This window comes from Terrabacter terrae, from assembly GCF_039529575.1.
In the GTDB taxonomy this organism is placed as follows: domain Bacteria; phylum Actinomycetota; class Actinomycetes; order Actinomycetales; family Dermatophilaceae; genus Terrabacter; species Terrabacter terrae.
Window position 1 is genome coordinate 1,185,476 of record NZ_BAAANB010000021.1, and the last position, 52,652, is coordinate 1,238,127.

65 protein-coding genes and 2 pseudogenes are annotated in these 52,652 nt (G+C 70.1%); 16 read left to right on the forward strand and 51 right to left on the reverse strand.

The genetic code is table 11. The features are described from left to right. Window positions 1-235: 235 nt before the first annotated feature. Window positions 236-607 (forward strand): hypothetical protein, encoded by a 372-nt coding sequence (locus tag ABD194_RS15615; protein WP_343992991.1) that lies wholly within the window; start codon window positions 236-238, stop codon window positions 605-607. A 16-nt stretch (window positions 608-623) separates the two neighbouring features. Here ABD194_RS15615 and ABD194_RS15620 read toward each other — a convergent pair whose 3' ends face one another. Then, on the reverse strand, window positions 624-857 hold the full coding sequence (locus ABD194_RS15620) for a hypothetical protein (RefSeq protein WP_343992993.1): 234 nt from the start codon (window positions 855-857) through the stop codon (window positions 624-626). Window positions 858-997: 140 nt separating this feature from the next. Between ABD194_RS15620 and ABD194_RS15625 the strand changes: the two genes are divergently transcribed. Both ABD194_RS15625 and ABD194_RS15630 read left to right on the forward strand, forming a co-directional pair. Next, window positions 998-1,474 (forward strand): hypothetical protein, encoded by a 477-nt coding sequence (locus ABD194_RS15625; protein ID WP_343992995.1) that lies wholly within the window; start codon window positions 998-1,000, stop codon window positions 1,472-1,474. A gap of 80 nt (window positions 1,475-1,554) precedes the next feature. Beyond that, window positions 1,555-1,794 carry a helix-turn-helix domain-containing protein gene (locus ABD194_RS15630; RefSeq protein WP_343992997.1) on the forward strand — a complete coding sequence of 80 codons (240 nt, stop codon included), beginning with the start codon at window positions 1,555-1,557 and terminating at the stop codon, window positions 1,792-1,794. Window positions 1,795-2,252: 458 nt separating this feature from the next. On the opposite strand, the gene ABD194_RS15635 is transcribed toward ABD194_RS15630, so the two are convergent. The 5 genes from ABD194_RS15635 to ABD194_RS15655 all read right to left on the reverse strand — a co-directional run bounded on the left by ABD194_RS15635 (window position 2,253) and on the right by ABD194_RS15655 (window position 4,723). Next, complete coding sequence (locus ABD194_RS15635) at window positions 2,253-2,702, reverse strand: hypothetical protein (RefSeq protein ID WP_343992999.1); 450 nt, start codon at window positions 2,700-2,702, stop codon at window positions 2,253-2,255. Then, a complete protein-coding gene (locus tag ABD194_RS15640) occupies window positions 2,696-2,887 on the reverse strand; it encodes a hypothetical protein (RefSeq protein WP_343993001.1) in 192 nt (63 codons plus the stop codon). The genes ABD194_RS15635 and ABD194_RS15640 overlap by 7 nt, the downstream gene beginning before the upstream one ends. Window positions 2,888-2,891: 4 nt before the next feature. Further along, window positions 2,892-3,860 carry a peptidoglycan recognition protein family protein gene (locus ABD194_RS15645; protein ID WP_343994181.1) on the reverse strand — a complete coding sequence of 323 codons (969 nt, stop codon included), beginning with the start codon at window positions 3,858-3,860 and terminating at the stop codon, window positions 2,892-2,894. 78 nt (window positions 3,861-3,938) lie between these two features. Beyond that, window positions 3,939-4,271, reverse strand: a complete 333-nt coding sequence (locus tag ABD194_RS15650) for a hypothetical protein (protein ID WP_343993003.1) — start codon at window positions 4,269-4,271, stop codon at window positions 3,939-3,941. After that, window positions 4,271-4,723: a hypothetical protein gene (locus ABD194_RS15655; protein ID WP_343993005.1), complete on the reverse strand. Its 453-nt coding sequence runs from the start codon at window positions 4,721-4,723 to the stop codon at window positions 4,271-4,273. The genes ABD194_RS15650 and ABD194_RS15655 overlap by 1 nt, the downstream gene beginning before the upstream one ends. A gap of 50 nt (window positions 4,724-4,773) precedes the next feature. Between ABD194_RS15655 and ABD194_RS15660 the strand changes: the two genes are divergently transcribed. Further along, entirely contained in the window at window positions 4,774-6,183 is a 1,410-nt protein-coding gene (locus tag ABD194_RS15660; protein WP_343993007.1) for an O-antigen ligase family protein, read from the forward strand. 1,281 nt (window positions 6,184-7,464) lie between these two features. On the opposite strand, the pseudogene ABD194_RS15665 reads toward ABD194_RS15660, so the two are convergent. The 17 genes and pseudogenes from ABD194_RS15665 to ABD194_RS15745 all read right to left on the reverse strand — a co-directional run. Further along, window positions 7,465-8,085: pseudogene (locus ABD194_RS15665) on the reverse strand (hypothetical protein); the annotation flags it as partial. A gap of 112 nt (window positions 8,086-8,197) precedes the next feature. Then, complete coding sequence (locus ABD194_RS15670; RefSeq protein WP_343993009.1) at window positions 8,198-8,539, reverse strand: hypothetical protein; 342 nt, start codon at window positions 8,537-8,539, stop codon at window positions 8,198-8,200. Window positions 8,540-8,593: 54 nt separating this feature from the next. After that, entirely contained in the window at window positions 8,594-9,295 is a 702-nt protein-coding gene (locus ABD194_RS15675; RefSeq protein ID WP_343993011.1) for a hypothetical protein, read from the reverse strand. Beyond that, window positions 9,295-10,479, reverse strand: coding sequence for a hypothetical protein (locus tag ABD194_RS15680; protein WP_343993013.1), 1,185 nt, complete (start codon window positions 10,477-10,479; stop codon window positions 9,295-9,297). Before ABD194_RS15680 ends, ABD194_RS15675 begins: the two co-directional genes overlap by 1 nt. Continuing rightward, the gene (locus tag ABD194_RS15685; RefSeq protein WP_343993015.1) at window positions 10,476-11,360 is read right to left on the reverse strand and encodes a hypothetical protein; all 885 of its coding nucleotides are present in this window, start codon (window positions 11,358-11,360) and stop codon (window positions 10,476-10,478) included. Before ABD194_RS15685 ends, ABD194_RS15680 begins: the two co-directional genes overlap by 4 nt. Next, window positions 11,357-12,205: a phage distal tail protein gene (locus ABD194_RS15690; protein ID WP_343993017.1), complete on the reverse strand. Its 849-nt coding sequence runs from the start codon at window positions 12,203-12,205 to the stop codon at window positions 11,357-11,359. Before ABD194_RS15690 ends, ABD194_RS15685 begins: the two co-directional genes overlap by 4 nt. After that, window positions 12,202-16,050, reverse strand: a complete 3,849-nt coding sequence (locus ABD194_RS15695; RefSeq protein ID WP_343993019.1) for a hypothetical protein — start codon at window positions 16,048-16,050, stop codon at window positions 12,202-12,204. Before ABD194_RS15695 ends, ABD194_RS15690 begins: the two co-directional genes overlap by 4 nt. A 106-nt stretch (window positions 16,051-16,156) precedes the next feature. Continuing rightward, window positions 16,157-16,726 (reverse strand): DUF7426 family protein, encoded by a 570-nt coding sequence (locus tag ABD194_RS15700; RefSeq protein WP_343993021.1) that lies wholly within the window; start codon window positions 16,724-16,726, stop codon window positions 16,157-16,159. 79 nt (window positions 16,727-16,805) lie between these two features. Next, window positions 16,806-17,492: a phage tail tube protein gene (locus ABD194_RS15705; RefSeq protein WP_343993024.1), complete on the reverse strand. Its 687-nt coding sequence runs from the start codon at window positions 17,490-17,492 to the stop codon at window positions 16,806-16,808. 69 nt (window positions 17,493-17,561) lie between these two features. After that, entirely contained in the window at window positions 17,562-17,960 is a 399-nt protein-coding gene (locus ABD194_RS15710) for a Rho termination factor N-terminal domain-containing protein (RefSeq protein WP_343993026.1), read from the reverse strand. 11 nt (window positions 17,961-17,971) lie between these two features. Further along, entirely contained in the window at window positions 17,972-18,409 is a 438-nt protein-coding gene (locus ABD194_RS15715) for a minor capsid protein (protein ID WP_343993028.1), read from the reverse strand. Then, window positions 18,406-18,756 carry a hypothetical protein gene (locus ABD194_RS15720; RefSeq protein WP_343993030.1) on the reverse strand — a complete coding sequence of 117 codons (351 nt, stop codon included), beginning with the start codon at window positions 18,754-18,756 and terminating at the stop codon, window positions 18,406-18,408. Before ABD194_RS15720 ends, ABD194_RS15715 begins: the two co-directional genes overlap by 4 nt. Then, window positions 18,753-19,070, reverse strand: a complete 318-nt coding sequence (locus ABD194_RS15725; protein ID WP_343993032.1) for a hypothetical protein — start codon at window positions 19,068-19,070, stop codon at window positions 18,753-18,755. Before ABD194_RS15725 ends, ABD194_RS15720 begins: the two co-directional genes overlap by 4 nt. Further along, the gene (locus ABD194_RS15730) at window positions 19,070-19,480 is read right to left on the reverse strand and encodes a hypothetical protein (RefSeq protein WP_343993034.1); all 411 of its coding nucleotides are present in this window, start codon (window positions 19,478-19,480) and stop codon (window positions 19,070-19,072) included. Before ABD194_RS15730 ends, ABD194_RS15725 begins: the two co-directional genes overlap by 1 nt. A 172-nt stretch (window positions 19,481-19,652) precedes the next feature. Next, entirely contained in the window at window positions 19,653-20,366 is a 714-nt protein-coding gene (locus ABD194_RS15735) for a hypothetical protein (RefSeq protein ID WP_343993036.1), read from the reverse strand. Window positions 20,367-20,447: 81 nt separating this feature from the next. Then, complete coding sequence (locus ABD194_RS15740; protein WP_343993038.1) at window positions 20,448-21,452, reverse strand: major capsid protein; 1,005 nt, start codon at window positions 21,450-21,452, stop codon at window positions 20,448-20,450. A 15-nt stretch (window positions 21,453-21,467) separates the two neighbouring features. Continuing rightward, window positions 21,468-22,241 carry a hypothetical protein gene (locus tag ABD194_RS15745; protein ID WP_343993040.1) on the reverse strand — a complete coding sequence of 258 codons (774 nt, stop codon included), beginning with the start codon at window positions 22,239-22,241 and terminating at the stop codon, window positions 21,468-21,470. A 134-nt stretch (window positions 22,242-22,375) separates the two neighbouring features. On the opposite strand from ABD194_RS15745, the gene ABD194_RS15750 reads away from it, so the two are divergent. After that, window positions 22,376-22,570: a hypothetical protein gene (locus tag ABD194_RS15750; protein WP_343993042.1), complete on the forward strand. Its 195-nt coding sequence runs from the start codon at window positions 22,376-22,378 to the stop codon at window positions 22,568-22,570. 1 nt (window position 22,571) lies between these two features. Here the strand turns inward: ABD194_RS15750 and ABD194_RS15755 are convergent, their stop codons facing one another. From ABD194_RS15755 to ABD194_RS15860, 22 genes and pseudogenes are all read right to left on the reverse strand, one after another. Next, the gene (locus tag ABD194_RS15755) at window positions 22,572-23,753 is read right to left on the reverse strand and encodes a phage minor capsid protein (RefSeq protein WP_343993044.1); all 1,182 of its coding nucleotides are present in this window, start codon (window positions 23,751-23,753) and stop codon (window positions 22,572-22,574) included. Beyond that, window positions 23,725-25,362, reverse strand: a complete 1,638-nt coding sequence (locus ABD194_RS15760; protein WP_343993046.1) for a hypothetical protein — start codon at window positions 25,360-25,362, stop codon at window positions 23,725-23,727. The genes ABD194_RS15755 and ABD194_RS15760 overlap by 29 nt, the downstream gene beginning before the upstream one ends. After that, entirely contained in the window at window positions 25,362-25,628 is a 267-nt protein-coding gene (locus tag ABD194_RS15765) for a hypothetical protein (protein ID WP_343993048.1), read from the reverse strand. The genes ABD194_RS15760 and ABD194_RS15765 overlap by 1 nt, the downstream gene beginning before the upstream one ends. Before the next feature lie 112 nt (window positions 25,629-25,740). Beyond that, window positions 25,741-27,003 carry a PBSX family phage terminase large subunit gene (locus tag ABD194_RS15770; RefSeq protein WP_343993050.1) on the reverse strand — a complete coding sequence of 421 codons (1,263 nt, stop codon included), beginning with the start codon at window positions 27,001-27,003 and terminating at the stop codon, window positions 25,741-25,743. After that, on the reverse strand, window positions 27,000-27,509 hold the full coding sequence (locus ABD194_RS15775) for a hypothetical protein (protein WP_343993052.1): 510 nt from the start codon (window positions 27,507-27,509) through the stop codon (window positions 27,000-27,002). Before ABD194_RS15775 ends, ABD194_RS15770 begins: the two co-directional genes overlap by 4 nt. A 517-nt stretch (window positions 27,510-28,026) precedes the next feature. After that, the gene (locus ABD194_RS15780) at window positions 28,027-28,782 is read right to left on the reverse strand and encodes a hypothetical protein (protein WP_343993054.1); all 756 of its coding nucleotides are present in this window, start codon (window positions 28,780-28,782) and stop codon (window positions 28,027-28,029) included. Further along, window positions 28,779-29,066 (reverse strand): hypothetical protein, encoded by a 288-nt coding sequence (locus ABD194_RS15785; protein ID WP_343993056.1) that lies wholly within the window; start codon window positions 29,064-29,066, stop codon window positions 28,779-28,781. Before ABD194_RS15785 ends, ABD194_RS15780 begins: the two co-directional genes overlap by 4 nt. Then, a complete protein-coding gene (locus ABD194_RS15790) occupies window positions 29,066-29,728 on the reverse strand; it encodes a hypothetical protein (RefSeq protein WP_343993058.1) in 663 nt (220 codons plus the stop codon). The genes ABD194_RS15785 and ABD194_RS15790 overlap by 1 nt, the downstream gene beginning before the upstream one ends. A 195-nt stretch (window positions 29,729-29,923) precedes the next feature. Then, on the reverse strand, window positions 29,924-31,471 hold the full coding sequence (locus tag ABD194_RS15795; RefSeq protein ID WP_343993060.1) for a DnaB-like helicase N-terminal domain-containing protein: 1,548 nt from the start codon (window positions 31,469-31,471) through the stop codon (window positions 29,924-29,926). Between the two features lie 152 nt (window positions 31,472-31,623). Next, a pseudogene (locus tag ABD194_RS15800) lies at window positions 31,624-31,884 on the reverse strand (DNA translocase FtsK); the annotation flags it as partial. A 359-nt stretch (window positions 31,885-32,243) separates the two neighbouring features. Continuing rightward, complete coding sequence (locus ABD194_RS15805; RefSeq protein ID WP_343993062.1) at window positions 32,244-33,326, reverse strand: hypothetical protein; 1,083 nt, start codon at window positions 33,324-33,326, stop codon at window positions 32,244-32,246. Further along, window positions 33,323-33,685 carry a WhiB family transcriptional regulator gene (locus ABD194_RS15810; RefSeq protein WP_343993064.1) on the reverse strand — a complete coding sequence of 121 codons (363 nt, stop codon included), beginning with the start codon at window positions 33,683-33,685 and terminating at the stop codon, window positions 33,323-33,325. Before ABD194_RS15810 ends, ABD194_RS15805 begins: the two co-directional genes overlap by 4 nt. Before the next feature lies 1 nt (window position 33,686). Next, entirely contained in the window at window positions 33,687-34,193 is a 507-nt protein-coding gene (locus ABD194_RS15815) for a RusA family crossover junction endodeoxyribonuclease (RefSeq protein WP_343993066.1), read from the reverse strand. Continuing rightward, window positions 34,190-35,059, reverse strand: a complete 870-nt coding sequence (locus ABD194_RS15820) for an exonuclease domain-containing protein (protein WP_343993068.1) — start codon at window positions 35,057-35,059, stop codon at window positions 34,190-34,192. Before ABD194_RS15820 ends, ABD194_RS15815 begins: the two co-directional genes overlap by 4 nt. 5 nt (window positions 35,060-35,064) lie before the next feature. After that, window positions 35,065-35,970 (reverse strand): recombinase RecT, encoded by a 906-nt coding sequence (locus ABD194_RS15825; protein WP_343993070.1) that lies wholly within the window; start codon window positions 35,968-35,970, stop codon window positions 35,065-35,067. After that, window positions 35,967-36,854 carry a lambda-exonuclease family protein gene (locus tag ABD194_RS15830; RefSeq protein ID WP_343993072.1) on the reverse strand — a complete coding sequence of 296 codons (888 nt, stop codon included), beginning with the start codon at window positions 36,852-36,854 and terminating at the stop codon, window positions 35,967-35,969. Before ABD194_RS15830 ends, ABD194_RS15825 begins: the two co-directional genes overlap by 4 nt. Then, window positions 36,851-37,120 (reverse strand): hypothetical protein, encoded by a 270-nt coding sequence (locus tag ABD194_RS15835; protein ID WP_343993073.1) that lies wholly within the window; start codon window positions 37,118-37,120, stop codon window positions 36,851-36,853. Before ABD194_RS15835 ends, ABD194_RS15830 begins: the two co-directional genes overlap by 4 nt. After that, window positions 37,117-37,491, reverse strand: coding sequence for a hypothetical protein (locus tag ABD194_RS15840; protein ID WP_343993074.1), 375 nt, complete (start codon window positions 37,489-37,491; stop codon window positions 37,117-37,119). Before ABD194_RS15840 ends, ABD194_RS15835 begins: the two co-directional genes overlap by 4 nt. Further along, the gene (locus tag ABD194_RS15845) at window positions 37,488-37,847 is read right to left on the reverse strand and encodes a hypothetical protein (protein ID WP_343993076.1); all 360 of its coding nucleotides are present in this window, start codon (window positions 37,845-37,847) and stop codon (window positions 37,488-37,490) included. Before ABD194_RS15845 ends, ABD194_RS15840 begins: the two co-directional genes overlap by 4 nt. A 76-nt stretch (window positions 37,848-37,923) precedes the next feature. After that, a complete protein-coding gene (locus ABD194_RS15850; protein WP_343993077.1) occupies window positions 37,924-38,127 on the reverse strand; it encodes a hypothetical protein in 204 nt (67 codons plus the stop codon). After that, window positions 38,124-38,375: a hypothetical protein gene (locus tag ABD194_RS15855; RefSeq protein WP_343993078.1), complete on the reverse strand. Its 252-nt coding sequence runs from the start codon at window positions 38,373-38,375 to the stop codon at window positions 38,124-38,126. The genes ABD194_RS15850 and ABD194_RS15855 overlap by 4 nt, the downstream gene beginning before the upstream one ends. Next, window positions 38,372-38,668, reverse strand: coding sequence for a hypothetical protein (locus ABD194_RS15860; RefSeq protein WP_343993079.1), 297 nt, complete (start codon window positions 38,666-38,668; stop codon window positions 38,372-38,374). The genes ABD194_RS15855 and ABD194_RS15860 overlap by 4 nt, the downstream gene beginning before the upstream one ends. 353 nt (window positions 38,669-39,021) lie before the next feature. Between ABD194_RS15860 and ABD194_RS15865 the strand changes: the two genes are divergently transcribed. The 5 genes from ABD194_RS15865 (at window position 39,022) to ABD194_RS15885 (ending at window position 41,570) form a co-directional block, all read left to right on the forward strand. Further along, window positions 39,022-39,384, forward strand: a complete 363-nt coding sequence (locus ABD194_RS15865; protein ID WP_343993080.1) for a hypothetical protein — start codon at window positions 39,022-39,024, stop codon at window positions 39,382-39,384. Window positions 39,385-39,446: 62 nt separating this feature from the next. Beyond that, the gene (locus ABD194_RS15870) at window positions 39,447-39,821 is read left to right on the forward strand and encodes a hypothetical protein (RefSeq protein ID WP_343993082.1); all 375 of its coding nucleotides are present in this window, start codon (window positions 39,447-39,449) and stop codon (window positions 39,819-39,821) included. 89 nt (window positions 39,822-39,910) lie between these two features. Further along, window positions 39,911-40,207, forward strand: a complete 297-nt coding sequence (locus ABD194_RS15875) for a hypothetical protein (RefSeq protein WP_343993084.1) — start codon at window positions 39,911-39,913, stop codon at window positions 40,205-40,207. After that, window positions 40,204-40,434, forward strand: coding sequence for a DUF3263 domain-containing protein (locus tag ABD194_RS15880; RefSeq protein WP_343993086.1), 231 nt, complete (start codon window positions 40,204-40,206; stop codon window positions 40,432-40,434). Before ABD194_RS15875 ends, ABD194_RS15880 begins: the two co-directional genes overlap by 4 nt. Beyond that, a complete protein-coding gene (locus ABD194_RS15885) occupies window positions 40,434-41,570 on the forward strand; it encodes a tyrosine-type recombinase/integrase (protein WP_343993088.1) in 1,137 nt (378 codons plus the stop codon). The genes ABD194_RS15880 and ABD194_RS15885 overlap by 1 nt, the downstream gene beginning before the upstream one ends. 325 nt (window positions 41,571-41,895) lie before the next feature. Here ABD194_RS15885 and ABD194_RS15890 read toward each other — a convergent pair whose 3' ends face one another. Then, window positions 41,896-42,195 (reverse strand): WhiB family transcriptional regulator, encoded by a 300-nt coding sequence (locus ABD194_RS15890; RefSeq protein ID WP_343993090.1) that lies wholly within the window; start codon window positions 42,193-42,195, stop codon window positions 41,896-41,898. A 393-nt stretch (window positions 42,196-42,588) separates the two neighbouring features. Between ABD194_RS15890 and ABD194_RS15895 the strand changes: the two genes are divergently transcribed. From ABD194_RS15895 to ABD194_RS15910, 4 genes are read left to right on the forward strand one after another with little or no spacing between them, the layout of a single operon-like run. Then, on the forward strand, window positions 42,589-42,897 hold the full coding sequence (locus tag ABD194_RS15895) for an ArsR/SmtB family transcription factor (RefSeq protein WP_343993092.1): 309 nt from the start codon (window positions 42,589-42,591) through the stop codon (window positions 42,895-42,897). After that, entirely contained in the window at window positions 42,894-43,370 is a 477-nt protein-coding gene (locus ABD194_RS15900; protein WP_343993094.1) for an SRPBCC family protein, read from the forward strand. The genes ABD194_RS15895 and ABD194_RS15900 overlap by 4 nt, the downstream gene beginning before the upstream one ends. Next, window positions 43,370-43,786 (forward strand): SRPBCC family protein, encoded by a 417-nt coding sequence (locus tag ABD194_RS15905; RefSeq protein WP_343993096.1) that lies wholly within the window; start codon window positions 43,370-43,372, stop codon window positions 43,784-43,786. The genes ABD194_RS15900 and ABD194_RS15905 overlap by 1 nt, the downstream gene beginning before the upstream one ends. A gap of 5 nt (window positions 43,787-43,791) precedes the next feature. Then, window positions 43,792-44,223: an Hsp20/alpha crystallin family protein gene (locus tag ABD194_RS15910; protein WP_343993098.1), complete on the forward strand. Its 432-nt coding sequence runs from the start codon at window positions 43,792-43,794 to the stop codon at window positions 44,221-44,223. Between the two features lie 399 nt (window positions 44,224-44,622). On the opposite strand, the gene ABD194_RS15915 is transcribed toward ABD194_RS15910, so the two are convergent. Next, window positions 44,623-45,189 carry a hypothetical protein gene (locus ABD194_RS15915; RefSeq protein ID WP_343993100.1) on the reverse strand — a complete coding sequence of 189 codons (567 nt, stop codon included), beginning with the start codon at window positions 45,187-45,189 and terminating at the stop codon, window positions 44,623-44,625. 50 nt (window positions 45,190-45,239) lie between these two features. Continuing rightward, window positions 45,240-46,388, reverse strand: coding sequence for a zinc-dependent alcohol dehydrogenase (locus ABD194_RS15920; protein ID WP_343993102.1), 1,149 nt, complete (start codon window positions 46,386-46,388; stop codon window positions 45,240-45,242). 706 nt (window positions 46,389-47,094) lie between these two features. On the opposite strand from ABD194_RS15920, the gene ABD194_RS15925 reads away from it, so the two are divergent. Together ABD194_RS15925 and ABD194_RS15930 are read left to right on the forward strand one after the other, a co-directional pair. Further along, the gene (locus ABD194_RS15925; protein WP_343993104.1) at window positions 47,095-47,538 is read left to right on the forward strand and encodes a hypothetical protein; all 444 of its coding nucleotides are present in this window, start codon (window positions 47,095-47,097) and stop codon (window positions 47,536-47,538) included. Between the two features lie 567 nt (window positions 47,539-48,105). Then, complete coding sequence (locus ABD194_RS15930) at window positions 48,106-49,044, forward strand: alpha/beta fold hydrolase (protein ID WP_343993106.1); 939 nt, start codon at window positions 48,106-48,108, stop codon at window positions 49,042-49,044. 89 nt (window positions 49,045-49,133) lie between these two features. Here ABD194_RS15930 and ABD194_RS15935 read toward each other — a convergent pair whose 3' ends face one another. The 3 genes from ABD194_RS15935 to ABD194_RS15945 all read right to left on the reverse strand — a co-directional run bounded on the left by ABD194_RS15935 (window position 49,134) and on the right by ABD194_RS15945 (window position 52,516). Continuing rightward, complete coding sequence (locus ABD194_RS15935) at window positions 49,134-49,730, reverse strand: ATP-binding protein (protein ID WP_343993108.1); 597 nt, start codon at window positions 49,728-49,730, stop codon at window positions 49,134-49,136. 110 nt (window positions 49,731-49,840) lie between these two features. Next, window positions 49,841-50,350 (reverse strand): hypothetical protein, encoded by a 510-nt coding sequence (locus tag ABD194_RS15940; protein ID WP_343993110.1) that lies wholly within the window; start codon window positions 50,348-50,350, stop codon window positions 49,841-49,843. 150 nt (window positions 50,351-50,500) lie between these two features. Then, window positions 50,501-52,516 (reverse strand): hypothetical protein, encoded by a 2,016-nt coding sequence (locus ABD194_RS15945; RefSeq protein WP_343993112.1) that lies wholly within the window; start codon window positions 52,514-52,516, stop codon window positions 50,501-50,503. Window positions 52,517-52,652: the final 136 nt, after the last annotated feature.

Below are 52,652 nucleotides of genomic sequence, written 5' to 3' on the forward strand. Positions count from 1 at the left end.
ACCCGAAAGCCATGGGGAGCGCTATGGCTCAACGGAGCCCAGATGAAGGAGCCCTTTTGCTCCCTGAGAGACCGAGCGCTGCGTAACGCGGGGGCGCTCTGCGGCGATATACGGGCATAGGGAGGCGCCGCTCCGTCACTGATGCTCGGTAGGGTGCTTGGTGTTTGGGCATCGAGCGGAGCCCGGTCGGGCTCAGCCTGCCGAGTCACACCCTGAAGAGGCTGGGTGCATAGCAATGGCGACCCCGGAAGAGCTCGCGTCGTTCTTTGTGAAGACGGCTACAGCGCTGGCCAAGCTAGACAACGCGCTGGGGCCCGACGATGAGCCGTTTCGCCAGCTTGCGACGTGCGAGCTGATCAAGGAGATGCCCATCCCGAACTACTTCGCAGACGTGCACACGCATCTGCTCTGCGGCGAGGACCCGGTGGAGGCACTGTCGGAAATGTTCGTCCACCAGGCCGGCGCCTACACGGAGGCCGGAGCTCGAGCGTGCTCGCTGCTCGTGGACGTAGCCGTCCTGCACCTGGCTCGAATCGGCGGAGACTCGGCGGCCCGGCGCTTCCTCGAGGACGTGGAGGTACAAGCGCAAGGCGTGGCGGAAGAGTGACGCCTTCTGCGCAGGCCTAGCCGACGCGGGTGAGCAGCTCTGCGGCTAGCCACTGCTGCGCGAGGACGCCGTCGCCCTCGAGGTAGTAGCTGACGAGCGCGAACCACTGCCCGTCGCGCTGCTCCCAGCCGAGGAGGATGCCAGGGTGCGGGCCTGGCGCGTCGCGCGGGCCGCGGACCCAGACGTGGCGTCGGCTCGGCGGCACGGGCGGGATGGGGTGCTCGTGCCCCTTCCCAGATCCGCCCGCCATGCAAGCAGTCTGCCAAGGTCTCGAACATCCGTTCTACTCAGATGGCGAGATGTCGCAATTATGCCCACCGCTGTCAGTGCAGCGTCGTACCTTCGACGGACGACCGCGGGACAGGCCCGCGGCTTGAGACAGGGGTGAACGTGACCGAAGAGGAAGAAGGCTGGTACGCGCTCCGCGGACGGTATGACGAGGACGCCGACGTCATACACACCCGCTTCGGAGAACCGCCTGTCGGCACCGAGCTCGGAGTGTTCCGCAGCACGGCCGGCACACTGGACATCGAACTGCGGGCCACGCGGTCTGGCAAGCTCGTGGAATTGCTGGTCCATTCGGCTACGCAGTCGCTGCCGCCCGCGGCGCTGAGCGGATGGAGCGGGATCGAGTATGCCGTGCTGCACGACGGGGCCTTCTGGATCGGCTTCTTTGAGGGGGCCGGTGCTATTCAGCGGGAGAGCCAGAGGGTGACCATGGACGCGGTTGGCCTCACGATGTACTTGAGTTTCAACTCGGCGGGTCGACTGGTTGGCATCACCGTGCCCGACGGTGAGAACGCGCTGGAGGGAGCACCGGTCGGCCTCGCGCGGCCAACGCACCCTGGGGTGGCTTTCGGCCTCTGAAGTAGCGGGCAAGACCAAGAGCCCCGCCCACCATCACGGCGGGCGGGGTTCTTGCAGGCGGGCGGCACTACGGTGGCGTCATGCCCTATCCCGGCCGCCCGGTCCTCGAGGTGCTGCCCGAGTTCGTCGGCACCGCGTCGACGCGGCAGACGCCAGAGCAACGTGCGCGGCTGCTCGCGTTCTGCGCGGAGCAGTATGCCGCCGGCCGGTCGATTCATGAGCTGGCGGAGCTGACGGGGCGCACGCAGTCGGCGGTGCGGCGGGCGCTGGACCAGGCGGGTGTGCAGCGTCGTGGCCGCGGCGCCCAACGCCTGGAGTAGGCGCCGACGCCCCGGACAGGGGGGAACCGGGGCGTCGGCTACCCACACCCTAACGTCCCCAATTCTGTGAACTTTCAAGATTCGTCGCAGTCAGAGGGGTTCGCGTGAGACTGTGGCGATAAGGCGCTGGGGAGTCCGGAGGGGTGGCGCTGCCGTCGCGGGATGGGAGTCCGACGGCAGCGCCTCACGCCGCAGTTGGGGAGTCTGGGCGCGCCAAAGCCTGCCCGCCGGTTGTGGGGTCGGGCGGGTGGCCACTGCCCATTTTGGCGAGCCCGGAGAGCCGCGTCTTGAGAATGGGATGACTTGTCAGGTTCTTCACGGAATCGGACATGCGAGAAGCCCCCGCCCACCGTGAGGTGAGCGGGGGCTTCGTGCCGGCCCGTGTGAGGGCGTGGGGCGCCGGGGCCGGCGGGTTGCGATGTGGTCGCAGGGGCGACGCTACGTCACCGGTCTGACGGTCACTCGCCGTGGGTCCCCTGGGGCAGCGGGTCGGCCACGGGCTGGGGCAGCGCGTCCTGGGCGATGCTCTCGATGCCGGCCTTCACGGATGCGGCCGCGTCGCCAGCGCTGTCGCCGAGGGGCACGACGTCGACGGGCTCGCCGGCGGGGATGCCGGTTGTGCCTTCGGTGGCCACGGCGCCGGTCGGGGAGGTCTCCGACGCGGCGGGCGGGTCGTAGGAGGGCTGTTTGGGGTAGCCGAGGAACCAGCCCAGGTGTGGCTTGACGTGGGTCTCGAAGACGCGGACCGCGACGTAGTAGGCCGTCGCGACCAGGGCGCCACAGAGCTGCGCGATCAGGTCGTGGAAGGGGCCGGGGTCGATGCCGGCCTTGACGAGCAGCGCGGTGACGAGCGCGACGAGCAGCGGCACGACGGTGCGGATGATGGACGGGACGAGCTGGGTCAGCACGGGGTCTCCTTGGGTGCGGGTGGGGTGGTGAGGTGGACGACAGCGGCGGCGGCGAGACCTGCCCCGAGCAGGGCGCAGCCGGCGATGCCGAGGTAGGCGGTGGCGAGGATGCGGAACGCCTGCCGCTGGAGCGGGTGCCGCGGGTCGACCCCGGCGTGGCGGCGCAGGCCGACCCGGTAGGTCATCGCGTCAGGTGAGCTTCGCGCCGAGCTGGGCGACGACCGCCGCGGCTAGAGTGTCCGCGTCGATCCCGGCGCCGGGGGTGGCGGCCACGGCGGCCTTGACGGCGTCGCTGACCTGTGGGGTCAGCCCGGTCAGGACCTGGGCGGCGATGGCCTGCTCGTCGACGTCCACGCCGACCTTGCCGGACAACTGGGTCAGCACGGTCGCCACCCATGAGTGCCGGTTCGTATCAACCTTGTAGCGGCCGGCCTCCTCGGAGCGCAGGCCGGTGACGTTGGCGTCGACCTTGTTGATGGCGGCGAGCAGCGTTGCGACGTCAGACATGGAGAGTCCTTCCAGGGTGGTTGCGGCCGGTCCGGCCTTGAGGGCGAGGTTGATCTCGTTGCGGAGCTGGTGCATCGGGATGCCGACGGGGTCGGAGCGCTGTGAGTCGCACTCGCGGTGGCCCACTACCGACCCGCCGGAGTAGCCGGGGCCGAGCGCGTCCACGACGGCGGCGGCCAGGCGGATCAGTGAGGCGTGCTGCTTCTGCGTGGGCGCCTTGCCGTAGGTCATCTCGACGCCGATGAAGTTCTTGTTGATGGCGAGTACGCCCGTCCGGTTGCTGAACGTCGTGTTCGGCACGACGTCGCGGTCCAGGGGCGCCGCATCGCGCTTGACCATGTCGAGTAGGCCTGCGCCGATGGAGCCGGTGTGGTTGGCCGTGCCCCAACCGACGACCCAGACCTCGCCGTCGTCGTCGATCGCGAGCTGGCTCAGGGGGCCGGGCATCCCCCGGGCGTTGTCGCCCGTGTAGAGGTAGTTGATCGCGTCGGGGTCCCGGTTGTCTGAGCCGAAGTTGTGGCAGATGAAGCCGTAGATCGGCCCCCATCCCTGCGCCGTGTCGCGATCGTGGTCGCGCCAGTCGGGCCGGTAGAACTTGGGGACGATGTCCCACTTGGCGAGGGCCGCGAGCATCGCGTCCTCGGTGAGCATGGTGGCCACGGGTGTCTCCTTGGGCATGAGAAAGGCCCGCCAGCGGAGTGCTGGGCGGGCCTGGCTGGATGCGGCCGGTCAGGTCGCGGTGCGGATCTGGTGCAGCTCGGCGCGCATGCTGTCGAGGGCCGCCTGCAGCGTGTCGATGCGCTTCTCGAGGGCTGCGATCCGGGCGTCCTTGGCGGCGAGCTGCCGGTCACGCTCGACGAGGGCCGCCTCGGCGCGGTCGGCGCGCTTCGTCTCAGCGGCGAGGGACTTCTCCAGGGACAGCACGGCGGTCTCGGCGCCGCCGACGACGATCGAGTCGCGCTCGGGCCCGGCGGTCTTGCGCGCCCTGTAGATGGCGACGCCGCCGGTAATGAAGCCGCCACCCAGGAGCCCTGTGACGATGGCCGGCAGCAGCTCTCCCATCAGGCACCGCCAGATGCTGCTGTGATTGCCTTCTCGACGCGGTAGAGGGCGACGGCGCGGAGGATGCAGGCGATGAAGATGGTGAAGGCCTCCGCGATCGGGACGAGCGGGAGCGCGCCGTGGGGGGAGAGCCACCAGACGGTGATGGCGGAGGTGACCCAGGCGCCGGCTCCGAGGGAGAGGCCGGCAGTCTCGATGGCACGCCCCATGGTTTCCGTGCCACGCCACAGCAGCCCGAGCGCCATGGCTGGCCCACCCGCGAGGAGGCACACTTCCCAGGCGATGACGAGGGGGATGGGCAAGGTCTGGACGGTGGTGACCTTGACCTCGTGGCCATGGGCCAGGAGCCCGAACCCGAGGATCGCGAAGAGCGCCGCGAACGCGAGCTCGAAGGAGTGGGAGAGCAGCGCGGTGGGGACGCGTGGCTTCGGTGGGGCATGGGTAGGTGGCATGGGGTCTCTTCCTGCAGGAGAAGGGGGCGAAACTGGGTAGAGTCTGCGAAATGTGGCTTTACGCGCTTGGGGCTCTCGCGGCGCTGGCGGCACTCATCGCGCTGAACAAGACTCACGCCCGAGCGGTCGACCTCGTCGTAATCGGGCTGCCAGTGGCGACCGTCATCGGTGGTGCCGCACGAGCGAATCTGTCGCCGGCTGACCTGTTCCTGCCGTTCGCCGCGATAGCGGTCATCGTGGAACGCCACCGATCGCGCGCTCCGAAGGGGCCGACCCCCAGGCCAACGTGGGCGCTCTACGTCACCGCCACTTCCATCGCGGTCCTGCTCGGACTGTTCTTCCGTCTCCTGAGCGGACGCGACGCCGACTTCGGCTACGGCATCTCCGCAGCCCTGAAGCTGCTGATCTCCTTCGCCTACCTCGGCGTGTTCGCCTACTACGGTGCGCGGCTGTTCCGGCAGGGCGACCGACTGTTGACCTTGTGGGTGCGGGTCTCGACGCTTGCCGCCCTGGCTGGAGTCGGCGGCGCGGTGCTTTACTCCTTTGGCCTCGAGACGCCACTGACCCTCGGGTACCGGGCCACGGGAGGCTTCGACGACCCCAACCTGTTCGCGTCATACCTCCTGCTCGGGACCGCCCTGACGTTCCTCGCGAAGGAGCGCGGCGCAATCAAGCACCCCACCATCGCCGCGATCGCGCACGTAGCCGCGATCATCGCCACCGGGTCACGCGCGGCCATCCCCGCTTTGCTGGTCGGGTTCGGTGTCGCATGGTTGTTCGGCCACAGCAGGACCGTCTTCCGGGCGGTGGCGCCGTTCCTCGTCGGGTTCGCCGCAGTCGCGGTCATCGCGTTGTGGCAGTTCCCCGATCTGCTGGCTCTGGGCTCGATTACCCGCGTGGTCGATGCCCAGAACAGCGTCGAGTCGGACGTCCGCCTGGCACTGTGGCAGGCCGCCGCTTCGATGTGGGTCGACCATCCGTTCATTGGCGTCGGCATCGGACAGTTCCGCGCCGCAGCTCACGAATACGTTTCGTGGGACGTCGAGAACATCCCCCACAGCAGCCACCTGAGCCTCCTCGCGGAGACCGGCACCATCGGCTACCTGCTGGTGATGGGGTTGCCACTCAGCATCCTGTTCCGGCTCATGGCCAAGGCGAAGCGCGGGCGCGACGCGACCGCCACCTGGCTGCTGATGGGGGTCGCTGCGTCACTCGCTGTCGCATGGACACTCAACCTCGAGAACGCGCGGCATCTGTGGGCTTTCCTCGGCCTGTGCCTCGGATGCCTGGCCTCACTTCGTTCGGTCGAGGCGGATACCGAGGAAAGCAGCGGTGCCGGCGAGGGTGTCGGCAGCGTGCCCGCCGTCGCGGAGGAACTCGACCGTCTGCAGGCCCGACACCGCGCGGCCGGTCGACAGGACCGTCTCGACCGGAACCGCGTTCCCGCCATCCGTCGGTGACACGCCAGCCGCACGTACAGGGCTAACCAGGGCCGCCCCGTTGATCGCTGAGGCCGTGCCGACCACCATGCGGACCGCACCGGTCGCACCGGTCGATGCCCACACCGCGGTGAGCGTGGCGTTCGACCAGTCGCCGGGGAGCTGGACGCGGGCCGCGAGCACACTTAGTGACGTGTCGGGCAGGACCCAGCATGGGTGGCCATTGATCACACCGACCGTCGGCGTGCCCGAAGTGATGGTGAATGCCGAGTGCGGAATCCACACTGTCGAGCCGGTGACCGCGTAGGAGGCGGTCGCGGCGCTGGTGTCGAACCGCTTGCCCTCGAGGTCAGTGGTGCCGACCCGCAGGGCGGCGACGTTGTCGAGCGTGCCAGCCAACGACGCAGCTCCGGTGGAGATCCGCCCACCATCAAGCCGCGCCTTGCCGACGCCGCGCAGCACGAGCTGGCCGTCGAGAGCGGCTCCCATGATCTGCACGTCGTCGTAAAACACGCCGGTCGTCTTGTTGGCGACGTTGGAGGTGAACTCGATGGCGTACATGTCGGCTCGCGTCAGCTTGCCGCTGTCGTAGGAGCCGCCCTCGATGCGGAACCCCTTGCGCGGTGTCCATCCAGCCACGCTCGCGTTGTTGCTGCCCTGGTAGAACAGGGCGCCGCCGAGGGCGTTGCCGGTGGCGGTGCAGCGGATCAGCCGCACGTTGGCGGCGTAGGTGTCGGGGCCGTACTCCTCGAGGTCGAGGCCGTTCCCGTAGAGGGTGCCGGTGCCAGGCTGGAGCGCGCCCTTCGAGCCGTCAGAGCCGGATCCGGGGGTGGTGGTGCCGTCGGCATTGAGGCCGTTGCCGCTCAGGTCGCAGTCCTCGAAGGACAAGTCGGTGACGGAGTCCCCAGAGGCTCCGTGGCGGCGGTTCCCGGTCAGCTTGGTGCGGATGACCCGGACGCGGCTGGAGATGCCGGTGGAGTAGTTCCGCAGCGGCGAGTTCGCCGAGTAGATGCACAAGCCGTCGGTGGCGCAGTTGGTGGCGGAGCAGTCCTCAATGATGATGTCCTGCACGGGGCCAAGGATGCGGAAGCCGTTGCAGGCGCCGTCCTCCGTGGTGAGTAGCCCGGTCTGGTTGGAACGGTTGCCGTCGATGTTGACGCCGCGTAGGCGGATGCCCCTGACGACCGTGGATGAGGACGCGGCGCCGATGGTGATGGGGGAGCGGCCATTGCCAGTGCCGGCGCTTGTCTTGAAGTTCGCGGACCGCACCGTGAGGTTGCTCTTGAGGATGATGGAGGTGACGAGGTAGGTGCGCCCAAATCCGTCGATGGTGGCTCCAGCCGGGGCCGCGTTGACTGCGGCCTGCCATGCGGCCGTGTCGTCGCCGACGCCGTCGCCCTTGGCGCCGTAGTCCTTCGGGTCGAGGACTATGTCGCCCTTCCGAACAGCGACCGATGCCCCGGACAACAGGTAGGTGTCGATCGCTGACGCGGCTGGGGAACCGACGAGGTTGGCGGCGTTCTGGGCGGAAGTGGCCGAGGCTGCAGCAGAGTCGGCAGCAGCCTGCGCCGCCTCGGGTGCCCCGTGGACCTCAGCCAGATAGTCGGGGCTCTCGATCAAGCGCGACAGCCCATTCGGCGCGGTGATCTGCACGACCCCGAGCGTGGAGGTCCACGCCGCGCCACCCTTGCCGTCCGAGGTGATCCACGGCACCGGCTGCCCCTGCTGCTTCAAGTCCGCAGCAGTCAGCCCCGTCGCCGGGTCCGTGACCGTGATCCGAGCGCTCCGGGCAACGCGGACCACGCCCCCCAGAGAGTCATAGACCGCGTCCACGAAGAAGGAGTAGTCGGCCACAGGGAACCTCCGCGGGGGTCGATGTATCAGAGCAGGTGGAACGGACACGGAGTGACAGCAGTCGCCCACCGTTGGGGTCCACAGGGGAAGCAGGAGCAATGAGCAGCAAGGTCTTGGCCGGCGTCGGCCTCACGGTCGCGCTGGCAGGCGTCGTCGGTGGTGTCGCCTACGCGCAGACGAGTCAGCCGGCCAAGGCGCCGGCGCCGATGGTGGTGGTCCCGGCCGCCCAGGAGCAGACGTCCACGCGCTCGACGACGGTCACGCCCACCGCCACGACATCGGGCACGAGCTCGGCGCCCGCGCCGGTGAAGGTCACGCCCGCGCCGCCGAAGCCGACCGCGTCACCGGCTCCGAAGAAGGTCGCGACGGTAACCTCGACGCAGACGACGAAGAGCACCACGACCTCGAGGAGCCAGTCCGTGGCCTCAGAGCCCGCACCCGCCGACCCGACGCCCGTCACCCCGACGCCAGAGCCGGTGCGCCCCACGTACAACGTGCCGCGGCCCCCGCTGCCGCCGGGCACCACTGAGGCGCCGAACCTGCCGAATGAGACGCCCGCGCCGCCGCCGCCGTCGAGTTAGCGCAGGAACGTCACCGTCGCGTAGGCGTTCGCGTAGTTGTCCGGGTTCGCCGCGAGCCCCTGGTAGGCCGAGCAGCCCAGCACCGACAGGCGGATCGTGTCGCCACCGGTCAGGCCCGCCAGGCTGAAGCCTGCGCCCGACGTAGCGGTCGTGAACCCGCCAGAGCCAGACAGCGGGGCGGGGTTGGGGTGTGACGCCTGCGCCCCACCCGTGACGCTGACCTGCACCGCGCAGTAGATCGCGTCGCCGCCCTGCCCGTTGTTGCCGGCGGTCGTGTTGGGGTTGTAGGAGAACACGGATGCGCCGGCCGACACGAGTGCCTGCGTGAAGCCGGGTGGGACCGTGATGAGCTGGAAGGCGAGCTCTGCGAATGACCCTGCGGCCAGAGCGAATCCGGACGCGGAGACGTTGCCGACTTTGCCGTCGACAGGGCTCGTGAGCGAGTCGTTGCCGACCGACCCGGGCCGCAGGATCAGTTCCCCGAACGCGGCCCGGAATGAGTTGAGCGCCCAGCCCCTGGTGCCAGCATTGCCCGCGGCGAGGTCGCCGTCGAAGTCGTTCGACATGAGGCCGCCCTTGGCGTCCGGACGCATCCCCATACCGGAGAACGAGGACCGAGACGTGAGGCGCCGCACCGCCGCCTTCAGCTCGTTGATCTCGCGCCGAAGCGAGATGCCGTCGTCAGGCTGCCGGGCCATCAGACCACCTCCAGCACTGTTGCCGTGTCCCATTGGACCTGGGCCGGCCCGTCGTCGGCCACGCTCACTGTCAGGTTCAGCAGCCGCGAGGTGAAGCCGTCCGGGCCGCCGACCGGCCGGTCCCCGCCGTACACGTCGGTGTCGAGGATGATCTGCACGTCGGAGCCGCGCGGCACCTGCGTCCAGTCCGGGTCGCCGTCCATCGACACCAGCGAGAAGCCTGTCGTCACACCGGCGGTCGCGGCGAGGTCGGCGTTGATGCGCCGCTGCAGTTCGTCGCTCGCCTCGATGTCCGTGTAGGACTGCGTTGTCGTCAACCGGGGCCACCCGGCCTTGAGGAGCCGGTCCGACACGGCGGTGCGTCGCAGCTGCAGCGCCTGGTCGCCGGAGCCGATACCGATGACCTGCGTGGCGCTGTTGCCGCTGCCCCGATGGCGCTTCTTCGCGAGCAGGTTCCCGCCGCGGCGCGACAGGGCCGGGACGGCGGTGCCGACGGGGAACAGGTTGCCGAGAAGGGTGACGGTGGGCGGTCCGTAGACCGGGTCGGGTGGGAGGGTGTCCTCGACCCACTCGAGCACGGCCTGCGGTCCGCGGTTGCCGAGCGGCGTTCCCATGACCAGCTGCCGGATCGGGTTCTCGAGGGTGCCGCCGGCGCCGATGTACCACTCGGGGGCGCCCTCGCCGCCGGCGAGTTCGGTGAAGGCGCGCTCGACGGTGATGTCGTCCCAGGCGTTGACCTGGTAGCTGGTGGTGGCGCCCTTGGTGACGGCTGGGCCGACGTCGACGAGCGGGCTCTGCCCCGGGATGGCGGTGGCGCGCGTGATGAGGTCGCGGATGATGTTCTGGACGTACCAGCCGTTGTAGGTCTGCGGCTGGGCGGGGATGCGCTCGAAGAATGCGCCCCATTCGGCGCAGCGGAACGTGAAGGACCGCTCGTCCTGCTCGTCCTCGTCGACGACCCAGCCGTCCCAGACCGGCACGTCGTCGCGGGTGATGAGCACGCCGGAGACGATGGGTGCGATCGAGGGCCGCCAGAAGGAGCGGCCGGACTCCACCGTCGCGGTGAACGAGGCCTCACCGTGCCCGTTGAGTGACATGGAGAACTGCAGGTTCCGGGCCGGGATGAGCTCCTCGACGATGTGCCGGTCGTCCCAGCGGGTCGCGTAGACCTCGTACTGGGTCACAGCAGCGGGACGGTGAAGTCGATGGTGATGCGGCCGCCGGCGCCCCACGGAGTGGTCCCGGTGAACGTGCCGGCGCCGAGGAGGGTGAGGCCGCCGTCGGTGATCACCGCGACCTGGCCGGCGGCGATGCCGCGGACGATGCCGCCGTAGTTGCCGCCGCCGGAGGTGCGGAAATACCAGGCGGTGCCGATGACCTGCCAGGAGGTGTCGACGCCGGCCGTGGGGTAGGTGAACCAGTAGTCCTTGGTGCCCAGGTTGGAGTCGGCGCCGCGCAGCAGCTCGATGCGGACGCGGCGCTGCTTGCCGGTGTCGAGGGTCTGCCCCTTGACGGAGCCGGACTTCACGTCCAGCGCCACACCGCCGCCGTCGGACCAGACGGGGTTGTAGGGCACCCAGGCGGGCGCCGGGGCCTGCGCGAGCGTCGTGTAGACCCGCATGTCCTCGATCGCCGAGGTGGGGATGCTGGTGGCGCCGGCGACGTGATGCAGCTTCGCGAGTGGGATCGCCGAGCTGGGCACCGCAGGGTCGGCGGGGATGGCGCTGGCGACTCCGATGATCGCCCGGATGCTGCCGGTGGCGCGGTCCGCGACGATGATGTCAGTGCGCGGGTTGCCGCCCATCGGGGATGGCCCGAAGATGTCGATGGGGGTGTCCTGGACGTCGCCGACGAGGCTCGCGCCGTCGAGCGTCGCCGCTTGGACCACGGCCGCGCCCGCGCCGACGTTCACGGTCCCCGACATGGTGGGCGTCTGCGTGACCCCGAGCCCGATCAGCACGCCGCTCCTCGCCTTGCCGACGCTGTCCTGGGCGAGCAGGAACGCGGTGGCCTGCATCTGGGCGCGCTCGTCCGACCCGGCGTTGTGGTACTCAAAGAACGTCACGAGCAGGCTCCTTCGTAGGACCAGACGGAGAAAGATGCGGCGGGGCCGGCGGAGTCGGCGGTGGCGGCGATGGATGCGCCGCCGGGTGGGACGGCGAGCCAGTTCCCGACGGCTGAGACCCAGCGGCGCACAGAGGCCGGGTTGTCGCCGATGGTGGCGCGCCGGTTCGGGCAGTCGAGGTCGAGGTGCTGCCCGGCGGGAACGGTGCCGCGGTAGCGGATGGTGTCGCCGGTCTCGACGAGGGATACCGCTGGGTTGGTGACGGGCCCGTCGATACGCACCCGCGGCCAGTACGCCGTGGTGCCGTCGTTCGCCACCGTGACGGAGCCGGGGGTGACGCCGGCCGGGACGCCGTAGTCGAGCGGGTACGTCAGCGGGTACGTGAGCCCGGCACCGGCGCTCGTCGACGCGAACGGGGCCTGGGCGAACGCTTGCGGGCCGTAGAGCGTCGCGTCAGGTGCGTGCACCGTGATGGTGAAGGTGAGCATCGTGTCGCGCACGGGCTTCACGTCGATCGCGTCGGTCTCCACGAAGGCTGTCAGCTGCCCGGCGGCGTCCTCGATGGTGAGCTCGGACAGGTCCCGGCCGCCGAGCGCCATGACCAGGCGACGCTCCCGGGCTGCCCCGGCGGCGGTGGGGTAGATGGCCTGCCCCTTGATGGTGACGGTCTTGCCGTCGATGTTGCCGGCTGAGGGCCAGTTGCCGCTCTGCCCGGCGCGCGGCTGGCGGTTGCGGCGCAGTGTCTTCGCGAGCCAGCCGTCGACGTCGAGGACCTTCCAGACGCCGCCCTCGGGGGAGGCGCCGATGAGGGACCATCCGTCGAAGGCCACCGTCGTGGTGCTCATCGGCGGCCTCCCATTGCTCGGTCGAAGGTGCCAGCGGAGATGGTGGACTGGACCGGCATCCGCGAGAGCATCGACGCGAGCCGCTGCAGCGACGCCTCGCCGAGCTCGATCGGCCCGTCCGGCCGTGACGCCCCAGCGACCTGCAGCGTGGCGCCGCGGTTCCCGGCCTGCAGCGCCACCTCGTTGCGGCGTCGGGAGGCGTCCGTGGAGAGGAACTCCCCGGCAGAGACGCGCAGCACCTTCCGGGACTGCGCGACCATTGCGAGGATGCTGTCGCTCGTGCCGGTGCCGGGGCCGATGAGGGTGCCGCCGGCGAAGCCAGGGACCTGGCCGCCGTTCTGGAAGAGCCGGCCGCTCTGGTAGTTGCCCAGGTCGCCGAGGAGTCGCGTCGCGTTCTTCGTGCCCTTCAGGTCGCCCTTGATGAGGGCGAGCGCGTCGAGGATCTCCTGCGTGCTCATCCCGGACTGAGCGGAGAGCTCACGCACCGACAGGTTCTTCGACTTCACCGAGCCGAGGATCGTGGTGATGCCGTTGATGTTCTCGAGCTTCTTGGCCTGCGTGGTGGCCGTGCTGACCTGGGCCGTGAGCCCGCTGAGGGTCTTCGTGGACGCACCGGCCGCCTGGGCCGCGATCCGCTCGGCCTCCTCGCCGCCCATCGCCGCGAGCTGCTGCGCGAGGGTGCCGTAGCCGCGGGAGGCGAGCTTCTGCAGGTTGGCGATGAACGCGCCGGCGTTCTTGATGCCGATGGCGTTGGCCTTGCTGAACTGGGTGAGCGGGGACTCGGCCTGCCGGCGGGCACGCGCCTCGGCGGCGCCGACGGCGGCGGTGGCCTTGGTGAGCTTGTCCTTGGCGGCGGTGACGGCGCCCAGGTCGCGCAGGTACTGCAGGTTGCCGTTGCGGCGGTCCCGCTCGTACTTCGCTTCGGCGTCGGCGAGCCTCTTCTGCGCAGCGGCGCGCTGGGCGTGGGTGCGGGCGTGGCGGGAGTCGTACGCGGCGTCGGCGATGGCGGCCCGGTCCCGGCGGTAGGTGTCGCCGCGGTTCGCCGAGCGCGTCGTGAGGTTCCTCTGGGCGGTGGTGACGCCGGTGCGGGCGGTGCCGACAGAGCCGCGCAGGCTGGCCATGATCGCCGCGGTGACGCGCTCCCCGAGGGAGGCAACGTAGTCGGACAGGAACTGCCCGAGCGGAGCGACGGTGCCGCCGGTGGCGAACGCGCCTCCCATGCGGGGGCCGCCGATGGTGCCGCCGTCGGCGAACTTGCCGGCGTTGATGGCCTTGAGCAGGCCGCGGTGCTTCTGCGCGGGCCCGTTCTTGATGACCTCTTCGCCGGGTGAGAGCCAGACGTTGACCTTGTCCTCGCGGGGGCCGCCTTCCCCGACGACGGTGCCGCCGTCCGCGTGGCCCGCGCCCTTCTTCTTCGTGGGGGCGGCAGAGTGTGCCACGACGCCGCCGAGGTTGCTGATGGCGGACTGGATCGACCCGACGGCGTTCTGCAGCCCGGAGACGATGACGCTCAGGGTCACGGTGCGCCAGGTCGGGACGCCGTTGACGACGCCGACGAACTCCTGGACCTTGCGCTGCGCGGCGGCCTTGTCCGCGTCGAGCTTCGTCGGCGGGACGGTCTTCGGGATCTTCAGCAGCTTGTCGATGTAGGCAGTGACGGCCTTGCGGTCGACACCGTGCGCGACGGCGTTGTCGATGATCTGCTTTCGCATCGAGATCATCTGCGACCGGGCCTTGCCGGTCGAGTTGGTCAGGCCACCGTTGGCCTCGACGACCCGCTGCAGGTTCGCGACCTGCCCGTTGAGCTGGCCGCGCAGCGCCACCGAGGCGGCCGACATGTTGTTGATGCTGGTGGTGGTGAAGGTGACCTTCTTGCCGGTCTTCGTGACGTGGTCGCCCATGTTGGCCAGCGAGGAGTCGAAGGCGTTCTGGGCGTCGGCGGCGTTCAGGGCCTTGCCGTTGAGCTCGTCGAGGGACTGCTTCAGCAGGCCGGCGGCGTCGTTCTCCATGCGCATCTGCAGGGTCGCGGCGGCGTGCTGGTCGGCGGCCTTCTTCTGGGCGTCGGTGACCATCTGCAGGATCGCCGGGGTGGTCCCGAGGCGGTAGGCGAGGTCCTGCGTCGCGAGTGCGGCCGCGGAGGTCGTGGTCGCGGTCTGCGACAGGGCGTCCTTGTGCTGCTGGACCTTGACCTTGGTGCCGTCCCACTGGATGCCGGCGGCCGCGAGCTGGTTCTTGAGGTTCAGGTAGGCGGTCTCGACGTCGGTCATCGTGGAGGCGTCGGCCTTGCCGGCGTCGACGAGGGCCTTCTGCTTCGCCAGGGCTGCGTCGCGCTGCGCGGACAGGTCGCCGAGGGCGCCGGCCTGCCCGAGGTAGGCGTTGACGACCTGCTGGGTGGAGATGCCGAGCATGCGGGCGGTGTCGATGGCGCCGCTGTCCTGGGCGTTCTTCAGCGCGGCGAGGCGGACGCTGTCGGTGATGGCGCCGTTGGACCGGATGAGGGCGTCGGCGAGGTTGTTCGTGGCGGCCTGCGCCTCGGCGGTGTTCGTCGACATGGTCGACATGACCATCGAGAGGCCGGCGAGGACGACGCCGATGATGCCGGAGGCGATGTTGAGGGCCCGCAGGCCGCCGGCGGCGCGCTCTCCGGAGATGCCGACCTTCTCAAGGGCGCCGCCGAGGTTGCTGACCAGGCCGGAGAGGCCCTTCCACGCCTGGAAGCCGAGGTAGACCGACCCTGCGGTGGTGGCCAGCGACGACAGGACGTCGACGGGCAGGGCGCTGATCAGATCGGACAGCAGCCGCAGCGTCGACAGGGTGCCCATGCCGAGCGGCGCGAGCCCGGCGACGAGGTGCCCTGCCGCGGTCACGATCGACTCGATGTCGTCCATGACCTGCGGGAAGACGGAGCGCACGTAGTCGCCGAACGCGACGACCCCGCCACCGGACATGGCGCCGTTGAAGCGGTTGGTCAGGTCGAGCACGTAGATGCCGGCGTCGTGCATCAGCGGGTTGAGGGCGACGAACGCCGAGAGCAGGCCGGAGGTCAGGGCGCCAGCGGACTTGCCTGTGAGCGTGGAGAAGTCACCGATCATGCCGTTGAGGGTCGGCATGCGGCGCTGCAGGTCTCCGACGGCCGACTGCAGCGGTGCGAGGACGTTCCCGGCGGCCGTCTGGGCCAGGCCCATGACGGCGGTCTTGCCCTTGTCGAGCGTCGCCTTGTACTCGAGCCCGAGGGAGGTGCCCTGCTTGATCTCGTTGTTGATGCCGACGATCGCGAGCACGCCGGCGGCGCCCATCCCGCCGAACGCGGCACCGAGACCGACCGCGCCGGCCGCGACGGGCACCAGGGCGGGGCCGAGCGCGACGACAGCGGTGACGAGGGCGTTGGTGCGGCGGTGCGCCTCCCCGCTCGAGCGGGTGATGCGCTTGTTGGACTCGTCGACGTGGTCGTTGGCGTCGGCAAGCTTCTCGGCGGCAGCCGAGGCCGCGCGCGATGCGTCTGTGTAGTCCTGGGTCGCCTTGGTCACGTTGCGGCGGGCGACCATGACGGCGCGCTCGGCTGTGAGGATCTGCGACTGCTTCGCGTTGCCCCGGTCCCGGACCTCGTTGAGGCGCGCCTGCGCGATCGCGAGCCGGACGTCGGCGTCCTTCAGCTTCTCGGACGCGGCCGCAACGGCGTCGATCTCGGCCTTGGCCTTGGCGCCGCCGTCGACCTTGATCGAGACGTGGGCGTCCTTGCCGTCGAGCTTCTCGACCTCTCGGTCGGCCTGCGCGATCTCGCGGTGCCAGTTGGAGGCGTCGAGCTGCAGGTACCCGACGATCGCGCCGACGCTGGTCTCGCTCACGCATCCCCCTCAGGTGTGGCCGGGTCGAGCTGGCGGGTGAAGTGACGGGAGATGCGTGACTCGGTGGACATGAGCCCGACGACGCGGCGCCGGAACTCCCACCAGGTCAGATCGCAGCGTTCGAGCGTGATGCCGTAGACCTGCTGGAAGTCCGCGACGAGGAGTTCTTCCTGCTTGAGGAGGTCGTCGACCGTGAGGGCCGGGCCGTCTTCTTTGGGGAGCTCGTACCACTCGTAGATGCCGTCTCGGCACTCGCCGCGTCCGTAGCGGGCGAGGTCGTCGTCAGGTTGGCCGCCGCCCAGGCGGCCACTGCTTCCGGGTGGACACCGGACTCCCAAATCGCCTCTGCGGCGGTCATGGCGGCGGCGTGGACGTCGGAGAGGGATCCGGCGCCGGAGTCGAGGACCTGGTAGTGGGCGAGGGCGGCCATGCCGGCACGCCAGGCGAAGTTGAGGGGGACGCCCTCGGCCTTCATGCGGTCCCACAGCTCGTCGGTGAGGGCGAGCTTGAACATGTCCTCGTCGTGCAGGCCGGTCTTGTCGACGTCCTCGGGGCTCTGGGACAGCAGCTCCGACAGGCGCCAGCCGCGGTCGATGTCGACCGGAGGGACCTCGTAGTCGGTGCCGTTGGGCATCGGGAAGATGAGCGGCTCGGGGGTGAAGCGCTTCAGCGCCATGTGGTGCTCCTTGGCTGGTGGCTGGGTGGCTGGACCTCGGGGCGCGCTCCAGCCAGGGCGCGCCCCGAGGGGTCAGGGCTCAGCCGCGCGTGTACGGCAGAGCGTTGGAGGTGCCGGCGGCCGTGGTGACCGTGACCGGGGCGGAGCCGGCCGTGCCGGCGGGCACGGTGGCGACGATCGTGGTGTCGGAGACGACCGTGAAGACGGTGGCCGTGACAGCGCCGAACTTCACCGACGTGGCGCCTGTGAAGTACTGGCCGCCGATCGTGACCTGCGCGCCAGCGGCAGCGCCCGACGGGAGCGCCGAGATGACGACCGGCAGCGTCGAGGTGCCCGGGTTGGCGATGTCGGCGAGGATGCCGTCACCGTCGAAGGTGACCGAGATCTCCTCGATGTCGCCGACGCCGGTCTTGGACCGGTTCCACTCGACGAGGGCGCGGCCGGACTTGCCGTCGTTGCGGCCGTTCCGGTCGTACCAGCGCACGTAGATGCGGGCCTGGTCGCCGAACTTGAAGCGCGCCTGGCGGATCAGCTCCTGCACCGGGTCGAAGACGCCGGCGTTGGACTTGCGGTTGAACTTCACCGCGAGCGACCAGCCGTGCAGGGTGACCTCCTGCGTGGTGAAGCCGTTGTTGTCGTACTCGGTGGAGTCCTGCTTGGTGACGTTGTCCTGGTCGTTGACGTCCGTCGTGCCGAGGAGTCGAAGCCAGGTGACGTTGTCGGCCGAAACGTCGACCGCGAGCCGGCGTGCGAGCTCATTTGCCATGTCGGGTTGCCTCCTAAAGGCGTGCCGGTGGACCCGCTCGCGGTCTTGCGGCGGGGGATGGTGGGGTGGTTACTCGGTGTCGCCGTGGTCGTCGACGGCGTCGACGGGCTGCGACTCGGCGTCGGCGTCGCTGGAGGCGAGCACGACGGGCGTGGTGTCCGGCTCGCCGCCGGAGGGCTGCTCCGGGGCGGTGAAGTGGCTGCGGATGGCGGCGACGATGTCGGCCTTCTTGCTCGCTCCGGACAGCTCGATGCCGTACTCGACGGCGTAGGCCTGCAGCTGCGGGATGGTGCGCTCCTCGAGGTCGTCGGAGACCACCTCGACGACGTGGAACTCGGCCGGGAGGGCGCGCATGGCGTCGATGACGGCGTCCTCGTCGGTGTCGAGGACGAAGTGGTCGCCCTCGAGCTGGAACCGGAGGGGCGGCTCGGTGAAGTGCAGCGGGTGGACGGAGGTGAAGCGGGCCATGGTGTGTCTCCTCACTCGGGCCGCAGCGCGGTCGTCGGCGGGTTGATGTCGGCGTAGAAGTTCGCTGAGTGCTCCCAGCGCTGGTCGTCGTCGGCGCCCATCGGGATGGAGGAGCGGCGCTGCAGCTGCACGAGGTGGCAGGTGCCGTACTGGCGGCCGGTGAGGCCGTGCAGGGCGTTGAAGATGGCGACGTTGAGGTCGTTGCCGTCGAGGTAGGTCTCGGCGCGGGAGCGAACTTGCACGCCCACAAGGGACTTCGCCTCTCGCGGCTCGTCGCTGAGCGGGTAGGTGGTGAGGGTGACGCACCGATCAGGCCGGTCCGGCATCGTGCCGAACGTGATGGCGGTCTCGCCGTCGACGTAGCTCGTGTCGGTGCGGTAGGTGGCGACGCCCGCGGCGTCGAGCTCGCGGGCGAGGCCGTCGAGCAGGTCCCGCTCGTAGCCGCTCACAGCGCGCGCCGCAGGTCCGTGGCGATCATGTCGAGGGCGGTGTCGGCCTCGCTGAGCAGCGCGGACTCTAGGAACTTCGCCTGCCCGGTTTCGTGCCGCAGGTCGAGCCGCTCGTGCTGGTAGCGGGCGTAGGGGCCGTCGTAGGTGATGGAGGCGGTCGCGTCGCCGTCCTGGTGGTCCAGGTGGACGGCGGCTGACCCAGAGAGCCGGCCGGTATCGACTGGGGTGCGGGAGACGGAGACGCCGCGGATGTGCTCGCCGGCGCGGGCGACGGCCTCCGGAGTAACGGCGGCGACGCTCGCGGAGAGGCCGGACAGGTCGATGTGGCGTTCGATGCGCAGGCTCATGTGAGCGTCACCTCGAGGTGGTCGACGTCAGGGTCGCCGATGATGCGGGGCTTCGCCAGGAGCACACGGGCGGTGCGCCCGGGCAGGGTCACCTTGGAGTCGGGGGCGAAGGCGTCGAGGTCGCCCGGGTCGGCGTAGAGGGTGGTCTCAGAGACGACCTGCTCGCCGTTGGCGTTGCGCACGAGGCGGCGGGAGTCCTCGAGGAACACGGCCCGGTCGATCGGGGCGCTGAAGATGTCGCCGTTGGCGCCGGAGCCGGTCTTGGTGCGGACGGTGACGGTCGTGGGCTGGAAGTCGGCGGCGGCGGCGAACATCAGCCGAGGCCGCTCGGGGTGAGCCCGGCCGCGCGGAGGATCCGGACGGCCTCGGGGCAGAGGGTGTCGACGAGCCGGGAGCGGGCGGCGGCGGCGTCGGCTGCGCCGGCGTACTCGACCTCGGCCGAGCCGACCTTCTTGCGGACGGCCGCGCCAACCCCCACGGCGGCGCCGCCGGCCGGGTCCACCTTCGCGGTGGCCATGGCGGCCGCGTGCGCGCAGGTGGCGTCCTTGAACGCCTGGGCGATCGGCGTCGACGTGGGCAGGCCACTGGCGTCGGCGGTGTACCAGGCGGTGATGGTGGCGTCGGCGACGAGGCCGGAGGCGACGCGGAGCAGCTGCTCGGCGTTGTCGGGGACGGTGGCGCCCGTCCACGGGGCGAGGTCCTCGGGGGTGGCGTAGACGAGCACGGCTACCTCCTGGGGTGTTCGGGTGGGACGCAGGCTCGCTCATGGCAGGGGCCGAAAGGACCCGGCGTAGCAAAAACCCCCGAGCGGGCCTTCGACGCGGATGCGCACGGTGGTGGGACCGTTTGCCGGGACGTCGTTGACGCCCCACCCGATGGTTCGGTCAGGCCTGAGGTCAGGCGCTGCGGTGCTCGGCGAGCCGGGCGCGCTTCTCGTCGGCGGTGCCGGACTTGGACAGGCCAGCCTCTTCGAGGGCTTCGTCGAGGGCGGCTCCCTTGAGCTCGAGCGCCTCGTCGGGCGTCTCGCCGTCGGGGTTGGCGGTCTCCGGGTTGGCCTTGGCGCCCATGTCCTGCAGGACGTCGGGGGCGGACTCGTTGCCGACGAGGGCGCGCTGGGCGTACTCAGTCTCACGCTTGGCCTGGGCGTCGGTGTCCGGGACGACGACGCCGACCTTGCCGGTGACGTTGCCGTCGTCGTCCTTGACGTCGTGCTCCTCGTAGGTGCCGACGGGGCCGGGGATGACGGGCTGGCCGACGGAGCCGTGGATCTGCGGGGCGACGACGTTCGGGCCGTGGGGGTTGCCCTCGGGGCCGTCCGCGCCGGCGTTCGTGGGGGCGAGGAAGTCACTGTCCCGGGGGTCGACGGCGGCGTCGCGCAGCGGTGTGCCGCCCTGGACGTGGGTGACGTCGCGCGGGTCCGCGGGGGCCGGGGTCTCGTCGGGCTCGGCGGGGCTCTTGGAGCCGAGGCTGTAGCCGGCGCCGAGCATGTACTGGCGCACTCCCGCGGGCAGCTCGCCGTCGTGCTTCGCGACGCCGTTCTTGAACTGGAGGACGAGGTCGCCGTAGCGCGACTCGCCCGAGAAGGTCTGGTCAGGGCTGCTGATCTTCATGGTGCCCTCCCTGGGCGTTGTGGTTCCGGGGGAGCGGGGCCGGTTGTCTCTCCAGCCCCGCTCCGCTCAGGGGGTCGAAGGTCAGGAGACCTTGACGTTGCGCAGCACGGCCGCGCTCTTCGTCTTCTTCACGACCACGGCGACCGGGCCCAGCTCGGCCTCACCGGTCTTCACGGCGCCGGCCGTGGAGAAGTCGGGCATCCAGTTGGACACCAGCGGCTGCCCGGCCATGGCGACGCCGTGGACGCCGTCCAGGCCGTAGCGAACGGCGTACAGGTCCGCCAGACCCGTGATCGTGCCACCGGCGCCCGCGCCGTCGGTGTCGCGCGAGACGACCTGCAGCACGTCGAGCGCCGACCCGTCCTTCTGACCCGGGTCGATCAGCGGGATGCCGTTGTAGCTCTCGACGACGTTGCCGACGGAGTCGCGGTCGATCGAGTACTGCCCGGCGTAGGAGGCGATGACCTTGAAGAGCGCCTTCGCCTTGCGGGGCAGGTAGATCGCGTCCGGGCGGCCGTCGAGCGTGCCGAGCCAGGCGTCGATGTGCGCGATCGCCTGGAACGCGGCCGACTGCGAGCTCACGGCCGTCCAGTCGACGTAGCCGGTGGAGACGCCGTTGCTGACCGGCAGGTACTCCGTGGCGGTGCCGGTGAGCAGCTTGTTGAGCCCGTCGAACCCGTTCGCGTCGACGGCGGTGTCGCCGTTGAAGAACGAGTCGTTGAACTTCGCCGACGTGCCCTTGAGCAGCTCGCGCATCTGGAACGCGGTCTCCGCGGCCTGCGCGACGCGGTTGAGGACGCGGTCGATCTGGAAGGACCCACCGAGGGGCTTCAGGTCGACGGTGTAGCGCTGCTTGGTGACCTCGGTCGGGGTGTACTCGCTGTTGATCGCGCGGAAGGCGGCGCCTCGCTGCGTGATCTGGCGGGTGTAGCCGTAGGTGAGGGTGGCGCCGTTGCCGGCGCCGGAGACGACGTCGTCGAAGGTGAGCCGGTTGAGGACGTCGTTGCTCTTCTGGAACTCGTCGATGATCTGGACGTCGACGTCGTCGGTTGCGTTGAGCTTCGCCTGGGCGAGGGTCACTGGCATGGTGTGCTCCTGGGGTTACCGGGACGCCATCTTCTGGGCGATGGCGTCTTCGAGGGTGGTGGGCTTCGCGGTCCCTTCGCCGGATCCACCGGCTCGGTCCGCACCGCTCGCGCCAGCCACCCGGGCCGCCTTGAGCTTGGGGTTGTCCGTGACGGCGGACTTGATCGCCTCGTCGACCTTCGACGGGAAGTCGTCGGCGGCGGGGTCGAGGTCTGCGACCTTCGCCAGGAAGGCGCGCGAGTCCAGCAGGGCGTCCGGGTCGCCGGAGTGCTTGCTGGCGGTCTTGTAGACGGCGAGCTCGACGGCGGTCTGCCGCTGCGCCTGCTGGGCCGTGGTGAGCTGCTCCGCGAGCTGGACGGGGTCGGCCTTCTCGCCGGCCTTGTCGGGGTTGATCGCCGCCATGATGGCGTCGAGGGTCTTCTTGGCGACGCGCTCGTCGCCGTCGGCCTTGCGCAGGTCGGTGATGATCTTCTGCGCGCCGGCGGGGAGGGAGTCGACCTTGCCGTCCCAGGCGTCGGGGTTCCACGTCGGGGCGGCGTCGGCCGTCTTGGCGTCGGCGGTCGTCTTCGTGTCGCTGGCGGAGGCGTCCGTCCCGGTTGCGGCGGTGCCTGTCGCCGTTCCGGCCGCTCCCGTTCCGCTTTCGCCGGCTCCCGTCCCGAGGGCGCTGTCGTCGTTGGACATCCGGGCGTCGCCGAAGCGGGCCTTGTGGACGGCGAGCAGCTCCTCGACGGTCATGCCGTTGACGAGGAGCGGCGCGGTCATGCTGGCGTGGCGAGCGAGGGTGCTCATGGCTGGGTTCTCTTCTCTCCGGCGCCCGGCCGGATCGGTGTGGATGAGTGCGACCCGGTGTCGGTGACGTACCGGACACTTGTCGCAGACCGTCACGCGCCAGGCGTGATGGCAGACAGAGGGAGGGCCGCGTCATGGCGCAGGCACACGAGTCGATCAGCAACATCGAGAGCGCGATCAACGAGCTGACGAAGAACATCAGCACGGAGGACCTGGGGGCCGCCCAGATCTTCAACCTGGCCGCGGCAGTGAACCAGCTGGCCGAGGCGAGGGCTTGGCTGGTCACGGCGAGTCAGCCTCACGGCGGCACGTCTGTGAGCCACGGCTGATTCACCTGTTCCCGAGGTCCAGCTGCTCGCGTCGCGGCCGCCGCACCAGCCGGTGCGCCGCGACGTGGGCACGGATCGCAGCCTGACCGGCCCGCACGTCACGCCGTGCCCGGGCCCGGCCGAGGTCGTCGAGGGCCGCCTGCTCGCGCTGCTTCGCCGCCCGCACGCGGCGCTCGAGCTCGCGGAGCCGCTGCGCCGCCCGGTACGCCGCCTCGTCAGCCGCGGTCCACTGCGGCTTCGCGGGCATCCGGGTCACGCCGGGCAGGTACGGCACCAGGGTGTGCGTGCAGTTCGGGTGAAACAGACCCTCGGCGCGCGCCTGGTCGATGGTGCCGGCCACCGAGAACGTGACTGTGGCGTCGCTGACCGCGGACAGCGTCGTCGTCTGCCCGGACGGGTAGCGCTCCGATAGCACCTGGCCCTCCCACGGGCCGCACAGCGGGCACGGGTGGGCGTGCGGGGCGACCGTGAAGAACGAGATGCCGCCGGCGGCCATGCGTGCCTCGTGGCTGGTGTTGTAGGCGCGCTGCACCGCGGTCCGGGTGGCCATCTCGACGTAGGAGGCGAGGTTCCAGTTGCGGCCGCGGGAGTCGGTGAAGCCGGTGATGCCCTGCGACGTCAGCTCATCCCAGGCGCCGCGCTGGGCGGCGGCCGGGGCGATGCCGTGCAGGATCTCTGACTCGGCGGCCCGGGCGACAGCGGCACGGTAAGTGTCGTCGCCGAACCGGGTCATGCGGGTCGCGGCGTCCTCGAGGTTGCGCTGCAGGTCCATCCGGATGGCCGTGACGGATGCCAGGGCGTGCGCCGAGACCGGCTCAGGCTGGGGCGCGGTCAGTGTGCGTAACAGGCTCGGGTGCGAGATCGTCAGCTGCGTCAGGGTGCGCAGTGCCGCACCGGTGCCGGCGCGCGCGGCCTCGTCGGTGACGCGGCGGGCGAGCGGTGTTGCGCGGGAACGGAGCTCGGCGGCGATCCGGTGAGCGGCGATCTGCATGCGGCGCAGCATGTCCAGGCGGGCAGCGGAACCGACCGGGGCAGCGAGGCCGCGGCGGGCGTACTCGGCCACATGCGCGATGAGGTCCTGCTCGGCGGCGATGAACTCCTGCACGACCCCGGCGGCGAGGAGCTCAACGACCAGCGCCAGGTCGGCGGAGTCGTCAGCCGGCCGGGACGGCTGCGTCGCCACTGGTCGTGCCGCTCAGGTCGCCGGGGGCCGTCGGGCCGGCCGGGGGTGCGAAGCCGCCCATCGGGTCGGACAGCGGCAGGGGCTTGTTCTCGTCGAGGATCAGCTGCGCCTCGTCGTCGACCTGCTTCTCGTCCCACTCGGGGTGGATCATCGCGACGAGCGTCTTCGTCGAGGCCGCCTCGGCGGTCCGCAGGGCCTGCGCGGTCTGGGCGAGCACCAGCGGCGAGTCCTGGACGCCGTCGGGGAACTGCACGTCGGGCCGCTCGGGCTTGACCGCGCTGCGGAAGATGGCGGCGTCGACGGCCAGGAGCTTCTCGAGGATGTCGGCCAGCCGCGGCCGAATCACCCGCAGCTTGCGGTCCCGGGTCAGCAGGGATCGCTGCTCGCGGGCAGCGACCTCGGTGGCGGTGACGGCGGCGCCGTACCCGTCGGCCTCGCCGAACGTGGCGGCGGAGTAGCCGGCCGCGCGCAGCGTGTTGAGGACGAGCTCGTTGACGGTCTGCTTGTGCTCCTCGTAGCGAATGGCGAACTGCTGAGCCATGAGGAACCCGTTGGCGTTGCCGGTCGAGGTGGCCATGTTGAGCGAGCCGACGGCGGCCGACAGGGGCGAGAACAGCTCGCGGTCCAGGTCCAGGCTCGCGCCCTGCCCGGGACCGTTGGACTCGAGCAGCTCCCGGGAGGCGAAGACGCGGGCCTTGCCGAGGCGGATGTCGCGCATCCACGATGTCCACGCCTCGTCGATGGCGTCCATCAGGCCTTCGATGCCGTCGAGGTCGGACCGGCCGAGGTGGCGCCCGATGGGGTCGTTGCGCCAGCGTCGTTGCGGGGTGACGTTCGGGATGTAGGTCACGGCGATGCCGGGGGAGCCGGTGCTGATGGACGACTCGGCGTCGACCAGGTTGGCCAGGGCCGCGGTGGAGGCGTGCTCGCTGAGGGGGACGGCGACGCCGAGCTTGTCCTCGGTGCCCTCGTAGAGGCCGTGCAGGATGATCCCGTCGCCGGCGGCGTTGGTCTCGTGCCGCTCGAGGTGGCGGGTGATCTTCTGCCCGTCGCGGGCGACGACCCACCAGAAGGTGACGGCGACGAGGTGGCCGTAGCGGAACTCGGGCCAGGCGGCGTCGGCGTCGACGAGGGTGAGAAACGGGGCGTCGTCGCGGATCGTGGTGTCCCAGGCGACCTTGAGGTAGTGCCCGCCGAGGGCTGATCCGAGCTCGGCGCCTTCGGCGAGGGAGTGCAGCATGCCGTCGTCGACGAGCTCGTCGAGCCGGGCCTGCGTGGCCTTGTCGGTGGCGGCGAACGTGGGCGCCTCGGACCAGACCAGGTCGGCGCCGGCGCGGGCGATGTCGGAGGCGATCGGGATGTGCAGTTGCGCGGGCGCTTGCTGCAGGTCGCCGACCGGGCGGCCCCAGAAGAACCGGGCTGCGGCGCCGACGAGGCCGCCGCGGTACTGGGCGGGCCGGTCGACGCGGACGGCGGTGGGGGTGCCGCGGTAGACGCTGGTGAGCCGCTCGGGGTCACCGACGTACCAGGCGTCCCAGATGGCCATCCAGCGGCTGATGGGTTCGAGCTCGGCGGGCGGCCAGGCGATCCCGTTCTGCGGCAGCGGCATCAGGACCCCTCGACCTGCACGTCGAAGGGCGCGATGCCGCCGAGCATGGTGAGCCAGATCGGCTTGCCGGCCTGCAGGTCCTCGAGCTCGCCGCCCTCGAGGACCAGGCGCATGCGGAAGGCCGCGAGCTGCGTCGCCGGGTCGCGGGAGATGAGGGCCTCGACGGGGCGGATGTTCTCGTCGAGGAGGTCGCCATTGGGGGCGGAGATTACCTTGCGGAGGGTGCCGGGCTCGACGAGCTCGTCCGGGATGCTGGTGGGTCGCATCGGTCCTCCTCGCTCGCTCGGTGACGGGCCTCGCAGTCACGCGCGAGGGGCTTGATCGGGTGCTCACGGCCGCACGTCTGGCACTGCCACAGGTTGCTCGGGTCGATGCGTTTCACGCGGCCGCCAGCATGGGGCGCCACAGCGACTCCGTGGTCGTGACGACGTACCGTGCGCCGTCCAGCGAGTGGTCCGCGACCTTGATCGGCTTGTCGAGGCCCTTCTCCGCCGCCTTGGGGTCCCACGAGTAGCCGGGCGCCTCCGCGATCAGGCCGGTGCAGCGGTCCGAGACGGCCAGGTCGCCGGTGCCGAGCAGCGACGCCATGGTGCGGATGCCGTAGGCGACGTCGTTGTCCGCGTCGCGCAGGTTCGTGACGCCGTCGGCCTGCAGCTGCGTCTTGAACGACGCCGCGGACGGGTCCACGAACACCCACTCCGGCGCCGGGGCCGGCTCGACCGGCTGGTGCGGTCCGGCCATGAAGGCGCGCAACCGAGCGGACAGCTGCTGGTCGGTGAGCATGTGCCCCTGCGGGGTGCGCCACTCGTCGAGGAGGAACAGCCGCGGCCGCAGCCCGAGCGTCTCGTCGGGGACGTCGCTGATGCCCAGGACGAGCCCGGTGGCGGGGTTGTTCGTGCCGTAGTCGACGCCGACGCCGAAGATCCGCCGCATGCGTGGCAGTGACGCCCAGGGGATGACGTGTCGCTCGGGGTCCCACATGGGGAAGACGGCGCCCTCGGCGGCGACCCACTCGCCGAGGATGAAGCGGCGGTACCAGAGGCCGGTGAACTCGAGCTTCTTCTGGGCGACGTACTCGGGCGTGAGGGCCGGGTTGTCGTCCATCGTGAAGTGGAAGATGCGCCAGTGAGGAAGCACGGCGTGCCGGTCGATGAACTTGGTCTTCAGCCAGTGCGCGGGGTTGTCGGGGTTGGTGGTGCCGAACAGCTTCGCGCCGCGCACGCTCATGCGGCCCAGGAGTTGGGTGAAGAACTGCTCGGGGAGCGTGGTGACTTCGTCGACGTAGGCGCCGGCGACGGTCATGCCTCGGATGACGAGCTCGGCCTTGGCGTCGGATGCGCCGAGGACGTGCACGCGCCGGCCGAGGATGCTGACGGTGGGGGCGCCGTAGTTGCCGACGACCTGGGCCGCGGCGGATCCGGTGAGCGCGGGGTCTTGGAGGGGGCCGATGACGTTGCGCCAGACGGCGTCGCGAGTGCGGCCGACCATGACGAGCTCGCCGCCGCGTGGAGCGTTGGCGATGAACAGCATCCACCGCACGAGGGAGCCGATGGTCTTGCCGGCGCGGATGCTGCCGTGCCACAGGTTGACGGTGCCGGTGGCGTTGCGGACGGAGCCGAGCTGCTTGCGGGAGAGGCTCACGGCTGGCTGTCGGCGTCGTCGTGGATGCCGAGCGCGGCCGCGGTCTGCTGCAGGAGCCCGATGACGGCGGTGGATCCGCCGGAGTCGTGCAGGTCGAGCTTGAGGGAGCGGTCGACGGCGATGCCGGTGGCCTGCATGATCTTCAGCTGGTCCGCGAAGGGCGGCTTGTCGAGGGTGCGCTCTTCGTAGGTGTTGTCCTTGCCGCCGAAGTTGAAGACGGTGGCCGGCTGCCACATCTGGGCGCGGAGGCGTTCGGCGTCCTCGAGGAGCGCGAGCTGCAGCCGGCTGCGGCGCGCCTTCGCGTCGAGGGTGTTGGCCTTGGTGGCGGCCTCGGTGCTCGAGCGGTCGAGGGTGATGCCGAGGGCGCGTAGCCGGCGGTCGATGGTGCTCTTCGTGGTGCCGATCTCGGCGGCGATGTCGCGCACGGACCGGCCGGTTGCCGCGAGGTCGCGCAGGAGCGTGTCCAGCTCGTTGGTCCAGGGGAAGGCGGCCATGGGGGTGCTCACCTGCCTCGGGGTCCGTGCCGGCGCCAGGCCGGCCAACGGGGGGAACATGGGTGGGGCCGGTGTCCGCGTCCGGGCACCGGCCATGCCCATCCGCGTGGGCGGTGCCGGTCCCGTGGCGCGTCGACCCGACCGGCGAGGCGTGTCAGCGTCGAGCGGCTCGCGCGCGACGACGGTTCCCGGCCTGCTTGCGGCGGTCCCGCTTGGGCCGGCCAGGGCCGGCGGGCACGACGCGGCGCTCGGGGTAGCACCAGTTCCACGGCATGACGACCTCCTGATGACCAGGTGTGCGCCGTCGTCGAGACCCGGCTCGACGACGGACAAGGGCCCGAAGCTCGCGCCGGCTCACTCTCTCCCCACGGGCCGCTCGAGGCGGGCTCATTCGTCGGAGGTGGCGGCTCGCGGTGCGGCGACGGGGGCATGGGGAAAGCCCCGGCTCAACGCGAGTCCGGGGCTTCGATGGGGCAGAGTTCTGCCCTGCTGTGTCCGATGATGAGGCGTTGCGCACGGAATGTCAACATCACGCCCCTTCCCGCTGCCGGTGCTCGAGGTAGGCCAGGGCGGCAAACACGTCGCGCCGGTCGAACCGGGGCGTGGGGCCGGTGGTGGTGGCGGTGATCCGCCCGGCCTGGTGCCAGCGGCGCAGCTGCCGCTCGGAGATGACGATGCCCATGCGCTGGTGCAGCAGCGGCACGAGCTGGGGGATGGTGACGGGCTCGTGGTGTCCGACGATCCGCAGCGTCCACCCGTCGATGGTGTCGATGGTCCCGCAGCCGCGGCATTTGATGTTGCCGGGGTCGTGGGCTTTGGCGCGGACGATGGTGCCGCAGTCGCACTCGCCGAGGGGGATGGTGTCGCGGACCTTGGGAGCGGCGATGTCGCGCAGCTCGCGGGCGAGGGTGGTGAGTTCGGCCCAGAGGCGGTTGCCGGAGTCCCAGGCGCCGAGGTGCTCGCCTTGCTGGGCGAGGAACCGGCAGGTGCGTTCGACGTCGAGGGCGTCGATGGTGACCCAGCCGTCGAGGCTGTCGGGGTGGTCGTCGACGTAGGCGTGGACCCAGAAGGCGAGGTCGCGGGTGATCTCGGCGCGGAGGCTGATGGCGGTGTCGTTGCCTGGGAAGCGTGAGTCGGGGACGGCGTGGCTGCCGCCGGATCCGGTCGAGCGGGGTGGGTCGAAGGTGTGGGCCCAGTGGCGGCGGATGGTGGCGAGTTCGCGGCGGATGCCGTCGGTGATGTCGGTCGGGGTGAGGGGCTGCTCGAGGTGGGGCTGGTCGGTCACGCTGGCTCCTCGGTGGTGGTGGGTCGGCAGCCGCCCTTGGGCCAGGTGACCCCCGAGCGGGTGCGGTGGTCGCCGTGGTGGTGGTAGGGCTCGATGCAGGGGTCGGCCTCGTCGATGTCGCCGCAGGCGACGACGTGGCACCAGACGCAGCGGAGCGACGTGTGCGGACGTCCGTTCGACCGGTAGGTGTGCGGGCGGTAGTCGTGGTCGACGCCGCCAGCGGTGCACAGGGCGGCGTTCGGGTCGTCGTTGGTGATGACCTCGGGCAAGGTCGCGTTGGCCATCACGCGCCGCCCTCGGTCGCCTCGGGCCCGGGACCGGCCAGCGCGGCGACGACGTCGGTCATGCAGGCTTCCACGGCTCGGACCGCGGCGACGGACTTGTGGTCCTCCTGCGCGCCGATCTCGCCGTCCCACTGATCGACCAGCGCCGCGACGCACGCCACCTTGGCCTCGGCAGCCCGAAGGTCAGCCATGCGCGCCCGGGCGGTCTCGATCAGACCGTCCGCGAGGTAGTCCGCCCAGAACTCGTCATCGTCGGGCAGCGTGAGCCCGAGCACCCGCGCGACGTCGGCCTCACCGCCGAGCATCCGAGAGATCGTGCTGAGCGCCAAGTCGAGGGTGGATCGCAGCTCGGCCTGCTCGGCGTCCGCCACGGCCATGACGGCAGGGACTGCGGTCGTGACCGTGCGGCCCATGATCACCTGGGCGTATCGCGTCTCACGCGCGGCGTCGACTCGGGACGTCCCCGGCTCCACGGGGTCGCCCTGGCCGTCACCCGGCGCATGGGGTTCCGAGGCGGCCGACATCGTGGACGACGGGGCGTTGGTCCAGTCAACGATGCTGGCGAGGACTTCGGCTCGCGGGTCGTACTGCTCCACGGGGTCGGCGAGCATGGCCTCGAAGTTGGGGTGCTCGCTCCTGTCGCGGTCTGAGTGCTCGTTCATCGGGTGGTCCTTCCGGTGGTGTGGGACGGGGTGGGGACGCGCTCAGGGGCCCGGGACGATCTGGGACGGGGTCGCGGTGATTTCGTGCTCACTGACCCCGTCCCTTGCTTAGAGAAGCGGGCAAGGGGACGGGGTCGTCTTGTGCCCGTACCGGGACGGGGTCGGGACGGGGTCGGGACGGGGTCGATGTGGCGGTCAGGACTCATCGGTTTCGTCCTCTCGGAACACCGCGATGACGGAGTGGTTGCGGGTGTTGCGAGGGCCCGCTGTGACGGTGAGGTAGCCCTCGGCGACGAGGGAGTTGATGGCCATCCGGAGGTACTGGACCTTGCCGGTGACGCCCTTCTCGATGTCGGTCTGCGAGGCTCCCGGGTACATCTCGACGTACCGGGAGACCTTCTCCATCAGGTGCGTGGGACGGCCGGCTCCGTCGGCCGACTTCGGCAGCGAGCTGGGCTCCTCGAGCCAGGCGGCCATGGACTCGCCGCGGGAGTCGATGACCAGGTGCGCGACGGCGTTGCCGAGGGCGATCTCGCGGACGGCGCCGGGGCGGTCCTTGTGGACGGCGATGGCGGCGCGGCCGATCTTGCCGCGGCCGAAGGGCTCGAGGACCTTGACGCCGTAGGCGGCTCCGTCGAGGCCGGCGAGCTTGTGGCCGGCGCCGATGGCCCAGCGGCCTTGCTTCTCGCTGTCCTTGACGACGTGGTCGATCTGCAGGACGGCGGGGCCCTGGTCGGCGAGGTGGCGCGGGAGGAGGTCGAGGTAGCGGGCGGCGTCCTCGTTGTCGAGTAGCGAGAGACCGTGCATGGTCATGGCTTCGGTGACGCCGTCGATGATGGCGAGGCTGGACTGGGTGGCGCATTGGTCGAGCAGCTTCCGGCCGGCTGCGTCGAGCGCCTGGGATGGTCGGATGTAGTGGAAGCGCTCGATGATGGCTTGTGCTGGGGCGCCGAGGTTGACCAGGCGCGGGATGACGCGGCCGGCACGGTCTTCGAAGTCGACGTAGGTGACGTGCTCGTCGGTGGTGTGGCGCAGGGTCTGGGCTGCGGCGATGAGCGCGATCCACGACTTGCCGGACTCGGGCTCGCCGCTGATGGAGTGCACGGCGGAGGGGTAGAGCAGGCACTGGCCGTCGGTGCGGGCGAGCTGGGTTGGCTGTTCGAGGATCTCGCCGTTGGCGATGATGCCGGCGAGGTCGACGGGCGCCCAAGAACTGGTGGCGGCGTGGTCGACGCCGGGGACGGTGCGGGGGATGGCGGCGAGCTCGTTGGTGGCGGCGTCGAGGAGCTCGAGGGTGGATCCGCCGGCGGGGGAGTTGGCGAGCTGGCGGATGCGGGTGCCGACGGTGTCGAGGCGGCGCCTGGTGGCGGTGTCGGCGACGATCTCGGCGTGGTAGGCGGGGTCGGCGATGCCGATGCCGCGGTAGTGCAGCTGCTCGAGGGCGGAGCGGCCGCCGATGCGTCCGAGGTCGGTGCCGAGCTGGTTGGCGACGGTGGTGATGTCAACGGGGCGGGTGCGGGCATAGAGGGTGACGGCTGCGGCGTAGATGAGCTCGTGGGCGGGGTGGTGGAAGTCTTCGGGGGTGAGGATGAGGGTGACGTCGTCGAGGGTGGATGGTCGGTGGAGGATGCCGGCGAGGACGTCGCGTTCGGCCTCGTGGTCCTGGGGTGGCTGGCTGGTGGTGTCGTGCTCGTCGGGTGGTGGGGCGACGGCGAGGTGCCGGTCGCGTGGTCGGTCTGTCACGCGTCACCTCGCTGGGCTGGCTCGGGCTGCACGCCTCGCCTCTCGTGTCGTTCGTGGGATTGGGGGCCCGCCGCGCGCCTTGGGGGTGGCGCCGCGGGCTCTCCGCCAGGGGTGCGGAGCGGTGACCGGCATGGGTAGGCCGGTCAGGCTGCGGGGTCGCCGTCGTCCTGCTCGGCGCCACGGATGCCCGCCAGCTGGTGCTCGAGGTCGTCGGGCTTGACGAGGACCTCGCGCGCCTTGCTGCCGTTGCTGGGGCTGACGATGCCGCGCGCCTCAAGCAGGTCCATGAGACGGCCGGCCTTGGCGAAGCCGACGCGCAGCTTGCGCTGGAGCATCGAGGGCGAGCCGAACTGTGTGCTGATGACCAGGTCGGCGGCCTTGGCCAGGAGATCGAGCTCGTCTGTGGAGTCGTCAGGCTCGTCGGCCGAGGTGATCTCGCCGGTCCCGGCATTCACGTCATACGTGCCGCCGCTGACGAAGACGCCTGAGGCGGTGCGGAGGTCGAAGGGGAGAGGGTTGTCACCGGTGCGGCGGCGATAGGCGGCATCCATGGCGGCCCGGACCATGTCCTGGTTGCCGGAGCGGTCGGTGATGACCTCGACGTGCAGGATGCGGACGGTCGGCTCCGTGTCGCCGGTGTCCGTGTCGGTGGTGATGCTCTTGCAGTCCACCTCGGCGATCACGATGTGCGACTGCTCGGGGTTGTTGACGAGGGCTCGGTCGATGGCGACGAGCCCGTTCTGTGGCCCCTTGGGGAGCTGGGTGGCGATCTTCACGCTGCGGTTCCTTCCTGGTTGAGTCGTGCGTTGCGGGCGAGTTGGTCGAGCAGGTCTTGGCGGCCTGCGCGCCTGAGGGCGTTCTGGATTGCGGTGCGGTCGCGGTAGCCGAGCCGGTCGGCGAGCTGCTGCGCGGTGGCGAGGGGCTGCTCGTCTAGGAGGAACTCGACGTCTTCGACGAGGTCCTCGGTGTTGCGCCCGCGGTTGGTGGTCCGGGTGTCGCCGAGGTCTGGTGTCGCGGTGGGGTCGTCGATCGAGTCGTCGTCCCACGCGAGCGGCGGCACCCAGCCTGAGGCGGCCGCCCGACGCCGGGCGCGGGTGGCAGCGATCCGGTCGGACTTCTCGGCCTGCGGGGGTGTGGCGTTCCAGAGCCGGTCGTAGACGTCGCGGATGGCGTTCCGGGTGGAGGCGAGCACCGAGCCGCCGCGCAAGGCCCTGTCGATGGCCTGCCGGTCAACCCCAGCAGCCTCAGCGATACGCGGAACGGACCAGCCCAGGCACAGGAGCGCCTGGACACGGCGGGCAGATCCGATGCTGTCGACGACGGCCGCGGGTGCGAGCTCGAGGCGGACGGCGAGGATCTTCTCGGCGGACGCGGGTTGGATGGTCACGGACGGCTTGCGACCGCGGGCGCCGTAGATGAGCTTGGTGATGACGGAGTGGTCGAGCCCGGCGGCTTCGGCGATCCGCTTCCAGCCCATGCCGGCGGCCTGGAGCGCCCGGACGTGGTCGCGCGCGGGGTTGGCGTCGACGAGCGGGGGCCGGCCGTAGAGGTGGCGCCGGGCGAGCTGCCGGTTGTAGGCGACGTTGGCGTCTCTGCAGGCGCGGCAGCGGCAGCCGTCGAGGGTGTAACGGGCGCGGTCGCCGTGCTGGTGGCGGTTGTCGTGCTGGCAGGGCGCCTCGGGCCCGGAGGCTGAGGCCTTGGCGAGACGTCGCTCGGTGCGGGCTGCGCGTTCGCGGGTGAGGTCGCAGGAGTGGCGGTCGAGAGCCTTGCGGGCGATGCCTGCGGAGGTGACCTTGGTGGTGTAGCCGCAGTCGTCGCAGCGCAGTTGGGTGTCTCGTGGCTGGCGGGCGGTCATGATGCGACCGCCTGTCGCTTGCTGGCGCGCATGCGCTTGGAGTGTGCGGAGGCGGCCCGCTTGCACTCGATGCAGGCGTCCTCGCCGCGGTTGCGGTGCTGGAAGTAGCCCTGGCGTGTGCCGTGGGTGATGGGCTTGCGCGGTCGGCCCGGCTGCCGGGGTGTGTGGTTCAGGCGTGTGCGCTGAGCCTTGGTCGTGCCGCCCCAGACCCCGACCTCGCCGAGCTCGAGGGCGGCCTTGAGGCAGGCCTTGGTGAAGGGGCAGGTGGAGCAGACAGCCTTGGCCGCGGCAATGTCGTCCGGGTCGGTGCTGGTGAAGATGTCGCGGTCGGGCACACGCGAGCAGGGGGTGGCGTCCATGTCAGCTCACCGCCTGCCCGCGGTAGACCGGTGCGAGGCTCGGGCCCTGGGCTGCGTTGCGCACGGTGTAGAGCTCGACGTCGGCGCCGGGCTTCTCGTGGCTGGCGGCGTAGACCTTGAAGGCGTGGATGGCGACGATGAGGGAGTCGTCGGCGATGACGCCGGCCGCCGTCAGCGCGTCGAAGGTGGAGCGCTGCAGCTTGTCCCCGTCGCCGGCGCCGCGCGACGTGACGTAGATGGGTGCGTCGTCGCGGAGGATGTGGGCGTTGCGGCCGGTGCGGTAGTGGCTCTTTGGTCGGGCGAATCGGAAGGTGATCTGAACGCCGACGGCGCCGGTGGCGCGGTCCCACTCGTCGGAGGCCAGGTGCGCGGCCTCGGCGGCGGCCTTGACGTCGGAGCGCCAGGGCTTGACCTTCTTGGACGACTCGACCATGACGCCGTGCCCCACGTGGCGCTTCGAGCCCTGCGCGCCCGGCGTGCCGTTGACGGTGAAGATGAGGCGGCTCAAGCCACGGCCTCCCGTTCGGTTGCGGGGATGGGGGGCTGGTCGGGTGTCCAGCCGGCTGGCAGGTCGGCGACCGGCCACTGCGTGCGCGCCTCGAACGTCGGGTCGACGTCGTCGGGCTTCTTTCGCTGCTCTCCGCGCATGTAGGCCTGGAACGAGGCGGCGGACTTCGCGTAGGTCTCGGCCTGCCACTCGTGGAGCTTGTGGAGCGGCCAGTGGGCGGGGTTGATCCGGTCGACACCGCGGGGCCCGTCGAACTGCGCGAACCGGAGCGGGTCCGTCGCGAGCCGCCACGCCAGGCGCCCGGCTGCGAGAGCGTCCGCCTCGGCGCCGTGGGCGTCCTGCTCAGACAGCTCGATGCCCCACAGGCGGCAGCACTCGATGAGCGTGTGCGGCCCGCACGCGTCATCGGGGCGACGGCCGTTGGGCTTGCCCGGGCGGTACGGGTCGAGGTGCTTCTCGATGACCATGGTGTCGACGACGGGCGCGATGCCGGCGAACGACAGCGCGAGATGCTTGTGCCCGTGGCGGACGAGCTCGGCGTGCAGCAGCGTGAGGTCGTAGCCGCCGACGTTGTGACCGACGATGGGCAGGCCGGACCCGACGCAGGAGAGCAGGTCGACGGCGATCTCCTTGACGGCGATCGCGGCCGGGCGGCCGTTGGCGCGGGCGTGCTCGGTCGTGATGCCGTGCACCGCGGTGGCGGCCTCCGGGATGGGGATGCCTGGGTCGATCAGCCAGGAGCGGGTGACGGTCTTGTGGCCGCCACCGGCCTCGATGATCGCGAAGGTGACGATGCGGTCGAGGAAGGGGTCGACACCCGTGGTCTCCGCATCCGCGAGGGCGAGGCGCCCGGTGTGCCAGGACATCCGGGTCACCAGTCCGGCTCGGTGGTCGGGTCGGCGGCCGGGTCGTAGGTGGCGTAGCCGTCGGCGGGCGGGTCCTGCTCGTCGATGACCTCGCCGGTCACCTCGTCCGTGACGAACTCCTCGCCGGCGTGCGGGTCCGCGGCCTTCTCGAGCCCGGTCTCGGTGACGGGCTGGTCACGGACCGCGCCGATCGAGCCGGGCCCGACTTGCTCGGCCTCGACGGCCTTGACGGCGCGCAGCTGCTCGCGCATGTACTCGGCCGAGGTCGGCACCCACTTCGCCAGGCGGTGCGCGGCGGTCTTGAGCCACATCGCCTCCTCGTGGTTCTTCCACGGCGAGTAGGCACTGTTCGCGCCCTGCGAGGAGGCCTTGGCCCGCTCGACGTCGTCGCGGTTGAGGATGACGACCTTCGAGGTGGCGCCGTCCTTCATGACTGCGTAGGCGTAGGCGCCGATGAGGTCGCCGCGGCCGCCCTTGCCGAACCAGTCGATCTCGTGGACGGGCCGGTCGTCGCGGCCCGGGACGTAGGAGAACTTGTCCCGCTCGCGGACGACCTCGACGATGACGGAGGAGACGGCGCCGGCGCGGTAGATGAGCTCGACGACGCCCTGGTAGCCGATGTTGCCGCGGACCTGCATCTGGCCCTTCACCTTCTGCGGCACGAGGTAGTACTGCTCGGTCCCCGGCTCGAGCCCGCGGCGGGCAGCGTCGAGCAGCGCACCGAGGAACGAGGCCGGGTTGGCCCGGGCAGCCGCCTCGAGGTTCCGGTCGCGGCGCAGTGCACCGATGGCAACGCGGCACCACGTCTCGGGCTTGATGTGGCTGGGCAGGACGACAGCGAAGTCGCCCTGGTACTGCTGGACGAGCCCGGCCGGGGTGCCGGCCTGCTCGGTGCGTGCGACGGCGGTCATGACGCTGTCCTTTCGGTCAGGAGGGTCGCGGTCAGGCCGCGCGCGGGGTTGAGGTACGGGGTGGACCCGCCGCGGCCGGCGCGGCGGTAGGCGACGGTCAGCCCGGTGGGGGTCTTGGCGACCCGGGCGTTGCCGAGCTGCTCGCTGATCTGGGCGGCCGCGCCGCGGTAGGCGGTCTCGGCGTCGTCCTTGGCGGCCTTCGCTGCGGCGTACTCGAGGGCGAGGGTCAGGTCGATCTCGACCTCGGTGTCCTCGATGTCTGGGTGCAGCTTGCGGATGGCGCGGTAGGTGGCGTCGTGCTCGTCGATGGACGGGGCGCGCTGGCCGAGGGAGCGCATGAAGGAGTCGGCCTCGGTGACGAGCCACGCCTGCTTCTGCGGGTTGGCGTCGACGATGTACTCGCGGAACTCCATGAAGGACGTGAGCACCGAGAAGTAGCAGCGGCGGCGCCCGGTGACGAGCAGGGTCCATTGCGCCTGGTCGTCGTAGTAGACGGGCACCTCGCCGGTGCCGGCCTCGCCCCACTCCCAGTCCTTGGTGGAGGTCTTGCACTCGAGGATGTCCTCGTCGTCGACGAGGGCGTCGGGGGAGGCGACCTGCCAGTCGAAGAGGTCGCGCTCCCAGGTGCCGGTGCGCTCGACGCGCATGTCGGGGTGCTGGTCGCGGAACCACTGACGAAGGGCGGGCTCGAGGTAGTGGCCGCGCTTCTTCTCGTCGGCGTTCTCGCCGTCGTCCCAGTCGAGGTTGCCGGACATCTTGTGCCACAGGGAGAACCGCGACTCGTAGGGCGAGTGGCCCACGACGGCAGCGACCTTCGAGGCGCTCATGCGCTTGGCCCACTCGGGCGAGGCGGGGGACAGGGTGGGGATCAGGGTGGCGGTCACGAGCTCGCCTCCTGGTCAAAGACGGTGTCGCGGCGGGCGGCCTGGTAGTGGCCGGTGCAGAGCAGCCAGCCGTGCAGCTCGTGCTCCCATGGCTCGGCGCAGCGGGGGCTGCTGACCATGCAGCAGTCGGCCTCGGGGATCTGCGGCTGAGGGGTCGGCTCGCTGGCGGGGCGGCGTGCACCGCGGATCCGCTTCCAGGCGATGACCGCGACGACCAGGGCGAGAGCGAGCAGGAGGACGCGGCCGTCGACGATGCCCGCGGTCATGACGCGCTCCGAGCGAGGCCGGCGCCGGCGTCGAGGTGCGCGTCGCAGTAGTCCTCGTCGGCGAGGGACTCGCAGTGCCCGACGGCGCACGGGTACGCCTCGCGCGCAACCTCGTCGAGCTCCTGCGACACCTGGCGCGCCTCGGTGGGGGAGAGCACCACGGTGAAGGCGTCGCCGGACAGGGCGCGGACGAGCCGGGCCCGAGCGTCGCGCTTCGTCTCCGGGTCGGCCTGCAGCAGCAGCGTCAGATAGATGTGCTGGTTCTTCAGCGCCCGGGCGAGGCCGTCGACGATCTGCTCGGGGTCGATGGCCACCTGCACGTGCTGGGTGTCGCGGTCGAGGACGCGCTCGACCTGGATGCCAGTGCTCATGCCGTCGCCTCGATCCGCTCGTTGTCGCGGAAGAAGCGGTCCTGGCGGGCGTTGGACGCCTCGATCTCGCGGGCCTGCTCGGCGTACCGGGCCTCGCGGGCGGAGGTGAAGGCCTTGGCCTCGAGGACGATGTGCTCGACCGTCTCGGGGTTGAGCGGGATGCGGACCATGCCGCCGGTCAGGTCGACCAGGGTCAGGTGCGGGTCGACGCCGAGGGTGACGCCGACGCCGGCCGCCACGTCGGGCGCGGGCCCGTAGTCGGGGGTCGGCTGCCAGGTGGGGACGGTGGGGCGGTGCCGGCCGACGTGCTCGTTGAGGGTGGCGACGGTGTTGCTGGAGTGCTGCTGGGTCGTCATGAGACGATTCCTTTCGGTCGTGAGCCCGGTTTCTGCTTGGCGGTGGGAGCCGGGCTCCGTCATGCGGCGGGTTGGTTCAGGCAGCGCGGCGGGTGTCGATCCAGCGCTCGAGGAGCGCCTCGTCGTAGCGCCAGCGGGGCCGGTTCTCGGTGCCGAGGTTGATGGCGAAGGCCTTGTAGTCGCCGCGGCGAGTCCGCAGGCGCACCGTCTTGATGTGCTCGCCGGTGCGGGCGGCGACGTCGGCCGCCGTGAGCAGCACGGTCGGCTTCTTGGCGGTCACGACCGGACCTCGTAGCCGAGCTGCGCGAGCGCTGAGGCGTCGCCGTCGAGGGACGCGGTCAGCGGGATCCAGTAGGCGACCTGGCCGTCCTCGGTAGCGGCGAGCACGAGGGTGCCGGTGGTGCCGTTGCCGAGGACGGTCGTCGAGGCGATGACGTGGGTGACGCCGTTCGGCAGGGGCGGCGTCAGCTCGTAGAGCGTGGCGTCGTTGTCCCACGGGAGGGTCCGGAGGGCGGTTGCAGTGCTCATGCTGCGCGCCTACTGACGGTCGAGACAGTAGACAGCTTGGGCACGAAGAGAGAACCCGCGGGCGCGCCGAGGGCCTCCTCGATGGCCTTGGCGATCTCAGGCCGGCAGTTCTTGCGGGCGCCGGAGCGCAGGTGTCCGATCGTGGCGGGTGAGCAGCTGATCCTGGGGGTCCGTCGTTTGAGGCGGTCGCGGACGGCGGCGGCGAGGCTGCGGACCGTCATGTCACGGTGGTTCATGTACTGCGCGAGGGCCAGGTGGCTGATGCACTCCACGTCGAATCTCACCTCATTCATGTGCATTGTCGGATTCCTTCCATCGTAGACATGTGACTGCTGACACGCAAGACAGTAGACGGCTTAGACGCACTTGTCTACAAGGTGGGAGAAATCTGCGTGCGGGAAACCGTGCTCAAACCGGACTTACAACGACGTGATTTGTAGACGCGCTGTCTACACTGCCGCTAGACAGCGGGCGGTGTGTCAGCGGGAGACTGGTAGACGTGAGACAGGAAGTACCTGAGCCTTGGGCCTCGGCGATGGTGGATGCGGACCTCACGGACCGCGATCGACCCTCGATCCGAGCCCTGGCACGCGCCGCCCAGGCGGCGACCGGATCGAGCCACCCGTCGGTCGAGGCTGTGCGTCGGATGCTCTACGGCATGGTCTCCTCGGAACCTGAGACCGTGGCGGCCGTCGCAGAGGCGCTGCGCCTGGACGTGCGGACCGTTAGCGACTGGGCGGGGGCAGCTCGCTCCGTCATCGAGCCGTACCGACCGCCGGCGGAGGCCGACCTTCTCACACTGAAGCAGCGCAGAGCTGTGGACCAGATCATCCGAGCGATGACCGACCGAGAAGAGTCGACCGATGACACCGCCCCCAATACGAAAGCCGGGCGAGCCGGCTCCGTCACCAAGCTGCCGACCCCGCCGACGATGGAGGACATCGAGGCCGGCCGGGCCGCCGCGCACCGCACCCGCAAACGGCCCTCGGATGGCGAGCGTCGTACCTGACCTATACCGTCCCGAAACGGGTCAAGCAGACGGCCCGCAGGTCAGGGGTCAGGGGCTTCTCGGTGGTGCATCACCCGTGGCGCGCGGTGCGCGCCCTCGCGGACTGGACGGTCTACTGGACGAAGGACCTGCCCGCGGGCATCGACGCCGCCACCCGGTGGAGTGACAAGACGATCTGGGTGCGGGCCGGCCTGTCCCAGGTCCAACGACGCTGCATCATCGAGCACGAGCGCCAGCACGTCCTCCGCGGACCGGGCGGCCACATCGGCCGGGAGGAGCGGCTCGTCGACGTGGCCACGGCGCACCAGCTGATCCTCCTCGAGGACCTGGTGCAGGCGTCGAAGTGGGCGCGGTCCATGCCTGAGCTCGCGGACGAGCTGAACGTGACTGAGGATGTGCTGCACATCCGGTTGAGACATCTGCACCCGTCGGAGTGAGCGGTGCTCCGGCGGGCCGCAGCAGAGGCTGAAGAGGAAGAGGAGGCGGCGGGATGAGCCCGGCGCCCAACGAGCAGGGGAGTAGCGACATGAGCAGCATCCAGACGGCCGTCCAGAAGGGCCGCAGCACCATCACCCTCGACACGGCCATGATCATCGTCGGCATCGCGATCTTCGTGGCCGGCCTGGCATCCGGCTTCGTCGGGACCGCCCCGAACTGCGGGTCGGCTTTCTCGACGAGCAACAGCATCTTCGGGCCCTCCAGCTGCGGGGCCCTCGAGGCGGAGGCTCGGCGCGAGGCGATCCAGCTGATGGTGCTGGGCGGGGCGTGGACGGTCCTGTCGCTCGTCGCAGCGTTCGGTACTCCGCGGAGCACGTCGAAGTGATCGGGGAGCTCCTCGCGTTCGAGCGCCGCTGGCTGAACGATCCGCGCGCCGGCGACGGCCGGAAGGCTCAAGCGATCCTCGAGACGTTCGGCGTGAACGAGACCCGCTACTACCAGCGGCTCGTCGCCGCGCTCGGCACTCGGGAGGCGTGGGAGTCAGACCCTGGCACGACCGCGCTGCTGCGCGAGCGTCTGGCCTCGAGGTCACGCGGGCGTCGGGCTGGCTGATGGGCTACGTCGTCGACCGGTGGATGGTGAAGGGTCCGAACGGCCGGAAGGTCAAGGGCCCGCGGTACGGCCGCGGGAAGCGCTGGCTGGCCCGGTGGACCGAGCCCGACGGGGCGACGCCTTCGAAGGCGTTCCCGAGCCGCGACGCCGCCGAGGCGCACCTGGCCAGCGTGGACGTGTCGAAGCGCTCCGGCACCTACGTCGCCGACACGCGCACGACCTTCCAGGAGCACGCGACGCTGTGGCTCAAGCACCAGGTGCACCACCAGCCCGGGACGGCGAAGACGGCGGAGCGGCGTCTGCGGCTGGATGCCTACCCGGCGTTCGGCTCGATGCCTCTGCCGAAGATCACGCGCCTGGACGTGCAGGAGATGGTGGCGCAGATCTCGAAGCGGCTGGCGCCGGACACGGTGCGGCTGACGATGGTCTACGTGCAGGCGGTCTTCGACTCCGCCGTCGCAGACCGGCTTCTGGTGGCCTCGCCGTGCCGATCGATCAACCTCCCGAGTGTCGACCACCGCCTCATCGTGCCGCTCAGCGTCGACCAGGTCCTGCAGCTACGAGCCCAGGCGCCCGAGCACCTGCAGCGCGCGGTGCTCTTCGCGGCCGGCACGGGGATGCGACCGGGGGAGTGGCGCTCGGTCACGGAGGACCGATACTCGCCGGGCATGGTGCGCTTGGACCGCCAGCTGGCGGAGGGCACGAACGCCTCGCGGGTGGTGTGGGGACCGTTGAAGACGAAGGCGTCGTACCGGACGGTGCGCCTCTCGCCGTCGGTGGAGAAGGTGCTGCTCGAGCAGCTGGAGCATGGCGTGCGCGGGCCGGAGGGGCTGGTGTTCACGTCGTACCGTGGCGGGCCGTTGCGGCGGTCTCAGCTGTCGTACGCCTGGGAGGTCGCGTCGGCCGGCATGGGGCTGGCCGAGGCTGAGGGGGAGCGGTCGGGGTGGCATGAGCTGCGCCACCATCACGCGTCGCTGCTGATCGGCGAGGGCGCATCGCCCCGCGCGGTCGCGGACCGACTGGGCCACGCCGACCCGTCGGAGACGATGCGCACCTACGCCCATCTGTGGCCCTCGGACGAGGCCCGGATCGCGTCTGCCGTGGAGGCTGCATACGGCGATCTGGCGCTCGGCTGACTTGAGCGTCTGCGCACCAGTGGCGCACCCAGCTAGGCATCACTGCACTTCAGAGGCGGTTTGTCGGGTTACCCGGCGTATCGGCCGACTCATCCACTTTCAGGGCTCTGACCTGCGGTTTGTGTTTCGGCACCGCTGTTGGACCGCAAATAGTCGGCAAAGTTTCCGAGGACTCCTATGGCCGTCCTGTCCCGCAGAGGAGCGGCCCGTCCGGCTTGTCCTGCTTGGTGCCGAGGATCTGGTCCCTGCGACGGAGCCGCAATCTCGGGCCACCGGACGGTCATGAACCATCCACCGATGAGCTCCCATCACCGATTGAGCGCGCCTACCTGGCCTGTGACGCCATTCCTGCCCGCAGGGCCGACTTCCACGAGGTGATGTCGGGCCGCTTCCGGAGCAGCGCTCGGCGCTCCCGCTCGGTCATGCCTCCCCACACACCAAACTCCGTCCTGCTGTCCAAGGCCTCAGCCAGGCACTGCGCGAGGACCGGACACGTCTTGCAGACCGTTTTCGCGTCATGCTGGGCTTTGCCCCGGACGAACAACGCCTCAGGGTCCTGGCCGGCACAGTTCGCCTCCCTGGCCCACTCGTCCACCCACAGATCCACCGTTGCGACAGCACTCATGACAACCACCCCTCCCCGGCCCGGCGCCTCCCATGACTACCGAGCCGACCCGAGCCGTCCCACCGGCCCCGATCATGCGGACCCCCCACAGGCCCAAGGAAGACCCTACGAGCGCAAACGCTGTCGTGATATAGCCCGTTTGGATGGTTTCGCAGACGACATGACTAGTCACTGTCGCCGAGTCGAGGTCTGCAACTGCGAACCGACGTGGCACGACACGGCCGTGCCTGCGGAGCTCATGACGTTGAGTGCGCTCGCCAACCAGGCGGTTCCAGGCCCTATCTCAACGCGCCGTCATGTCGCGCGGCGCCACGTGGCGCCGCGCGCGCCCTCCTAGGTATGGAAGCGGAACGGTTGACGCCGGCGCTCTATCGGTCATACCTTCTATTCGTCATGACTTATCCAGAAGACGAGGGATGGGCGACGCTCGCGGACCGTACCCGGCGCTCGATCCTGCTCGAGCTCTCCGGCGGCGAACGAACCGTCGGCGAACTCACCGACGCACTACCGGTCTCACAACCTGCCGTCTCGCAGCACCTGAAGGTCCTCAAGCGCGTCGGGCTCGTCAGTGATCGCGCGGAGGGCACCAAGCGGATCTACCGCTTGAACGAAGCGGGCGTCAGCGCATTACGCGATCAGCTGGACATGTTCTGGAAGCGGACGCTCTCGGGATTCGAGAAGCTGATGGAGGAGGAACGATGACCGAAGCACCGCGGGTTCGTCACGAGGTCGTGGTGCCCGGGACGCCGGAGCAAGCGTTCAGGGCCTTCACCGAGCGCATGGACGAGATCAAGCCGAAGGAGCACAACCTGCTCTCCTCGCCGATCGTCGCCACGACATTCGAGCCTCACGTCGGCGGCCACGTCGTCGACCGTGCCGAGGACGGCAGCGAATGCCGGTGGGCCCGAGTGCTCGCCTACGACCCTCCGCATCGCCTGGTGTTCAGCTGGGACATCGGGCCGATGTGGCAGCTGGAGGCCGACCCCGCCAAAGCCAGCGAGGTCGAGGTCCGGTTCATCGCCGAAGGCCAGGACCGGACTCGGGTGGAGCTGGAACACCGCCACCTCGACGGCCACGGGCCGGGTTGGCAGTCCATCCGCGATGGCGTGGACGACCCGCAGGGTTGGCCGCTGTACCTGGCCCGCTACGCGGCCCTGCTGGCGGAGGCTGCCTGATGACCACCGTGTCGATCGAGGTCCGCTGTGCGGCTGACGAGGTCTTCGCCTACGCCACGGACCCGACGAAGTTCGCCGAGTGGCAGGAGGGCGTCGTCAGCGGGTCGATGAACACCCAGCACGAGCCGGCTCTCGGCGACCTGTGCCGCACGACCCGACGCATCGGCGGCGCCGACCGGGCCTCCACCTCGAGACTCGTGCGTTTCGAACCACCACGCGCCTGGTCCGTGCAAGGCATCGACGGCCCGATCCGGGCACGGGTCGACCTCGACGTCCAAGCGCTGAGTGTGGACCGGGCTCCCACCGCGCTTGCCCAACCGCGGCACCGGTGGTATATGAAATCTATGGCGCACGCCATAGATCGCACGAGGCGATCGTGGCCCTCCGAGGAGCATCGCAGACGACGATGGAGGTGAAAATGATGCTGATGCGCACTGACCCCTTCCGAGAGCTGGACCGACTCACGCAGCAGGTCCTGGGCACAGGCGGGTCCTTCGCCGGCTCGTCACTGATGCCGATGGACGCGTGGCGAGACGGTGACACGTTCCATGTCGAGTTCGACCTTCCCGGCGTAGCACCGGATGGCATCGACCTCGACGTCGAGCGCAACGTCGTCACGGTGAAGGCTGAACGCCGGGCCAGCTACGACGAGAAGCAGCTCGTCGCCGCCGAGCGCCCGTTCGGGGTGTTCAGCCGGCAGCTCGTGCTCGGCGACAACGTGGACACCGAGCACATCGAGGCCCGCTACGACGGCGGGGTGCTCACCCTGACGATCCCTGTCGCCGAGGCGGCCAAGCCCCGCAAGATCGAGATCGGCGGCACGACCGAGGACCGGCAGGCCATCGGCGCCTGAGCCAGGGGTCTGTCTGACATCGGGAACGGCAGGCAGGTGGTCGCCCCTGAGTGGTGACACAGATCCAGAGAGCTGCCTCGGTCGGTGCGTTCGCTGCTCGCGCGCCTGACGCTCGAAGCGCGACGCCCACGCCTTGACGGCGTACCGGTTCGCACCGGCCGGGGCCCGGAACCCCCAACCAAGCGTGGGCCGGCCGCCCGCCTCAGGGGCCGTCGGGAGCTGAAGGTCCATGACGCAGAGCGATGACCTGTATACCGTCATGAGCGTCACGCCGACGGTCAGCCCCGAGCAGATCAGACACGCCTACCGGGGACTGGCGTTTTAACACCACCCGGACACCCGGGGCGAGAGCGGCCCTTCGTCGGCCGCACCCGCAAGCGCCGAGAGTGACGCGGCGCTTCAGCTCCGGCTGGTCACGCGCCGGACGATGCGGTAGGCGGCCACCCCGGCGACCACCCAGGGGCCCGCGACCACGAACGGGTCGAGGGCCTGGTGCGCGTGGTCGGCGCGGTGGCCGCGGCGCGAGGAGATCCCGTGGCGGCGCCCCTCACTGAGGACCCCCGTCTCGGTGACGGGGTTGTCCGGGTGGGTGGTTCCGAAGGACCTCAGGTGGCTCTCCCATGCGTCGACGCGGTCGGCGCCGAGCAGGAGCAGCCAGTGTGCGGCCCGCGCCTCGCTGTAGCGGGCGTAGGCCAGCTTGCGGATTGCCCCGGAGAGGCCGCGTGGTGGGCTGGAGGTGCCGAACACCGGTGTCACGAAGGCGTGCTCGATGGAGCGCTCGCGCGGCCACTTCTCCGGCTGCCGCTCGGGGAAGTCCCAGTGCGCACCGGACGCGGCGGGGTCGAAGCGCTCGCGGGGGACGGCGGGGCGGTCCTTCGGGTCGAGGTCGACACCCCAGCCCGGGATGCGGGCGCGCAATTGCTCGCTGGTCTCCGCCAGCGGCGGCTTCTCGGCTCGGTAGGCCATGGGGGCTCGCTCTCTGTCTCGGTGGCTGACGCCGGATGGTGACGCGGGTTTCAGGAGACGCTGGGGACGATGATCGGCTTGATACAGCCGTCGAGCTTGGCGGAGAACATGTGGTACCCCTCCGCGATGTGCTCGAGCGGGATGCGGTGCGTGATGACGTCGCTCGGCTTGAGGTAACCGTTGCGGATGTGCTCGAAGAGCCGAGGCCACTGCCGCTTGACGGGGCACTGGTTCATCCGCAGGGTGAGCCCTTTGTTGAGGGCGTCGCCGAACTTCACGGCGCTGAACATCGGCCCGTAGGCGCCCATGACCGAGACGGTTCCGCCCTTGCGCACCGAGTCGATGGCCCAGTTCAGGGCCACCGGGGAGCCGCCCTGCAGCTTCAGCGTCACCGAGGCGACGTGCTGGAGGAAGTTGCCGTCCGCCTCGGCGCCGACGCAGTCGATGGCGACGTCGGCGCCGAGGTGCTCGGTGAGCTTCTTGAGGTGGACGACGATGTCGTCGACCTCGACAAAGTTGATCGTCTCGGCGTGGGCGAAGCTGCGTGCCTTCTCGAGCCGGTAGTCGAGGTGGTCGATGACGATGACCCGGCCGGCGCCCATGAGCCAGGCCGACTTGGCGGCGAACAGCCCGACCGGGCCGGCGCCGAAGACAACGACGACGTCGCCCTCGACGATGTCGCCGAGCTGCGCCCCGAAGTAGCCGGTCGACAGGGCGTCGGTGAGCAGGACGGCGTCGTCCTCGTCCATCCAGTCCGGGATGATGCTCGGTCCGACATCGGCAAACGGGACGCGGACGTACTCGGCCTGCCCGCCGTCGTAGCCACCGCACGTGTGCGAGTAACCGTAGATGCCGCCGACGGCCGTCGCGTTGGGGTTGACGTTGTGACAGTTCGAGTAGAGGCCGCGGGCGCAGAAGAAGCAGGAGCCGCAGTAGACGTTGAAGGGAACCATGACCCGATCGCCGCGCTTCAGGTTCTGCACCGACGAGCCGACCTCCTCGACCACCCCGATGAACTCGTGGCCGAAGGTCATCCCGACCCGGGTGTCGGGCATCATCCCGTGGTAGAGGTGCAGGTCCGACCCGCAGATCGCCGCACGCGTGACCCGCACGATGGCGTCGTTGGGGTGCTCGATCGGGGGGACGTCCTTCTCCTCAACCCGCACCTTGTACGGCCCTCGATAGACCATCGCTCGCATCGCACGCTCCCGTCCAAACCTGAGTGTTCCCCGGCTCCTACCCAATCCCGAGCGCACGAGCAGGTGGAGGGGGGCTCGACTACGGCGAGGCCATCCGCGACTTCCGCAAGCGGTCGGCCATCCTCGACGCAGCCGAGGCGGCGCACCCTGGGAGCACCGTCCCGGCCGCATACGTCGGGGTCTTCGCGAACGCGGCGAAGCCACGGTTCAACATTGCTCTGTTGCGAGACAAACTCGAGCGCGCCGATCTGCGGCCCGACGTGCTCCTGACCGCCTTCGATTGGGCGACCGGCGATGTTTCGTTTGAGTCGGCAGCCGGCCGAGCGACACGTGGCGGGCATCCTCCAAGGACTCTCCCGGACATCACAGGCCGCCCCGTCCCGTCGTCGACACAACCCGATCACATGCTGCCGAGCACCACCTCGATTGGCTATGCATAGACCGACGACGAGGACACCGGCACCCGTCTTCCAGCCCTGACGCTAAACACCTCACGCTGATGGTCGGGCGATCGTCGTCGCCCTCAGCGCGGCATGAGGGGATCACCACGGCGCACGCTGCCAGCGGCGACTTGCAACCTCACGGGCCCCGCGTGAAGGACCCGCCCTAGGGGGGACCCTCGTTGGCGACCTGAATCCGACAGCCCGATACCTGCCCTCGCTGATGAGAACAAGCGTTGTATGGAACGCATAGGAAGGAGCAGGAGATGACCGAGACGAGGTGGAAGAGCGTCAGCAACCGAGCGAAGTGGGCGGCCCGCGGCGCCTCTTTCGTAGGGAAGGTCAAGGCCACCAAGGTCGTGTGGTTCCCGCCCAAGCCGGTGGAGACCGCCAAGGAGGCGGCCTCAACGGCCGAGGACGAGACGATCAGGGCGGCCAAGACGACGAGAGGTGCTCTCAAGGGGACGACCGGTACCGCCAAGAAAGCGGCCTCGACGCCCGAGGAGCAGACGATCAGAGCGGCCAAGAAGACGACCGGCACCGCCGAAAGGACGACCGGAACCGCCAAGAAGACGACGGGCACCGCCAACAGGAAGACCGGCACCGTCGAGAGGACCGCCCGCACCGCCAAGACCGTGGGCGGCACCGCCAAGGACGTGGCAGGCGGAGTACGCCGTCAGAAGTTGGCCAGTGACACCAAAAGTGACTGACCGACCCGGTTTCCTCGTCACTCGCCCCATCGGCACGACCGGTGCGGCATGGCCGGACGAAAGTCCTCCGCGCGGCAGTAGAGGACGTTCGCCACCCACGATGCGGCGCTCGGCAGCCCAATGTGTCGGTCTGCTGGCTCACGGGCATGAGAGCATCCGCTCATGTCCAGCGATCGCCCTCCAGAGCGGAGGCTTTCCTACGCCCAGCGTGCCGGTCGGCGTTGGCCCTACGCGCTGATGGCGTGCGTGACGCTCGCCGTTCTCGGACTACTGCACGAGGGCCGGTGAGACTGGACCCTGAGCACGCGTGCTTTGAGCTTGTCAGTGCCCATCGGCGCGACGAGCGTGATCTTGGCACTCATGCTTGGCGTCTTTCCGGAAAGGCGGCCGGGCGGCAGTAAGGGGCTGTTCCGCAGGTGCACATCGACCCACGAATGACCGCACGTTAAGCGACATGACAGGACGTTCTCGGAGGGCTCGCGTCGCATGTCGTGGTGTGATCTGCACGTGGAGATCAGCGATGGGCCGCGCCGCAGTGGGCTGCTTCCTGTCAGTGGTGGACACCGCGTGTACTGGGAGGAGTGGGGCAACCCAGACGGCGTCCCGGCGCTTCACGTGCACGGAGGACCAGGCGGTGGGCTCGGAACTAGCGGCTACCGGCAGCGGTTCGCCCTCGATGTCACCCGCGTGGTCGGGTTCGAGCAGCGTGGCTGTGGCCGCTCCACGCCGAGCGCTGGCGAGGCGGACACCTCCCTCGTCGACAACGACACGGCGCATCTGATCGGTGACATGGAGGCGGTGCGGGTCCACCTCGGGATCGACGCCTGGATCCTCAACGGCGTCTCATGGGGCTCGACGCTCGCGCTGGCCTACGCGCAGGCGCACCCGGAGCGGGTCCTGGGGATCGTGCTGAGTGCGGTGACCACGACGAGCCGCGCCGAGGTCGATTGGATCAGCGAGGGCATGGGCAGCATCTTCCCGGAGGCTTGGGACCGGTTCGCCGGTCACGCCGAGCAGGCCGGCATCGGGTACCGCCGCGGCAAGGGCCGGCTGGTCGAGGCCTACGCGCAGCTGCTGGCCTCGCCGGACCCCACTGTGCAGGACGCGGCCTCGCGGGAGTGGGCCCGGTGGGAGGACACCCACGTCAGCATCGGCGCCGGCGGGTTCTATCCCGATCCGCGCTGGGACGACGACCAGTTCCGGCGCACATTCGCGCGGCTCACCGCGCACTACTGGTCCCACGGCGGGTTCTGCGACCCGCCGCTCCTGCAGCGGATGGATCTCCTTGAGGGCATTCGGGGCACGCTGATCCACGGGCGTCGGGACATCTCGAGCCCGGCCGTCACCGCCTGGCAGCTGCATCGGGCCTGGCCCGGCTCGAACCTGGTCATCGACGAGGGCGAAGGGCACGGCGGTGGCTCCATGACCGCCCGGTGCCACGCCGCTAACGTGGACCTGGTCGCGCACGCGGAAAGCGCCTCGAAGGGCCCGTCCGCGGCGGGATAGGGATTACGTAAAGCTCGAGGTGCAAGGTTTCAGTAGCGAGCCGGAGTGGGTGCCGCCGGCGGGAGCGCTGAGCGCGTCACGTCGGTCGTTCAGGTCAACCGGATGTCGAGGAACGGGAACGCTCCTCGATCCTCGTTGGTCAGGTCTGAGGGGCCGGTGATGTCGGTCCAGAAGGTGACGACGGTCCCCCTCGGTTTCCGTTCGCGAAGGGGCTTGAGGTCGCCGTCCGGTATGCCGTGGCGGTACGTCTGAGACCAGGCTCCGTCGTCGCGGTGGTTCTCGTGAGTGAGTGCGCTGCTGAGCGCTGCGACGGTGGAGATGCCGCGTCGAGGCAGACCGTCTGGCAGTAGCGGCGCGTTGTTGATGTCGGTGAATCGGACGTCAGCCGTGGCCATGACCGGTTTCCGGATGACCCGGCCGTCACTGTCGCGTCGCGTGTCGGTGCCTCGGCCATCGTCTTCGATCGTTACGGCGCCGTCTGCGTGGGTCGTGACGATGACGTGTCCGGTCCGGCCCAACGCGGCGGCTTCGTCGTTGGCGTACGCGAGGACCTCGAGGATGAGGTGTCGTCGACCACCGGCTGCGCCGGGTGGGCCCAGGAGGCGACTCACTTCGTGCAGGTGCTGCTCGTCCAAGTCGCTGCCCCACTCGTGCGTGGTGGCGGTCCATGACGATCGGTCGCTCATCACTCTGACACTAGGTGCCCGGTCATGCAGGGGGCGCGCCAGCCCGCCGGGGAGTTCACTCTCGGCGGCATGAGCGGTAAACGTCTCACGGCGATGAGCGGACGGCGGTGCTAGCCCTGAAGTCGCTCGGCGCTGCTGCGCCAGGCCGGCGGTACCTCGTCGGTGGCCCAGGAGGCGGCGGTGAGCTCCACGGGGATCGCCAGCGGCTCGAGCTCCTCGACGAAGATGCGGGTCATCGTCTCGACCATGGGCGGGTTGAAGCCGAAGCTCTCGGTGTCGAGGGTCAGGACCAGCCCGCCGTCGTGGACCGCGGGTCCCAGGACGCCCTCGACGAATCCGCTCGCGTCGGGGTCTTCCGTCCCGTCCGGCAGGATGCCGAACAGGCGGTCGGCCACCCGGCGCAGAGCCAGGCCGAGCGCGTCCGGGACATCAGCGTCCGTAGCGACGGGGGTGCTGATACGAACGTGGAACCGGGCTTCCCCGACGTGGCTGACGACGTCGGAGCCCGGGTCCGCGAGCTGCCCCGGCAGCAGCTGGAGCGACTGGCCATCGGGTGTCAGCACGAACTTCAGGCCCATGCGCCCGTAGATGTTCTCGTCCACCCGCACGTACGTCGTCACCCGATCCAACCCCTTCGCCGACAGGCCGCACCGCGGCTGAGCCGTCACACCGTACGACGCGTGCGGGCCTCGAGCGGGACATCGGCTCAACCCTCGGGCGGCGCGTCCCATGCATCGTTGCCGAGGCCTGCTCGACTGGCAGATCCGGCGTCACAGGACCTTGAGATATCGGGTGGCCGAGTAGCCGATGGTGTTCAGTGATGTCGCGGTTCGGATGACGCGCAGGTCGTAGGTGCCGCGGGTCGAGAACGAGGTGGTCAGCGATGACATGCCGGTGGTGGGCGCTGCGATGCTCTTGACGGTCTTCCAGGTCGCGGTGCCGTGAACGCGGGTCTGGAGCCAGACGCGCGCGCCTGACTGGTACGGGTAGGTGGTCGCCTTGACGGTCACGGTGCGGTATCGGTACGTGGAGGTCGGTGCGCTCGTGATGGTGGCGGCCGCGGTGGAGGTGACCGCCGCGGCAGCGGATGACCAGGTGACTCCGGGCGCCGGCGTGGCGTAGAGGGCACGGACCTGACCGTTGGACCGGCTGACATAGGTGAACGTGGCGGTGCCGCCGGTCACGGTCTTCGTCGAGCCGAGCGTGACCCAGGCCGTCGTGCCGGTCTTGCGGAACTGGACGGTGACTGGGACACCGGCTGGGGTGGGCACCCTTGTGTAGATGGCGCGTTCGTCGCGCAGCGTGAGGGTGACCTTCTGGGTCGAGCCGTAGCGGGTCGCCGGCGCGGTGATGCTCTCGACGGCGCGCGCCGCGTAAACGGGAAAGGTGCCCCGGGCGGCTTGGACGTAGGGAGATCCCGCGTCTGCGGTCACCGTGTATCCCGCCGTGCCTGCGGCTTGGGGCATGAAGGCGGCGGATCCGGTGCCGTGCTGCCCGCAGGCGCTGCACCAGGTACCCGTGGCGGCGGTGGTTCCGTCGGGGTTCGTGAACTCCCATGCGCTCAAGTCGATGACGCGGCCGGCAGGTGCGTCGGCGGATATCCCCAAACTGCTGGCCCGTCCGACGAAGGCGACCCCGGGCGTGACCTTGATGTTGAGGCTCACCACGTCGTAGCTGCCGGTCACCGGCGCTCCGACCTGCTTGTCGAAGGTCGTGCTGACCAGCATCCTGGTCGACACGGTGTGATGCCCCACTGAAGCGGTGCCGAGGTCCACGAGACGCGAGGCTGTCACTTCCGGCCGGGTGAGCGTCGACGGCCACCATTGCTGGTCGTCGCCCGGGTTCAGAACTACCCCGTCACGGGTGACCTCGACGTAGCCGACCTTGTCGGCGAGCGGCCCGCGCAGGGTCACTGTCGCCACTCGGTTTGTGCCCACCAGGTCGGGGGTGGCGTCCATGTCGATCGACATGGCGGGCGTGTGCCGCACGATGATCGGCCGGTAGTCGTAGGAGGTGCCGGCGGCGTACCAGCCGTCGGCGCTGCGTCCGCGGGAGTACAGGCTGTACGACCCCTCTGGCAGCGCCGAGAAGTCCAGGGTCGCGGATGCCTCCCATGCGGTGTCTGCCTTGGTCCACTCCGCCACGGTGCGCTGAAGATAGTTGTCGCCGGCCGGCGGCGTGGGCCCGGTTGAGGGGTAGACCCGCACTTCGACGGTCTCTCCGGCAGCGGGTGTCTGGCAGTTCGGCGTGCAGCCGATCCACTGGGTGGGCGTGAACTTGAGCGTGGTGGTCGTGTCGACCACGGTCGCGGCATACCCGGCCGTGTTGGGGGTCGGCGTCGTCATACGTGTGGAGTCGTGGCCGATCGCCGGCGAGGCGAAGGTTAGGTACGGCAGGGCATGTCCCTCGCCGCTGGGCGTCGTCCACGTGTACCTGAGGTAGCCGGACGTGGTGCCTGTGCCGGCGTCAAGGAAGCCGTGCAGGGGTTCTAGGTACAGCTCCACACGGCAGGTGTCGGCGCACTGCGCCCGCGTCACCGTGCGTGACGCTTCGTCCCCGGCGAAGGTGGCAGTCAGCGTCGTGTCGTCCTGGTCGCCCAGTGCGACGTCGAAGGCGGCGGTGAAGCCCCGTTGGACGGTGGATCCCGCCTCGGGCGAAACCATCGTCACGACGGCGTCCCCGGTTGCCGTGGTCTCGCCGGCCACGGCACTCGCGGACGGGACGTGCAGGGCAGCCAGGAGAGTAGCGATCGCCACGGACACGGCGCGGAACGGGTGATGTGGCATCGAGGCAGACCTCCGGGCGGGTGCGACAGCGCGCTGGGCGCGCGCAGCATATCCGTGCCCAGACATGCATTTGCTAGGAATCACCCAGTTCGCCACCCCCGTCACATTTCGGCAATCTTCTCGGACCTCTCGAGGG

What these genes read in the sequence shown, in the direction of transcription:
- ABD194_RS15820 (WP_343993068.1), bottom strand. Translation starts at nt 35,059, where the DNA reads ATGTCCTGGCACACCGGGCGCCTCGCCCTCGCGGATGCGGAGACCACG.
- ABD194_RS15935 (WP_343993108.1), bottom strand. Translation starts at nt 49,730, where the DNA reads ATGAGCGACCGATCGTCATGGACCGCCACCACGCACGAGTGGGGCAGC.
- ABD194_RS15910 (WP_343993098.1), top strand. Translation starts at nt 43,792, where the DNA reads ATGCTGATGCGCACTGACCCCTTCCGAGAGCTGGACCGACTCACGCAG.
- ABD194_RS15900 (WP_343993094.1), top strand. Translation starts at nt 42,894, where the DNA reads ATGACCGAAGCACCGCGGGTTCGTCACGAGGTCGTGGTGCCCGGGACG.
- ABD194_RS15690 (WP_343993017.1), bottom strand. Translation starts at nt 12,205, where the DNA reads ATGAGCACCACGACGGTGGCCTTCGACGGATGGTCCCTCATCGGCGCC.
- ABD194_RS15840 (WP_343993074.1), bottom strand. Translation starts at nt 37,491, where the DNA reads ATGAGCACTGGCATCCAGGTCGAGCGCGTCCTCGACCGCGACACCCAG.
- ABD194_RS15860 (WP_343993079.1), bottom strand. Translation starts at nt 38,668, where the DNA reads ATGAATGAGGTGAGATTCGACGTGGAGTGCATCAGCCACCTGGCCCTC.
- ABD194_RS15945 (WP_343993112.1), bottom strand. Translation starts at nt 52,516, where the DNA reads ATGCCACATCACCCGTTCCGCGCCGTGTCCGTGGCGATCGCTACTCTC.
- ABD194_RS15895 (WP_343993092.1), top strand. Translation starts at nt 42,589, where the DNA reads ATGACTTATCCAGAAGACGAGGGATGGGCGACGCTCGCGGACCGTACC.
- ABD194_RS15700 (WP_343993021.1), bottom strand. Translation starts at nt 16,726, where the DNA reads ATGGCGCTGAAGCGCTTCACCCCCGAGCCGCTCATCTTCCCGATGCCC.
- ABD194_RS15845 (WP_343993076.1), bottom strand. Translation starts at nt 37,847, where the DNA reads ATGACGACCCAGCAGCACTCCAGCAACACCGTCGCCACCCTCAACGAG.
- ABD194_RS15865 (WP_343993080.1), top strand. Translation starts at nt 39,022, where the DNA reads ATGCTCTACGGCATGGTCTCCTCGGAACCTGAGACCGTGGCGGCCGTC.
- ABD194_RS15630 (WP_343992997.1), top strand. Translation starts at nt 1,555, where the DNA reads ATGCCCTATCCCGGCCGCCCGGTCCTCGAGGTGCTGCCCGAGTTCGTC.
- ABD194_RS15660 (WP_343993007.1), top strand. Translation starts at nt 4,774, where the DNA reads ATGTGGCTTTACGCGCTTGGGGCTCTCGCGGCGCTGGCGGCACTCATC.
- ABD194_RS15905 (WP_343993096.1), top strand. Translation starts at nt 43,370, where the DNA reads ATGACCACCGTGTCGATCGAGGTCCGCTGTGCGGCTGACGAGGTCTTC.
- ABD194_RS15790 (WP_343993058.1), bottom strand. Translation starts at nt 29,728, where the DNA reads ATGAACGAGCACTCAGACCGCGACAGGAGCGAGCACCCCAACTTCGAG.
- ABD194_RS15890 (WP_343993090.1), bottom strand. Translation starts at nt 42,195, where the DNA reads ATGAGTGCTGTCGCAACGGTGGATCTGTGGGTGGACGAGTGGGCCAGG.
- ABD194_RS15655 (WP_343993005.1), bottom strand. Translation starts at nt 4,723, where the DNA reads ATGCCACCTACCCATGCCCCACCGAAGCCACGCGTCCCCACCGCGCTG.
- ABD194_RS15875 (WP_343993084.1), top strand. Translation starts at nt 39,911, where the DNA reads ATGAGCAGCATCCAGACGGCCGTCCAGAAGGGCCGCAGCACCATCACC.
- ABD194_RS15675 (WP_343993011.1), bottom strand. Translation starts at nt 9,295, where the DNA reads ATGGCCCGGCAGCCTGACGACGGCATCTCGCTTCGGCGCGAGATCAAC.
- ABD194_RS15915 (WP_343993100.1), bottom strand. Translation starts at nt 45,189, where the DNA reads ATGGCCTACCGAGCCGAGAAGCCGCCGCTGGCGGAGACCAGCGAGCAA.
- ABD194_RS15740 (WP_343993038.1), bottom strand. Translation starts at nt 21,452, where the DNA reads ATGCCAGTGACCCTCGCCCAGGCGAAGCTCAACGCAACCGACGACGTC.
- ABD194_RS15835 (WP_343993073.1), bottom strand. Translation starts at nt 37,120, where the DNA reads ATGACCGCGGGCATCGTCGACGGCCGCGTCCTCCTGCTCGCTCTCGCC.
- ABD194_RS15855 (WP_343993078.1), bottom strand. Translation starts at nt 38,375, where the DNA reads ATGAGCACTGCAACCGCCCTCCGGACCCTCCCGTGGGACAACGACGCC.
- ABD194_RS15805 (WP_343993062.1), bottom strand. Translation starts at nt 33,326, where the DNA reads ATGACCGCCCGCCAGCCACGAGACACCCAACTGCGCTGCGACGACTGC.
- ABD194_RS15615 (WP_343992991.1), top strand. Translation starts at nt 236, where the DNA reads ATGGCGACCCCGGAAGAGCTCGCGTCGTTCTTTGTGAAGACGGCTACA.
- ABD194_RS15745 (WP_343993040.1), bottom strand. Translation starts at nt 22,241, where the DNA reads ATGAGCACCCTCGCTCGCCACGCCAGCATGACCGCGCCGCTCCTCGTC.
- ABD194_RS15620 (WP_343992993.1), bottom strand. Translation starts at nt 857, where the DNA reads ATGGCGGGCGGATCTGGGAAGGGGCACGAGCACCCCATCCCGCCCGTG.
- ABD194_RS15650 (WP_343993003.1), bottom strand. Translation starts at nt 4,271, where the DNA reads ATGGGAGAGCTGCTGCCGGCCATCGTCACAGGGCTCCTGGGTGGCGGC.
- ABD194_RS15725 (WP_343993032.1), bottom strand. Translation starts at nt 19,070, where the DNA reads ATGTTCGCCGCCGCCGCCGACTTCCAGCCCACGACCGTCACCGTCCGC.
- ABD194_RS15785 (WP_343993056.1), bottom strand. Translation starts at nt 29,066, where the DNA reads ATGGCCAACGCGACCTTGCCCGAGGTCATCACCAACGACGACCCGAAC.
- ABD194_RS15705 (WP_343993024.1), bottom strand. Translation starts at nt 17,492, where the DNA reads ATGGCAAATGAGCTCGCACGCCGGCTCGCGGTCGACGTTTCGGCCGAC.
- ABD194_RS15920 (WP_343993102.1), bottom strand. Translation starts at nt 46,388, where the DNA reads ATGCGAGCGATGGTCTATCGAGGGCCGTACAAGGTGCGGGTTGAGGAG.
- ABD194_RS15750 (WP_343993042.1), top strand. Translation starts at nt 22,376, where the DNA reads ATGGCGCAGGCACACGAGTCGATCAGCAACATCGAGAGCGCGATCAAC.
- ABD194_RS15645 (WP_343994181.1), bottom strand. Translation starts at nt 3,860, where the DNA reads ATGCTCACCGAGGACGCGATGCTCGCGGCCCTCGCCAAGTGGGACATC.
- ABD194_RS15810 (WP_343993064.1), bottom strand. Translation starts at nt 33,685, where the DNA reads ATGGACGCCACCCCCTGCTCGCGTGTGCCCGACCGCGACATCTTCACC.
- ABD194_RS15710 (WP_343993026.1), bottom strand. Translation starts at nt 17,960, where the DNA reads ATGGCCCGCTTCACCTCCGTCCACCCGCTGCACTTCACCGAGCCGCCC.
- ABD194_RS15925 (WP_343993104.1), top strand. Translation starts at nt 47,095, where the DNA reads ATGACCGAGACGAGGTGGAAGAGCGTCAGCAACCGAGCGAAGTGGGCG.
- ABD194_RS15720 (WP_343993030.1), bottom strand. Translation starts at nt 18,756, where the DNA reads ATGAGCCTGCGCATCGAACGCCACATCGACCTGTCCGGCCTCTCCGCG.
- ABD194_RS15735 (WP_343993036.1), bottom strand. Translation starts at nt 20,366, where the DNA reads ATGAAGATCAGCAGCCCTGACCAGACCTTCTCGGGCGAGTCGCGCTAC.
- ABD194_RS15825 (WP_343993070.1), bottom strand. Translation starts at nt 35,970, where the DNA reads ATGACCGCCGTCGCACGCACCGAGCAGGCCGGCACCCCGGCCGGGCTC.
- ABD194_RS15640 (WP_343993001.1), bottom strand. Translation starts at nt 2,887, where the DNA reads ATGACCTACCGGGTCGGCCTGCGCCGCCACGCCGGGGTCGACCCGCGG.
- ABD194_RS15885 (WP_343993088.1), top strand. Translation starts at nt 40,434, where the DNA reads ATGGGCTACGTCGTCGACCGGTGGATGGTGAAGGGTCCGAACGGCCGG.
- ABD194_RS15760 (WP_343993046.1), bottom strand. Translation starts at nt 25,362, where the DNA reads ATGCCGCTGCCGCAGAACGGGATCGCCTGGCCGCCCGCCGAGCTCGAA.
- ABD194_RS15765 (WP_343993048.1), bottom strand. Translation starts at nt 25,628, where the DNA reads ATGCGACCCACCAGCATCCCGGACGAGCTCGTCGAGCCCGGCACCCTC.